The organism is Streptomyces sp. NPDC001933 (assembly GCF_042890955.1).
In the GTDB taxonomy this organism is placed as follows: Bacteria; Actinomycetota; Actinomycetes; order Streptomycetales; family Streptomycetaceae; genus Streptomyces.
The window spans coordinates 474,677-530,694 of the sequence record NZ_JBIASS010000001.1 but is presented as its reverse complement, the minus strand read 5'-3'; the positions used below and the strand labels follow the sequence as shown (position 1 = coordinate 530,694).

Sequence of the window (56,018 nt, the reverse complement as noted above, 5' to 3'; positions counted from 1 at the left end):
ACTCGCCCGGGGGCCGCCATGCTATTCGTTTACATCTTTTCTGCCGCCATCGCCGTAGGCACGGTTTCCTATATCATTCATCTTTCCCTCCGCGACCGAATGATCGATGCACATGGCCGGGACATTCGGGCCCTGGTGGAGGACGTTCGCCGCGTCGCCGAATATGACGGCGGGTCCATCACCATCGAATACCGGCTCTCATGGCACGAGGACGGCGAAACCAAATACGCGGAAGGCAGGGAAACCATCCTTGCCCGCCGCTCGCCGCAGGTACAGAAAGGCTGCGAGGTCGATATCAAGTACCTGGATGACGACCACATTTCGTTCGCCTTCGACAAGTGACCCGCCGGACAGCCCTCGGACCTCAGCCCTCCTCGGCCCCCAGCCCTCCTCGATCCTCAGTCCTCCGGCGGAAAGACGACCTCCCCCGTCCCGATCAGCGTGATCGTGATCGCCTCGACCGGGCACCCCTCGGCAGCCGTGAGGACCTTCTCGTCGGCGTCGGTCTCCGGGTGCGACGGGCGCGACTGCCGGGCGGAGTCCAGCGCGAACCGGCCCGGCGCGTGGTTCAGGCACATCCCGGAGCCGATGCAGATGCTCCGGTCGACCTCGACGGCCCAGCGGTCCCCCATCACGCCCCCTCATATCCGGCCGGCAGGTGGATCATCTTGTGCTCGAAGTACTCGCCGTACCCCTCGGGGCCGAACTCCCGCCCCAGACCGGAGTTCTTGTACCCGCCGAACGGGCCGAGCATGTCGAGGCTGAAGGTGTTCACGCTGTACGTGCCCGTCCTGACCCGGCGGGCGATGTCGATGCCGCGTTCGGTGTCGGCGGTCCAGACGCTGCCGCTGAGGCCGTAGTCGGAGTCGTTGGCGATCCGTACGGCCTCGTCCTCGTCGCCGTACGGCAGCAGGCAGATGACGGGGCCGAAGATCTCCTCGCGGGCGATGCGCATGGAGTTGTCCACGTCTCCGAAGAGGGTCGGTTCGACGTACCAGCCCCGCTCCTGGGACGCCGGACGGCCGCCACCGGTAAGGATCTTGGCGCCTTCGTCCTGCCCGATCCTGATGTAGTCCAGCGAGCGTTGCTGCTGGCGCCGCGCGACCAGCGGCCCGAGTTCGGTGGCCGGGTCGAGCGGATCGCCGACCTTCAGCGCACCCGCCGCGGCGGCGAACGCCTCGGCCGTCTCGTCGTAGCGGGAGCGCGGTACGAGAATGCGGGTCTGGGCCACGCACGCCTGGCCGTTGATCATCCAGGCGAAGGGGACGATACCCGCGACGGCGGCGTCCAGATCGGCGTCGGGGAGGATCACGGCGGCGGACTTGCCGCCCAGCTCCAGGGTGACCCGGGTGAGATTGCGGGAGGCGACCTCCATCACCCGGCGGCCGGCGGCCACCGACCCGGTGAACGACACCTTGTCGATGCCGGGGTGCCCGACCAGGTACTCGCTGACCTCGCGGTCGGCCGGGAGGATGGAGAGCACGCCCTCCGGCAGTCCGGCATCGGCGGCGATCTCGGCCAGGATGTAGGCGTCCAGCGGCGATTCGGGCGAGACCTTGAGCACGGCGGAGCAGCCGGCCAGCAGCGCGGGCGCGAGCTTGGCGGCGGCGGTGAACTGCGGAACGTTCCACGGCACCACGGCCGCGACCACCCCGACCGGCTCCCGCCGCACCAGCAGCGGCCCGAGCGCCCCGGCCCGCCGCTCCTCGTACGCGAATTCGCGGGCAACGGTGATCGCCGAGTCCCACACCATCATCGCGGCGAGGGCCTGCACCATGACGCTCGACGTGTACGGCGTACCGTTCTCCGAGCTGATGACCCGGGCGATCTCCTCGTACCGGACGGCGAACGCGTCCTTGATCCTGGTCACCACCGCGATCCGCTCGTCCAGGCTCATCCTGGGCCAGGGCCCCTCGTCGAACGCCCGCCGCCCGGCGGCGACGGCCGCGTCCACGTCCGCCTCACAGGCATGGGGCACCCGGCCGATGACCTGCTCGGTGTGGGGCGAGACGACCTCGATGGTGTCCCGGCCCAGCGGATCGACCAACTCCCCGCCGATGAACAGTTTTCCGTGTTCGACAAGCTCGGTCATGACTGCTGCCTCCCGCGGCGCGGTGCGTTGCCCGAATCGACGTCCGGTCCGGATCGACATCCGACTCGGTATCCGACCGGGTGCCCGACTCAGGATCTGACTCTGTGTCAGAACTGATACCAGTTCCAGTTCCAGGAGTCCACGTCCGTGACAACACCCCGAACCAGATGGTCGACCGGGGCTACTACTGGAACAAGTTCTCGTTACAGTGGGTGCGACGCACCCACACGCGGGCGCGACGGATCGCAGCCGCACGTCGCCGAGAGAGATGGGGACCTCATGACGCAGGTGACCGACCACGGCGGAGGCGTGCACAGCATCAAGGTGCCCATCCCGGACAATCCGCTGGGCCACACCCTCGTGCACGTCCTGGACACCGATCGGGGACCGGTCCTGATCGACACCGGATGGGACGATCCCGAGGCCTGGGACACGCTCTGCGCCGGACTCGCCGCCGTCGGTACGGAGATGGCCGACATCCACGGGGTGGTCATCACCCACCACCACCCCGACCACCACGGGCTCTCCGGGCAGGTGCGTGAGGCCTCCGGGGCCTGGATCGCCATGCACGCGGCTGACGCCGCGCTCGTGCGCCGTGCCCGGGAGTCCGAACCCGGCAGGTGGCTGACGTATCTCGCGGCCAAGCTCACCGCGGTCGGAGCGCCCGAGGAGCATCTCGCGCCGTTGCGGGCCGCCGCGGCCGACGGGGGCCGGATGCGGACGCTGCCGGGGCAGCGGGCCGCGCTCCCGGACCGCGAGATCGTCCCCGGTGAGCTGCTCGATCTGGCGGGGCGCAGGCTGCGGGCGATCTGGACGCCGGGGCACACGCCGGGGCATGTGTGCCTGCACCTGGAGGAGGAGCACCCGGGCAATCTGCCGGGCCGGGGGCGGCTCTTCTCGGGGGATCACCTGCTGCCGGGGATCAGTCCGCACATCGGGCTGTACGAGGACCCGGACGACGCCGCGGTCACCGACCCCCTCGGCGACTACCTCGACTCGCTGGAGCGGATCGGCCGGCTCGGGGCCGCCGAGGTGTTGCCCGCCCACCAGTACGCCTTCACCGATGCGGCGGGGCGGGTACGGGAGCTCCTCGGGCATCACGAGGAGCGGCTGACCGGGCTGCTCGGGCTGCTGGCGGAGCCGCTGACGCCGTGGGAGCTGGCCGAGCGGATGGAGTGGAACCGGCCCTGGGAGCAGATCCCGCACGGCTCCCGGAACATCGCCGTCTCGGAGGCGGAGGCGCATCTGCGGCGGCTGGTGAAACTCGGGCGCGCGGAGGCGGTGCCGGGGGCCGATCCGGTGGCGTACATCGCGGTGTGAGGAGTGGCGGGCCGGTGAGGTGCGTTGCTGCGTGAGCGGTGGCGGGCCGGTGAGGTGCGTTGCTGCGTGAGCGGTGGCGGGCCGGTGGCGTGCGTTGCTGCGTGAGCGGTGGCGGGCCGGTGGCGTGCGGCGCGGTGTGACGGTCGCGTGCCTCTCGGTGCGAGCGCGGCCTGCGGTGCGGAGCGGGACGGTGTGATGTACGTCTCGGTGTGATCAGGGGCGCTCCTCCCGGCCCGGACCCCGCCAGGACCCGCCCGGTACAGTGTGTGGGTCGTCATCATGCCCGTTCAGGGGGAAGCCGGTGCGAATCCGGCACTGACCACGCAGCCGTGAACCGTCTTCGCAGGCGGTGAGTCGGAATGCCCTGTCCGCGGTCGTGACCGGCTCGGACCACCGGATCCCCCGGTGGTCGGCACCGTCGAGGTATACGGAGCCGGAGCCTGGTGCCTGAGCGTGCCTGTGCCCGGTTCACCCCGCAGGAGAGGCCCCGCCCGCCATGACCGTACGTCGCAGCGCAGCAACGCTCGCCGCCACCGCCGCCGTGCTCTGCGCGGCCGCTGCGCCGGTCGCGGTGGCAGCGCCGTCCCCGTCGCCCTCACCGTCCGTCGCGCTGCCTTCCGGGCTGTACGGCACGGCGGACCCCACCTACGACGGCGTGTGGCGGCAGTCGATGGCCTTCCTCGCCCAGCGGCTCGAAGGGGTCACCCCGGCCGCGAAGTCGGTGGACTGGCTGATCTCCCAGCAGTGCGCCGACGGTTCCTACGCCGCGTTCCGGCCCGATGCCGCCAAGCCGTGCGACGCGAAGACCGTGCGGGACACCAATGCCACCGCGGCCGCCACCCAGGCCCTGGTCGAGGTGGGCGGGCACCGCGAGACCGTGAACAACTCGGTGCGCTGGCTGAAGTCCGTGCAGAACGAGGACGGCGGCTGGGGCTACACCGCGGGCGCGCCCAGTGACGCCAACTCGACCTCCCTGGTGATCGGCGCCCTCGCCCGCCAGGGGCAGCGGCTCGCGGACATCACGACGCCCGGCGGCAAGACCCCCTACGACCCGCTGCTCGCGCTCGCGATCCCGTGCGGCGGGAAGGACGGCGGTGCCTTCGCGTACCAGGCCGACAAGAAGGGCGGGCTCGCCGCCAACGCGGACGCCACCGCGGCCGCCGTGCTCGGCACGATGGGCAAGGCGATGGCGGTCGGGAACAACGCCGCGGGCAAGGCGCCCAGTTGCCGGCCCGGTTCCGGGCTCACGCCCGAGCAGGCCGCCCAGAACGGCGCGCACTACCTCACCGGTGCCCTCGCCGGCAGCGGCCACCTGAACCAGGCGCCTATGCCCGGCGCCACCGACACCACCCCGCAGCCCGACTTCGGCAACACCGCGGACGCGGTCGTCGCGCTCTCCGCGGCAGGCCACCAGGACAAGGCGGCCGGGGCCATCTCCTGGCTGAAGAAGAACTCCGCGGACTGGGCCGCCCGGAGCGGCCCCGCCGCCTACGCCCAGCTGATCCTCGCCGCCCACGCGACCGGCAACAACGCCCGGGACTTCGGCGGCGTCGACCTGGTCGCCCGGCTGAACGCGGCCGGTCCCGAGCCCGCCGCCGTGGTGACGCCCGACCCGTCCGCCGACACCGGGTACGAGCCCACGGAGAAGGACCAGGTCCACAGCGGCGACGACGTGATCGGGGGCGTGTGGTGGTACATCGGCATCGGCCTCGTCCTCGCCGCGATCGCGTTCTTCCTGATCAGCGGTCGCCGGAAGAACAGGCAGCCGTGAGGCGCGCGGGACGGACCACCGCGCTGCTGGTGGTCCTGGGCGCCGTCCTGGCCGTGCTCGGCGCGGGACCGGCCCAGGCGGCCGGCTACCGGTACTGGTCGTTCTGGGAGAGCTCCGGCTCCGACTGGACGTACGCCACCCAGGGCCCGTCCCTGGTCCGGCCGGACGACGGGGCGGTGCAGGGCTTCCGGTTCTCGGTCAGCGAGGACTCCCAGGACTCGGCGAAGCCGCGCCGCGCCCCCGACTTCGCGAAGATCTGCGCGGACACCCCGGCGAAGGACGGCACCAAGCGAATAGCGCTCGTCATCGACCCGGGCACGGCCACGGACGCCCCGGCCGGTGAGACGCCGCCCGCGCCGCGTACCGCGTGTGCCCGGGTCGCCCCGGACGCGAGCGCCGCGGAGGCGCTCGCCTCGGTGGCGAAGCCGCTGCGCTACAGCAGCGACGCGATGCTCTGCGCCATCACCGGCTACCCGGGCTCCGGCTGCGGCGAACAGGTCTCCGGCGACGGGCAGGGCGCGCCTGCCGGATCGGCGTCCGCCTCGGCCACACCGGCCGGGTCCGCCGCGTCCTCCGGCTCCGGCGGCTCCTCCGGCCCGTCCGCCGGGGTGCTCGTCGGTGTCGGTGCCGTGCTTCTGCTCGGCATCGCCGCGGTCGTGCAGTCCCGCCGCCGCCGCGGATGACCGCCCAGGCCGGCTCCGCCGTCCTGGCGCGCCGTCGTCCGCTGCGCGCCCCCGAGGCGACCCGGAGCAACGCCCTGCCCGCCGGGGCGTGGTGGCTCTGGGCGCTCGGCCTCGCCACCGCCGCGTCCCGGACCACCAATCCGCTGCTGCTCGGGCTGCTGATCGCGGTGGCCGGCTATGTGGTCGCCGCGCGCCGTACGGACGCGCCGTGGGCCCGTTCGTACGGGGCGTTCATCCGGATCGGGCTGTTCGTCGTCGGTGTGCGGCTGGTCTTCTCCGTCTTCCTCGGTTCGCCGATCCCCGGTACGCACACGGTGTTCACGCTCCCCGAAGTGCCGCTGCCCGACTGGGCGAAGGGGGTCAGGATCGGCGGCCGGGTCACCGCCGAGCAGCTGCTCTTCGCGCTGTACGACGGGGCGAAGCTGGCCACGCTGCTGATCTGCGTCGGGGCGGCGAACTCGCTCGCCAACCCGGCCCGGCTGCTGAAGTCGCTGCCCGGCGCACTGTACGAGGCGGGGGTCGCCGTCGTCGTCGCGATGACGTTCGCGCCGAACATGGTCGCCGATGTGATGCGGCTGCGCACCGCACGGCGGCTGCGGGGCCGTGCGACCGGCGGCATCAAGGCGGTCCTCCAGATCGGACTGCCGGTCCTGGAGGGCGCGTTGGAGCGGTCGGTCGCGGTGGCCGCGTCGATGGACGCGCGCGGCTACGGGCGCACCGCCCAGGTCCCGCCCGCCGTCCGCCGCACCACGAACGTCCTCACGCTCGGCGGGCTGCTCGGGGTGTGCGCCGGTACGTACGGGCTGCTGGCCGCGCAGGGCGCGGTGTACGGGCTGCCGGTGCTGATCGCCGGGCTCGCCGCCGCCATGGCCGGGCTGCGGCTCGGCGGGGCCCGCTCGGTCCGTACCCGCTACCGGCCCGACCGGTGGGGCGCGCGGGCCTGGCTGGTCGCGGGTTCGGGTGTCGCGGTGGCGGTGGCGATGATCTGGGCGGGCGTCGTCGACGAGGCGGCGCTGCACCCCGGGGTCGTCCCGCTGGTCGCGCCGGTGCTTCCGCTGTGGCCCGCGGCGGCGGTGCTGATCGGGCTGCTGCCCGCGGTGGTGGCGCCGATGCCGCCGCCGGTGGGCGCGCCGGTGGGCGCGGCGAATTCCAAGGAGATCCAGTGATCCGGTTCGAGCAGGTCTCGGTGCGGTACGAGGGGACGGAGCGCCCCACCCTGTCCGGGGTCGACCTGACCGTGCCCGAGGGCGAGCTGGTGCTGCTCGTCGGCCCGTCCGGGGTCGGCAAGTCGACGCTGCTGGGTGCCGTTTCGGGTCTGGTGCCGCACTTCACCGGCGGCACGATGAGCGGCCGGGTCACGGTCGACGGGCGTGACACCCGTACCCACAAACCGCGCGAACTCGCCGACCTGGTCGGCACGGTGGGCCAGGACCCGCTCTCCCACTTCGTCACCGACACGGTCGAGGACGAGCTGGCGTACGGCATGGAGTCGCTGGGCCTGGCCCCCGACGTGATGCGGCGGCGGGTCGAGGAGACCCTGGACCTGCTGGGGCTCGCCGGGCTGCGCGACCGGCCGATCGCCACGCTCTCCGGCGGTCAGCAGCAGCGGGTCGCGATCGGTTCCGTCCTCACCCCGCACCCGAAGGTCCTGGTCCTCGACGAGCCGACGTCCGCCCTGGACCCGGCGGCGGCCGAGGAGGTCCTCGCCGTGCTGCAACGGCTGGTGCACGACCTGGGTACGACGGTCCTGATGGCGGAGCACCGGCTGGAGCGGGTGGTGCAGTACGCGGACCGGGTCGTCCTGCTGCCGTCGCCGGGCGCCGCCCCGGTCGTGGGCGAGCCCGCGGACGTCATGGCCGTCTCCCCGGTCCGCCCGCCGGTCGTCGCGCTGGGCCGGCTGGCGGGGTGGGAGCCGCTGCCGCTCTCGGTCCGCGATGCCCGGCGCCGGGCGGCGGACCTGCGCGAACGGCTGGCGCCGGTGCGTCCGCCCGCCCCGGGGCCGGTGGCCGCTCCCGCCCCGGTGCCGCTGAGCCCCTCCCCCGTGCGGCGCGGTGGGCTGGCCCGGCTGCTGGGGCGCGGCGCGCGGACGGCGGATATACCCGAGCCGGTCGCCGACGTCACGGCCCGGGTCGAACGGCTCGGCGTACGGCGCGGGCGCGTCGAGGCGCTGCGCCGGGTGACGCTCACCGTCGCCCCCGGCGAGACCGTCGCCCTGATGGGCCGCAACGGCGCGGGCAAGTCCACCCTGCTGGCCACCCTCGTCGGCATGGTCGGGCCCACCACCGGCACCGTCCTCGTCGGCGGCCGGGCCCCGCACCGCACCCAGCCGCGCGAGATGGTGCGCCGGGTCGGGCTCGTACCGCAGGAACCGCGCGATCTGCTGTACGCGGACACCGTCGCCGCCGAGTGCGCCTCGGCGGACAGCGACGCGGGCGCCGCCCCCGGCAGCTGCCGGGCCCTGGTCTCCGAGCTGCTGCCCGGCGTACCGGACGACACCCATCCCCGCGATCTCTCCGAGGGCCAGCGGCTCGCGCTCGCCCTGGCCGTCGTGCTCACCGCGCGGCCCCCGCTGCTGCTGCTGGACGAACCAACCCGTGGCCTGGACTACGCGGCGAAGGCCCGGCTGGTCGGGGTGCTCCGGGGCCTCGCGGCCGACGGCCACGCGATCGTGCTGGCCACGCACGATGTGGAGCTCGCGGCGGAACTGGCGCACCGGGTGGTGATCCTCGCCGACGGGGAGGTCGTCGCGGACGGGGAGACCCGGCAGGTGGTGGTCTCGTCCCCGGCGTTCGCCCCGCAGACCGCGAAGATCCTCGCCCCGCAGGAGTGGCTGACCGTGGCCCAGGTGCGCGCCGCGCTGGGAGAGCCGTCATGAGCGGGCGCCAGGTGCGGCCGGTACGGCTCGGGCCGCGCGCGATCGCCGCGCTCGTCATCGTCAGCGCGATCGGGGTGGTCGCGTTCGGCTGGCCGTTGCTGGCCGGCCCCGGTGCCGGCCTTGCGCACTCGCAGGACGCGCCGTGGCTGTTCGCCGCGCTGCTGCCGCTGCTGGTCGGGGTGGTCGTCGCGATGATCGCGGACTCCGGTCTGGACGCGAAGGCGGTGGCGATGCTGGGGGTGCTGGCCGCGGTCGGCGCGGCCCTGCGGCCGCTGGGGGCGGGCACGGCCGGGCTGGAGCCGATGTTCTTCCTGATGGTGCTGAGCGGCCGGGTGCTCGGGCCCGGCTTCGGCTTCGTGCTCGGCTCGGTGACGATGTTCGCCTCCGCGCTGCTCACCGGCGGGGTGGGGCCGTGGATGCCGTTCCAGATGCTGTCGATGGGCTGGTTCGCGATGGGCGCGGGCCTGCTGCCGGGCCCGGACCGGCTGCGCGGGCGGGGAGAGCTGCTGATGCTGGCGGGGTTCGGCTTCGTGGCGTCGTTCGCGTACGGCACGGTGATGAACCTGTACGGCTGGACGATCGTGCCCCCGGCCGGCTCGGGCATCTCGTTCCACGCGGGCGATCCGCTGGCGGACAACCTGGTCCGCTTCCTCGCGTACTGCGCGGCCACCTCGCTCGGCTGGGACCTGGGCCGGGCGGTGCTCACCGCTGTGCTGACGCTGGCCGTCGGTCCGGCGCTGCTGAAGGCGCTGCGGCGGGCCACCCGCCGGACCAACTTCGAGGCCCAGGTCACATTTGACGCTCCCCGCGAGTGAGGGCTCCCACAGGCCCTTGGTCCTCCACTATGCGGGGCAGTAGTCGGCCGTGAATCGTAGGGCCCGCTCGGCGCCCCCTCCGACCTGCCATGACGCCTGCGGGTCGGTCGGGGCGGTCCGGGGTCCTTCGGTCCGGGTACGAGACGGGCTCGTGTCCGGGGTCGTTGCCATGGCTGAACGCCGCCGCTAACACTGGATGAGTCGCCGAGCACCGCAGGGTCCGCCGAACCGGACCGCGGTCGACGAAGACCGGTCCACCCGCACGACCGCACGATCCGGACCGGCCCGCGACTCCCCCGTACCCGACGTCAGGACTCTCTGTGTCGTTCGCCCGCAACATCCTCGCCAAGCCCCGCACCGCCCGCCGCAAGTCCGCCGTCGCCGGCGCCGCCGTACTCCTCGGCGCCACCGGTCTGGGCCTCGGCGTCACGCCGGCCATGGCCGCTCCGGCCGCCGCGCCGACGTCCGTCGGAGCGAGCGCGCAGGCCACGGCGAGGGCGATGATCGGCGACGCCGCGCAGTTCCAGTGCTTCAGCAACATCGTCCAGCGCGAGAGCGGCTGGAACCACACCGCGACCAACGCCTCCTCCGGCGCCTACGGTCTCGTGCAGGCCCTGCCCGGCTCGAAGATGGCCTCCGCCGGTGGTGACTGGAAGACGAACCCCTCCACCCAGATCAAGTGGGGCATGGACTACATGAACTCCCGCTACGGCAGCCCGTGTGGCGCCTGGTCGTTCTGGCAGGCCAACCACTGGTACTGAGCCGACGGCTCGTACGCAGGCAGACCCGTAGACCCCGACCACCGGTCGGGGTCTACTCCGTACCCGGCCCTCACCCGCCCGAGCGAATAGGGCACTTGATATCACTTGGCCAACTTAACGACCCGTTAGTCCATTTAGGCGCTTTTGGCCCGCCCCTCCGTTCCCAGCGGCGGCCGGCGCGTTGTCTCTTCCGTGGAACCACGAGAATTCTGGGAGCGGAACAGCGTCCTGGCGGAAGCTTTCTGCGCCAGCGACGAACGTATGCGCCGCGCACAGGCGGTGCTGGACGAGACACAGGCGGAGCGGAGCCGAACGCTGGCCGCTTTCGCCGTCACGGTCGGCGACGACGGTTCGATCGCTGACTTGATGGGCCTGAACGAACGCGAAGTGCGATTAGCACGACGCACCGTCGGCCGCACCGACGCACGGTCCCTTGCCCAGGAGCTCCTGAGCCAGGCCTCGCCGACGAAGAGCGAACCGACGGGAAAGCCGTCCGCCACACCGGAACGCGCCGTGCCGCACCCGGCCGACGAGACCCCCGCACCGCCGCCGGACGCACCGCGGAACGCCCCGGCCCGGACACCGGCCGTCAACGTGACCGCGGCCGCACCCCCCACTCCGGCCGCGCCCCCGACACCCGCACAGGCTCCGACGCCGATTCCGGCCCCGATTCCCGCCCCGGCTCCGGCCCCGGCGACGACCGGGGTCCTGGCCCACATCCCGGCTCCGTCTCCGCCTGCCGAGGTGGAGCACACCGTCATCTGGTCGCCGAGCATGGACTCCGTGCTGCTGTGGAGCTGGGAGTCCGGCCTCGATCTGCAGACGGTGGCCGCCGAACTCGGCCTGGAGGTACGAACACTGCTGATGCGCGTACAGGAGCTCGCCAACGACGGGCTGATCACGCTCGCGCACCCGGTCGCGGACGTCAGCCGGTCCGGGCGGCACCGCCGCCACGAAGAGGGATACGCGGCACTGTTCAGCCCCACCGCCACCTTCCCCACCCACGTGCCGTACTGAGGCACGCCCCGTCGCCCCGGCGACGCGGGCCCCGGCCGGAGCACTGGCCGGGGTTCCCCCCACACCCCTCACTCCCCCCGCTCTCCCCCTTGACCCCTCCCGCCCCACGGGCCTGCGCGCTCAGCGCCGCGCGGCCACCGTGTCGAACCAGCGGACGATCTGCGGACCCGACTTCATGTACGTGGTGTTGTGGTCGGCCCCGCCCTGGTCGACCACCCGGGCGTCGACACCCCGCGCGGCCAGATCGGCGGCGCAGTGGCGGGCGTTGGCGATCGGGACGTCGGTGTCGCCGGACGAGGAGTGGAGCCGCACCGGAACGTCCGGCTTCCAGGCGCAGTTGCCGTCCTGGGCGCGCGCCGCGGCCAGCAGTCCGCCGGTGGGGTGCTGGAGCCGGCGGTAGTAGCCGTCGGTGAGCAGTTCCTTCAGCGTCGCGGGCAGGGCCGGGATGATCTCCTCCTCGGTGTGGTTCGTGTCGAAGAGGTCGTCGACGATCGCGGCGTACGGCTTCCGGAACGCCTCGGAGGGGTCCTTGTAGAGGGGATGCAGTCTGCTCTGCGCGGTGAGGTAGTACGACATGTAGAAGACGGCGCTGGTGTCGTTGACCCGGCCGCCGAACAGCGCGGGTGTCTCCGCGTGCTCGATGTCGTAGGGGCCCGATACGGGAGCGAGCGCCCGGAGCCTGAAGTGCCGGTCGGCGCCGCCGTCGAGCGCCTTGCCCAGGGCCATCGCGACCTGGCCGCCCTGGGAGAAGCCGCTGGCGTACACATCACCGGTGAGCGGCCGGTCCAGGCGCCGCGCGGCGGTGCGGGCGGCCCTCAGCATGTCGACGGAGGCGGTGACGGCGGACCTGGTGTCCATGTACGGGTGGCGTCCGGGCCCCTTGCCGAGGCCCAGGTAGTCGGGCGCGGCGACGGCACGGCCGGCCGAGGCGTGGAGGTACGGGGCGTAGCGGCCGAAGTCCTCGCCGACGGAGGGTGCGTAGTCGCGGTGGGCCATGGTGCCGTGGGTGTCGGAGACCAGGTCGAGCCGGTGGGGGCCGCCCTCGGGCAGGGCGAGAAGGCCGGTCGCGGTGGTGGGTGCGCCCTGGGGGGTGACGGTGCGGTAGGTGAGGCGGTAGGCGCGCAGTCCGTGGCGGACGGTGCCGGTGTCCATGCCGCCCGAGGCGAGGAACCGGGCGACGTCCGCGCGGTCGAGGTCGGCCACGGGGGTGATGCTCAGCAGGGTTCCTCTGCCGTGCGCGGTGTACGGGTGCTGCGCCCCGCGTGCACTGGGTGCCCCGGCGGCCCCGGGCGTCCCTGCGGGCTGTTGCGCCACGGCCGGTGCGACGCCGAGGGCGGCCAGGACCATCACCGCGGCGGCCGCCGTCGTCCGGCGGGCGATGCGTCGCCGATTGCGTGAAGTCCGGCTTCCCGTACGGATGTTGTCGTTGTCCATGGCCACGACGCTATGCGGCCGGGCACCGCGCCGACATCGGCGTGGGCCCCCGGCCCGGGGTGCACCTGACAACACCCCCGGGCCGGGGGCCACCCTTCCGCGGGCGCTTCCGGTCAGAGCCGCTGGATGATCGTCCCGGTCGCCAGCGCGCCGCCCGCGCACATCGTGATGAGCGCGAACTCCTTGTCCCGGCGCTCCAGTTCGTGCAGCGCCGTGGTGATCAGCCGGGCCCCGGTGGAACCCACCGGGTGACCGAGCGCGATGGCTCCGCCGTTGACGTTGACCTTTTCGAGGTCCTGCTCGAAGACCTGCGCCCAGCTCAGCACCACGGACGCGAAGGCCTCGTTGATCTCGACGATGTCGATGTTCTTGAGCGACATCCCGGCCTTGCCGAGCACCGCGCGGGTCGCGTCGATCGGCCCGTCCAGGTGGAAGTGCGGGTCCGAGCCGACCAGGGCCTGGGCGACGATCCGGGCGCGCGGCTTGAGCTTGAGCGCCCGCGCCATCCGCTTGGAGGCCCACATGATCGCGCAGGCACCGTCGGAGATCTGCGAGGAGTTGCCCGCGGTGTGGATGGCGGTGGGCATGACCGGCTTGAGCCGGCCGAGCCCCTCCATGGTGGTGTCGCGCAGCCCTTCGTCCCGGTCGACCAGCCGCCACATGCCCTGTCCGGCGGCCTGCTCCTCCTCGGTGGTCGGCACCTGGACGGCGTACGTCTCCCGTTTGAACCGCTCCTCGGCCCAGGCGACGGCGGCCCGTTCCTGCGAGATCAGCCCGAGCGAGTCGACGTTCTCCCGGGTCAGCCCGCGCCTGCGGGCGATGCGCTCGGCGGCCTCGAACTGGTTGGGCAGATCGACGTTCCACTCGTCGGGCCAGGGCTTGCCCGGTCCGTGCTTGGAACCGCTGCCCAGCGGCACCCGTGACATGGCCTCGACGCCGCAGCTGATGCCGACGTCGATGACTCCGGCCGCGATCATGTTGGCCACCATGTGGGAGGCCTGCTGCGAGGAACCGCACTGGCAGTCCACGGTGGTCGCGGCGGTCTCGTACGGAAGACCCACGGCGAGCCAGGCGTTGCGGGCCGGGTTCATGGACTGTTCGCCGGCATGGGTGACCGTGCCGCCGACGATCTGTTCGACGCAGTCGGCGTGAATGCCAGTGCGGCCGAGAAGTTCTCGGTAGGTCTCGCCCAGCAGGTAGCCGGGGTGCAGATTGGCGAGCGCTCCTCCGCGCTTGCCGATGGGGGTGCGTACGGCTTCGACGATGACGGGTTCCGCGGCCATGAGCTCGTCCTCTCCTCGCACTTCCGCAGGGGCGTCCCGGCGCCCACGGATGGAACTAGTACGCGTTCTAGTTCTGCAAGCAGTCTTATGAGGCTTACCCCCGGTACGCAAGAGTGCTGCACGCTCCTTGCGCACCACTTCATACCGGCCTCACTCACCCTTCACGCAACAGAACGGACCGCCGCTCTTGCCAGTTGTAGAACTCGTTACTACCTTTCCGTCAACATCTGATGGGTCGTCAGGCAACGTCCGGGCGACCCTCGGACCGACCTGGAGCTGCCGATGTCCTGCCCCCATCTGCCCGCAGGGTTCGACTTCACCGATCCCGATCTGCTCCAAGCCCGCATCCCGCACCCCGAGTTCGCGCAGATGCGGCAGACCGCACCGGTCTGGTGGTGCGCCCAGCCGACCGGCATCTCCGGTTTCGACGACGAGGGCTACTGGGTCGTCACCCGGCATGCGGACGTCAAGTACGTCTCCACCCATCCCGAGCTGTTCTCCTCGAACACCAACACCGCGGTCATCCGCTTCAACGAGTCGATCAGCCGGGACCAGATCGAGGTCCAGAAACTGATCATGCTGAACATGGACCCGCCCGAGCACACCCGGGTCCGCCAGATCGTCCAGCGCGGCTTCACTCCGCGGGCGGTGCGCTCCCTGGAGCAGGCGCTGCGCGACCGCGCCCGTTCGATCGTCGAGACCGCGCTCGCCTCCGCCGACGAGAACGGATCGTTCGACTTCGTCACCAACATCGCCGTCGAGCTGCCGCTCCAGGCGATCGCGGAACTCATCGGCGTACCGCAGGAGGACCGGTCCAAGATCTTCGACTGGTCCAACAAGATGGCCGCGTACGACGATCCCGAGTACGCGATCACCGAGGAGGTCGGCACCGAGGCGGCCATGGAGATCGTCTCGTACTCGATGAACCTGGCGGCCGCCCGCAAGGAGTGCCCGGCCCAGGACATCGTCTCCCAGCTGGTCGCCGCGGAGGGCCGGGGGAACCTCAACTCCGACGAGTTCGGCTTCTTCGTGATCCTGCTCGCGGTGGCCGGCAACGAGACCACCCGCAACGCCATCAGCCACGGCATGCACGCCTTCCTCACCCACCCCGACCAGTGGGAGCTCTACAAGAGCGAACGCCCGGAGACGACCGCCGAGGAGATCGTCCGCTGGGCCACCCCCGTGGTCTCCTTCCAGCGGACCGCCACCCAGGACACCGAACTGGGCGGACAGCAGATCAAGAAGGGGGACCGGGTCGGGCTGTTCTACTCGTCGGCCAACAACGACCCCGAGGTCTTCGAGAACCCTGAGACCTTCGACATCAGCCGCGATCCCAACCCCCACCTCGGCTTCGGCGGCGGCGGGCCGCACTTCTGCCTCGGCAAGTCCCTCGCCGTGATGGAGATCAACCTGATCTTCAACGCGATCGCGGACGTACTGCCCGATCTGCGGCTGGTCGGCGATCCGCGGCGGCTGCGCTCGGCGTGGCTCAACGGGATCAAGCAGCTTCAGGTCAGCACCACCAGGAACTGACCCGCTCCGTCCGTACGCCGGCGACGTAAGCCGGAGACGTAAGCCGGAGACGTAAGCCGGAAACCTGCGCCGGAGAGGCGCCTCCCGCCGAACCCCCGTGCGGGAGGCGCACAACGGCGCGAGGATCATGACGGGCATGCACGCCCTGCTCTCCGCCTTCGCGCCCATCTGGATACTCACCGCGATCGGTTACGCGGTCGGCCGCAGCGGACTGCTCGGTGCGCAGGCGGAGGCGGTGCTCGGCCGGTTCGTCTTCCATGTGGCCATGCCCGCCGCGCTGTTCACCATGGTCTCCGGGGCCCGGCTGGACACCTTCGCCAACTCCTCGATGGTGGCCTTCGCGGCGGGCACCGCGCTGGTCTGCGGTCTCGGGTTCCTGGCGGCCGGGCGGCTCTTCGGACGGGGCACGGCGGACCGGGCGATCGGCAGCATGACGTCGGGCTACGTCAACTCCGCCAATCTCGGCATCCCGGTGGCGGTCCAGGTGCTCGGTGACGCGTCGTTCGTCGCCCAGATCATCCTGTTCCAGGTCCTGTTGGTCTCCCCGGTGATCCTCGCGCTGCTGGACTCGGGGACGGGGGCAGGGGCGGGGACGAAGCCGGGCTCCGGGAAGGCGGTCGTGTTCCGGCGGATGCTGACGATGCCGGTCCGCAACCCCATCATCATGGCCTCGTTGCTCGGGGTGGCCGTGTCCGCGCTCGGGCTGCGGCTGCCGCACGCGCTCGCCCACTCCTGCGATCTGCTCGGCGCCGCCGCCGTACCGACGGCCCTGATCACACTGGGTCTGTCCCTGAACGCCCGCCCGGCCGCCCCCGGTTCGGCGGAACTCGCGCAGCTCACGGCGCGGCCGGAGCGCACGGCGCGTGCCGAGGTCGTCGTGGCGGTGGCGCTCAAGACGCTGGTCCAGCCCCTGACGGCCCTGGCCGTCGGCGGCCCGCTGCTGCATCTGCCGGAGCACCAACTGCTCGCCGTGGTGCTCTGCTCGGCGCTGCCGACCGCTCAGAACGCCTTCATCTACGCCCAGCAGTACGGTCTGGACACCCGGCCGGCCCGCAATGCCGTGGTGGCCTCGACGGTGGTCTCCATGGGCACGCTCTCCCTCGCCACCTGGACCCTGGGAACGACCGGCCCCTGAGCCGTTCGAGTGGCGGACTCGGGCCGGCGGGCGGATGCTGGTCAGGCGGCGATCCACGCCGAAGGGGTGCCAGGACGATGTGTTCGTCCCGGCACCCCTTCGGCCCTCCGGGGCCTCGGCCCGTCGGCGCGGTCAGGGCTGCCTGCTGCCCAGCGCCTCGTCCGTCGCTCTCGGGTCCGGCACCGGCGCCGGCAGCTCCGGGCCGTCCAGCGGCTCGGCCGCCGCCGGTACGGCCACCGGCCGCAGCCTCCGCGGCCCGGCCAGCGCATGGGTGAGCGCGAAGCCGAGCATGACCACGGTCGCTCCGCCCACCGCGTCCAGCACCCAGTGATTGGCCGTGGCGACGATCGCGGAGACCGTGAACAGCGGGTGCAGCAGCCCCAGCGCCTTCATCCAAGCCCTCGGGGCCAGCACGACGACGACCACACCGCACCAGAGCGACCAGCCGAAGTGCAGCGAGGGCATCGCCGCGTACTGATTGGTCATCGCGGTCAGGCTCCCGTAGTCCGGCTTCGCGAAGTCCTGGACGCCGTGGACCGTGTCGATGAAGCCGAGCCCCGGCATCAGGCGCGGCGGGGCCAGCGGGTAGAGCCAGAAGCCCACCAGCGCGAGCAGTGTGGCGAAGCCGATGGTGCTGCGGGCCCAGCGGTAGTCGGCGGGGCGCCGTACGTAGAGCACACCGAGGATCGCCAGCGGCGCGATGAAGTGGAACGTCGAGTAGTAGTAGTCGAAGAAGGCCCTCAGCCGGCCGACGTCCACGACCGCGTGGTTGACCCGGTGTTCGATGTCGATGCGCAGCCACTGCTCGATGGCGTGGATCTGGCGGCCGTGGTGTTCGGCGGTGGCGCGGCCGGCCGTCGCCGCGAGCCTGACCTGGGCGTACGCGGCGTACACGACCCTGATCAGGAGCAGTTCCAGCAGCAGGTTGGGCCGGTTCGGCACCCGCCGCCAGAACGGCAGCAGCGGAATCCGGCTCCAGCGGGCCGGGACCGGGGCGGCGCGGTCCGTGGGAACCGGGTGCTGCCAGTACTCCGAGGTGCGCGGCAGGAACGGCACGGCGCAGGCCGCGGCGAGCGCGGCGATCAGCAGCACGTTGTCGCGCAAGGGGAAGAGCGCCTCGATGTTCGGCAGCAGCATCGTTCCCGGCAGCGTGATGACGAGGACCACGACGGCGGGCCAGACCAGCCGGTCGCGGGCCCGCCTCCCGACCCGGCCGACCACGGCGAGCAGCACCCAGAGCAGCTGGTACTGCCAGGCGGTCGGCGAGACGGCGACGGCGACGCAGCCGGTCACGGCGACGGCGAGGAGCAACTGCCCGTCGCCCGCGTACCGGGCGGCACGGCGCAGCCCGAGGAGGCAGACGGCGGCCGCCAGCACCACGAAGAGCGCCACCTCCAGCGGGCCCGTGAGCCCGAACCGGAGCAGGGCGCCGTGCAGGGACTGGTTGGCGAGGCTGTCCGCGCTGCCGCCGAGCCCGGAGCCCGCGACATGGTTCACCCAGTACGTCCACGAATCGCCCGGCAGCGCGGCCCAGGCGAGCACCGTGCAGACGGCGAACACCACGCCGCCGGTCGAGGCGGCCTGCCGGCGCCCGGTCAGCCGGAGGAGCACGGCGAAGAGCAGCACCGTCGGCTGAAGCGCGGCCGCCAGCCCGATCAGGACGCCCGAGGCGCGTTCCCCGCGGACCGCGGAACAGCCCAGCAGCACCAGCAGGACCGGCAGGACACTGGTCTGCCCCAGGTGCAGCGCGTTGCGGACCGGCAGCGAGAGCATCAGCAGGCTGATCGCGACGGGCGCGGCCAGCAGCGCGGTGCGGCGGGCCACCGGCCCCGGCAGCGCACGTGCGGCGACGATGCCCAGCGCGGCGACGAGCAGCAGCGAGCCGAAGGTCCAGACGACGCCCAGGTTCTCTTCCGCGCTGCGGATCAGCGGTTTCAGCACCAGCCCGGCGAACGGGGTGCCGGTGAACCGGTCGCTGTCGTACAGCGAACCCGGCACGCGCAGGACGCTCTTCCCGCTGATCCACGCCGTCAGGTCGGTGAGCCGTTCGCCCGGTGGCTGCCCTATCACCACCGCCATCTGCCGTACGGCCAGCGCCGCCACGATCAGCCAGAGCAGGACACGGGCCGCCCCGGTCCTCGCTCCGGTCGCCGGATCTCCACGCACACTGTGCTCCGCATTAGCCACGCCGCGTCGGCCCTCCCGCCGTTCCGGTGCCCGCCCCTCGATTCGATCCGGGCACGCTGTGAAACCATCGCATTACGCTACGAGACAGTCACAATCAGCCTTGTCCGCACCTGACCGCCATGCCGGTTTTATCCGAATACGCGTTCGTACAGTCGAAATCGGAGCCGAAATCGGGGCAGAAACCGGAACCGGAACCGGATCCACGGCCGGTACGTCCTCCCCCGTGTTGTCGATCACGTTGTCGATCACGGGGGAGCCGGACGAAACATGCGGTGCGCGAGGGTGAAGCGGAGTGCGCGGGGCGTGCGGGGCGTACCGGGCAGGGAGCGCGGGTGGCCGGCGCGGGCGCTGTCACTGCTGCTGATGCTGGTTTCGCTGCAGCTGGGGTCGCTGATCAGCCCGGCGTACGCCTGTGGCTGCGGGGCCATGGTCCCGAGCAAGGACGCCCAGGTCTCGGTCGACCGGGAGACGTCGGTGGTGGACTGGGACGGCCGGACCGAGCAGATCGTCATGCGGCTCACGGTGCGCGGGAACGCCCCCGAGGCGGCCTGGATCATGCCGGTGCCGCACCGCGCGAGCGTGGACCTCGGTGATCCCGGGCTCTTCTCCGAGCTCTCCGTCCTCACCGAGCCGGAACTCGTGACCAGGCACTACTTCTGGCCCCGCTCCCACGACTGGCCGTTCGCCGGCTCCGGCGGTGCCGGGGACTCGGCCGCCGCTCCGTCGGCCGGGGCCCCGGCGGTCGAGGTGGTCGGCCGGGAGCGGCTCGGCCCCTTCGATGTGGCACGGCTGGCCGCGACCGACCCGGAGGCGCTGGAGAAGTGGCTGCGGGACAACGGCTTCGACCTGCCCGACCGGCTGGCGACCGCGCTGAAGCCCTACGTCGACCAGAAGTGGGAGTACGTCGCGATCCGCCTCGCGCCCCGGGACAGCGGCACTCCGCTCGTCGGCTCGCTCGACCCGCTGCGGCTGCGCTTCGCCAGCGACCGGCTGGTCTACCCGATGCGGCTGTCGAAGCTCGCCTCGACGCCCCAGCAGCTCGGCCTGTACGTCCTCGCCGAGCACCGGATGGAACCGCGCGGCTCCATCGGCGGCGATGCGCCGGAGGTGACGTACGCGGGCAGGATCGACCCCCGGTCGGTGGTGGACGACACGAGGGCGCTCCGGGAACTGACGGGCGAGAAGCCGGTGTTCCTCACCGCGATCGAGCAGTCGTTCCCGCAGCCGGAGCGGATCCACGACGATCATCAGCTGCGCGCGGCCGCCGCCGACACCCCGTACCGGACGAAGGTGTACGAGAACCAACTGCTGACCGTGGGCGGCATCCCCGTCTGGGTGCTGTCGCTGCTCGCGGCCGTGGTGGCAATCGCCGCGGTGCTGCTGGGGCTGCGGGCCCGGCGGCGACGTGCGGCGCCGGGCGTGGTGCCGCCTTCGGCGCCGGCGAGGTGAGCACCGGGGGATTCGAACGCTTGCATACGGGGTGAAGGGCGGTACCCGCCAAACCATTGGTCCACTTGATCGTGTTCAGGTCAGAATTACCGGCATGACCTGGACGCTGGCCCCCGAACCGTTCGACTCCCCCGACTCCTCGCTCCTGCGCCGCGACTACTACGACGAGGTCGCCAGCCGGTACTGGGGACGGCCCGCCACCGCCGAGGAGATCGACGAGGGGCTCACCGGCGACGGGGCCGACCTGCTCGTGCCGCCCACCGGTCAGTTCGTCGTCGGCCGGTTCGGCGGAAAGGCGGTCGCCTGCGCCGGGCTGCTGGTGGTGGACGCGGACACCGCGGAGCTGACCCGGGTGTTCGTACGCCCCGAGCACCGCGGTAAGGGCGGTGGCGGACTGCTCCTGACGGCCGTCGAGAACGCGGCACGCGCCTTCGGCGTACGCACGCTCCGGCTCGACACCCGCGACGACCTGGTCGAGGCGCGCGGGCTGTACGCCAAGCACGGCTACCGGGAGGTCCCGGCGTTCCACCGGCGGCAGTACGCGGAGCACTGGTTCGCGAAGGAGCTGAGCCCGAGGCCGTAGGGCGCACGGGGCTCGTGGGGTTCAGGCCGCGTGGTCCCGCTTCGGTTCGGGGCTGTGCGGCCGTTCCCTGCTCGACCCGTTCGTCTCCGCGGTCAGCTCCTCCACGAGCCTGACCAGGTCGGTCGGCCGGTCCGGCCCCCACCAGTCGCCCAGCAGCTCGGCCATGGACTCCTCACGTGCCTCCGCGAGCTTCACCACGGCTTCCGAACCCGCCTCGGTGAGCACCAGTTGCACGCCCTCGCGGCGGGCCAGCCCGCGTTCCTCCAGCTGCCGGGCCGCGTCGCTGATCACCCGCAGCGGCACCGGGGTGGTGTCGGCGAGCATGGCCGGTTCGACCGTGCCGTGCCGTCTGATCCGCAGCAGCATCCAGCTCGCCGCGGGCAGCAGGTCGTAACCCGCCCGCGCGGTGATCTTCACGTAGATCTCCCGGCGCCCCGCACGCGTGGCGAGCACCGAGAGGGCGCGGGCGCATTCGTCGTACGAGGACCGCTCGACCGGGTTCGACGCCAGGGTCTCGCTGGCCTCCGGAGCGGTCACCGAGCCGCGCAGCTTGTCCTCCTTGAGGAACCAGGCGAAGGCGAAGGCGATCAGCACGACGGGGGCCGCGTACTGGAACACGTCCGTGATCGACGTCGCGTACGCGTGGAGCACCGCCGGCCGCAGCGCGGGCGGCAGTTGCCCGATGGCGCGCGGGTCGGAGGCCAGCCCGTTCACATCGGCCCCGGGGGGCAGCGGTTGCCCGGCGAGCGCGACGGTCAGTTTGTCGATGAGCCGGTTGGTGAAGATCGTGCCGAACACGGCGACGCCGAACGAGGCGCCGATGGAGCGGAAGAAGGTGGCACCGGAAGTGGCGACGCCGAGGTCCTCGTACGTGACGGCGTTCTGCACCACCAGCACCAGGACCTGCATCACCAGGCCGAGCCCCGCGCCGAAGACGAAGAAGTAGCTGCTCATCACCCAGGTGCTGCTGGTCTCCGTGAGCCGGTGCAGCAGCATGAGTCCGATCGCGGTGAGGCCGGTGCCCACGATCGGGAAGACCTTCCAGCGGCCGGTGCGGCTGACGATCTGCCCGGACGCGGTCGAGGTGATGAGCAGGCCCAGCACCATCGGGAGCATGTGCACACCGGACATCGTCGGTGAGATGCCGTGCACCACCTGGAGGAAGGTCGGCAGGTAGGTCATCGCGCCGAACATCGCGAAGCCGACGACGAAGCTGATGACGGCGACGAGGGTGAAGGTCCTGATCCGGAAGAGCCTCAGCGGGATGACGGGTTCGGCGGCCCGGCGCTCCACGTACACGAAGGCGATCAGCAGCAGGACGCTCAGGACGGCGAGGCCGATGATCTGGGCCGAGCCCCATGCCCAGGTGGTGCCGCCGAGCGAGGCGACGAGGACCATGCAGGTGGCGACGGAGGCGATGAGGAAGGTGCCGAGGTAGTCGATGGTGTGCTTCGTGCCGCGGACCGGGATGTGCAGCGCGGCGGCGATCACCAGGAGCGCCACGACGCCGACCGGCAGGTTGATGTAGAAGACCCACCGCCAGCTGAGGTGCTCGGTGAACAGACCGCCGAGGAGCGGTCCGAGGACACTGCTCGCACCGAAGACCGCACCGAACAGGCCCTGGTACTTGCCGCGTTCGCGCGGCGCGACGATATCGCCGACGATCGCCATCGAGAGCACCATGAGCCCGCCGCCGCCGAGGCCCTGAAGAGCCCGGAAGCCGATGAGCTGGGGCATGTTCTGGGCGATGCCGCAGAACGCCGAGCCGATGAGGAAGATGACGATGGCGGCCTGGAAGAGCTTCTTGCGGCCGTACTGGTCACCGAGCTTGCCCCAGAGCGGGGTCGCCGCGGTCGACGCCAGCAGATAGGCCGTGACCACCCAGGAGAGATGTTCCAGGCCGCCGAGGTCGCTGACGATGGTCGGCAGTGCGGTGGAGACGATGGTCTGATCGAGTGCGGCCAGGAGCATGCCGAGGAGCAGCGCACCGATGGGCACGAGGACCGACCGCGTGGAGGGCTCCTCACCGGGGGCCGGGGTCGGGGCCGGGGGGCTCAGGTGCTGGGCCATGGACATCTCCTCGGGTCCGCTACATCCCCATCCTGGCCTTTTCGTGCCGTTACGGCCTGCCGAGTCGGCGCTACGGGAACGGGCGCCGCGCTGCGGTGCGCGGCGCCGGTGTGCGGCGTTGGGCATTCCGGCGGCGCGCTGCATAATCGCAGGGCATTCAAGGGGAGGGACCCACAATGACCGGACATATATGCCCGGAGTGCGGTACGGACAGCAGACCCGGAGCCGGGTTCGGAGACGGTTCCGGGGCGGGGGCCGGGTGCGTATGTGCGCGGCGGGCCGTCGAGCAGCACCGGGCCGCCGAGCGGTCGGCGGCCGAGAAGGCGGAGATGGCGGCCGCCGAGGACTTCGATCCGTTGCGGATACGTCCGTACGTGACGCTGGGGGTCGACAGCGCCCCGGCGGGCGGCGACGAGACCCCGCAGGAGCGCGGGCCGCACCACCCCCCGCAGGACGCGGCCACGACGATGCCGCTCTTCCTCGGCCCGACCACGGAGGGCCCGCTGCCCGACGCCGTCGGTCCTGACGGCCCCGGCCTTCCCGCCGGGGCGCCCGGCGAGGAGCCCGGCAACCCTCGGCGCCGCCGCCCCTTCGTGGCCGTCGCCGTGGCGGCGACCCTGGCCACCGTGGTGGGCACGGCGGCCTTCGCGACCGGGCTCCTCGGCGGCGGCGACAACGGGGACACGGACCGGCGACAGGCCCTGCCCGGCGCGGCGGTCGACGTGCCCGAGGCGAGCATCCCCGCGACGAAGCCGGCACCGGCCTCCGGGCCGCCCTCGCCCTCCGCGTCGGCCTCCGTGTCACAGTCCGCACCGGCCTCGCCCTCACCTTCGGCAAGCACCTCGCCATCCCCCTCCGCGTCCACCGCCTCCACACCGCGCCGCCCTCCGTCGCACCCTCGCACCCCGCGAGCAGCCCGCCGCCGGCCGAACCGCCCGCATCCCTGGCCGGCCCCACGCTGCGCCGCGGCGACCAGGGTCCCGCGGTGGCCGAGCTGCAGCGCCGCCTGGAGGAGGTCTGGCTGTACCACGGACGCAACGACGGCGACTACACGAACCAGGTCGAGCACGCGGTGAGCGTCTACCAGTCGTACAAGTCCATCGAGGGCGATCCGCCCGGGGTGTACGGCCCCAGCACCCGCCGCGCGCTGGAGGCGGAGACAACCGGCCAGTGACCGGTCGATGGCCGGCCGGTCGCGTTCCGCCGCCTCGCCCGCGTTCCGCCGTACCGGCCACCCGAAACCGACGGAATTGGCTTTCTCGGACAGGTTTTTGTATCGTGATGGAACAAAGTAGCCTCCGCCCGCCACCCCCTGACCGGCGGGCGAGGCTGCTTGTTCTCTTTCCCGCGTCGTCGCTTCCCGGCGTCGTCGCTCCCCCGCGCTCTGGAGCCCGCCCATGCCGGCCACCGTCATCACCGCCCGCGCCCTCCTCCTGGACATGGACGGCACCCTGGTGAACTCCGATGCCGTCGTGGAGCGCTGCTGGCGGCGCTGGGCGCTGCGCGAGGGGCTGGACCCGGAGGCCGCGCTCAAGGTCGTCCACGGACGGCAGGGGTACGCCACCATGGCGGTGCTCCTCCCGGACCGCCCGATGGAGCAGAACCACGCGGACAACCGGGCCATGCTCGCCGAGGAGACCGCCGACACCGAAGGCGTCGTACCTATCGGCGGCGCACCCGCCTTCATGGACGCGATCAGCGGGCTGCCGCACGCCCTGGTCACCTCGGCGGACGAGGCGCTGGCCCGGACCCGGATGACCGCGTCGGGCCTGCGGATGCCCGCCGTCCGCGTCACCGCCGAGAGCGTGGGCGCCAGCAAGCCGGATCCCGAGGGCTTCCTCAAGGGCGCGGCCGAGCTGGGCTTCGACCCGGCGGACTGCATCGTCCTCGAGGACTCGGAGGCGGGCATCGCGGCAGGCCGGGCGGCGGGCATGCGCGTCGTGGGCGTCGGCCCGCGCGCCGGAGCGCTCTCCCCCGACGCGCACGTCGAGGATCTGACGCAGATCCGGGTGGAAGCCGCCCCGGACGGCTCGATCCGACTGCTCATCAGCGCGCGCTGACGTCACTCCCGGTGCAGCCGCCCCCGCGCCACCAGTTCGAGCACCGCCGTGACGGCCACCGCCTGCACGGCCATCAGGGCGACCAGTACGAACAGCTGCACGGCCCCCGCCTGCACCGGTGAGGCGCCGCCCAGCAGCATGCCCACGAAGGCCCCGGGCAAGGTGACGAGCCCCACCGTCCGGGTCTGATCGAGCCCCGGCAGCAACGCGTCCGACGCCGCGGGCCGGGCGATCTCCAGCCGCGCGTCACGGTCGAGCAGCCCGAGCGCCATACCCGCCTCCACCTCCCCGCGCCGGGTCGTCAGCTCGTCCAGCGCCCGCCTTCCGCCGAGCACGGTCGCGGTCAGCGCACCGCCGATGAGGATGCCGGTCACCGGGATCAGCGCGATGCCCCGGACCGGCACGAGCCCGGTGAGCAGCAACAGGGCGACCACCGGAACGACCCCTGCCGCGATCGGCAGCGCCGCCCACCACCAGGTGCGATTGCGGGTGACCCGGCGGCCCGCGGTCCGTACCGCCACGGCGTACATCAGCGCCACGAACCCGAGCAGCGGCGCCACCGAGTGGACCACCCAGCCGATGAGCAGGGAGACGGCGGCGAGTTGGACCGCGGCCCGCAGCCCGGCCAGCAGGATCTCGCGCGACCGGCCGAGCGAGGCCAGAGCGGCGACCGTGGCCCCCGCGGCGAGCAGCAGGGCGAGTACGACCCCGAGCGTGATGTTGACCGGTAGCAGCACGCCGCGACCCTACAACCGGCCCGGCCCGACCGGTCGCGCGAATCAACCGCCCACACCAATGAGCTGTCGCCGCGTCAGCCTGTGCGCCCGCGCAGATGTGGACGTACGCCCCCATGCCCCAGCCCTGTTCGTCAGAACCCTTGATGTGACGTGCCCATGTCGCCACTCTGTTACCTGGTGCCCACCCCACGGAAACCTGGCACGGCCACGATGGCCGGGCTTCATGGGTCACCCGTCCAAGGTCCCCCCACATCAAGGGAGTTCGCATGTCTGGTGTCTACGCGCGTCGCATCGCCGTCCTCGCCGCATCCGCCGCCTTTGCCGCAACCACCGGCCTGCTCACCGCCCCCACCGCGCAGGCAGCCATGCCCACCCCGGTCTCCGCCTCGACCGCCCGCACCTACCTCAGCGAACTGACCGTCGCCGCGGAGGGCTCGTCGAGCGGCTACAGCCGTGACAAGTTCCCGCACTGGATCACCCAGTCGGGCGCCTGCAACACCCGCGAGGTCGTCCTGGAGCGCGACGGCACGAACGTGACGCAGAACTCCAGCTGCGCCGCCGTCAGCGGCACTTGGTACTCGGAGTACGACGGAGCCACCTGGACCGCCGCCGCCGATCTGGACATCGACCACATGGTTCCGCTCGCCGAGGCCTGGCGGTCGGGCGCCAGCAGCTGGACGACCGCCGAACGCCAGGCGTACGCAAACGACCTGACGCGTCCTCAGCTCATCGCGGTCACGGACAACGTCAACCAGTCCAAGGGCGACAAGGACCCGGCCAACTGGATGCCCTCACGCACCGCGTACAAGTGCACGTACGCGCGCGCCTGGGTCCACGTGAAGCACTACTACGACCTGACCGTCGACTCGGCCGAGAAGAGCGCCCTGCAGTCCATCCTGAACAACTGCTGAGCGGAGGTACGGAGCCGTGCGCACCGCACGGCTCCGTACCCGCGGGCGCACCCCTTCCCCACTCCTGCCCCCGGCGCGTTTTCGGCCGAGTACGGCCGGTCCCGGCCGGTGCCCGCGCACCCCGGGATCCCGACGAGCAGCGGTGGCCGGCGCACGGCACCGAGCCGGCCCGCCGACCGCCCGAGAACCCCCTTGCCACCCCGGCCCGCAGAGAGCCGGGGCACGCCGTCGCCGCAGCCCCTGCCGCCACTGGTCCACAGAACGTCGCCGGAGTGTTCGGAGCCGTATCCCCTCCGAACACTCCGGCGACGTTTTGTTCGCCGTCAGGCGATACACCCCATACCTGCGCAGCCGTGCCGCGCACCCCCGCCCAAGCACCGGGCGGCGCCCCGGGACCCGCATCCGGCAGCTGACCTGCCCCGCCCGCGCGCACCTCGCCGCCGGACGCCCCGGAGCCGGTTTCCGCTCCCGCCGGAGCCGGACAGGACGGCGGACCGGCGGGTCGCCCGCACAGCACTGCCGGACGGAGACGCCACCGGCCCAGTGGTACACCACCGGCGGACCACGGCTCGGCAGCGGGCCCACTCCTTTCACTCCGCGTGGCCGGAAAGTTGCGCCGCCATTGGTTCAGGCCAAGACAGCAAGGAGAGGTCCGCAGTTGGATGCGGTGACGAACCGGAGCCTGACTGAGAACCATGGGGCGACTTTCGGCCAGTCGACAGAATGTTGAACTTGCAAGCATTTGTGAGGTTTCCCTAACCTGAGGCACTCAATCGGTTCACGTCCCCCCCAGACCGAAGGAGCCCTCCCCCCATGCACACACGCTTGAACCAGGCTCAGCCCTACGCACTCGGCCTCTTCCGGATCGTCATCGGCCTGTTCTTCACGTGCCACGGCGCCGCCTCACTCTTCGGCGTCCTCGGCGGCGCCATGAACGGCGGCTCCATACCCGCCGGCACCTGGCCCGGCTGGTACGCGGCGGTCATCCAACTCGTCGGCGGCGCCCTCGTGACGGTCGGACTCGGCACCCGCATCGCCGCCCTGGTCTGCTCCGGCTCCATGGCGTACGCCTACTTCAAGGTCCACCAGCCCGAGGCCCTGTTCCCGCTGCAGAACGGCGGCGAGCCCTCGGCCGTCTTCTGCTGGGCGTTCCTGCTGCTGGTCTTCACCGGCCCCGGCGCACTGGCCCTGGACCGGCTGTTCGGCCGGGGCGGCACGGAGCACGACAAGGACCGCGCACCCGAGCAGGCACCGCCCGTAACGGTCTGATCCACACGCTCCCGCACGCCCACCCGCACCCGCCGCCCACGGACCGCTCTCCCGCAGCCGGCGCCGTGCGGACCGCGTCTCACGCACGTACGGCGGACCGCCCTCACGTACGTACAGCGGACCACTCCTCACGTACATCCGGCAGGACACCCGGAACCGATGCTTCCCATTTCCGGATGTACGTGAGGTTCCCAACATCGCTCGTATTTGTGGATCACCGGATGAACGCCAGGCGTACGCTCTACAGCTGACCCTGCCGCTCCTGCCGCTCCCCTGCGACGTCGCGGCGTTGTTCCGAATCGGGGAGTAGTAGGTGCTTGAGAGTGTGGGCGCACTGACCGGCAGCCCATGGATCTACGCCGTGGTCGCCCTTTCGGTGCTCCTGGACGTCTTTCTGCCCCTGCTGCCCAGCGGGGTCCTGGTGATCACCGCCGCCACGGCCGCCGCCGCCGGTTCGACGACCGTCGCGGGCGCGGGCTCCGCGGAACAGGTGACCGAGGTTCCCTCGCTCCTCGCCCTGATCCTCTGCGCGGCCGCCGCCTCGGTGCTCGGCGACCTCGTCGCGTACCGGCTGGCCTGGCGCGGCGGGGAGCGACTGGACCGGGCCATAGCCCGCTCCCGCCGCCTCACCTCCGCGCAGGAGCGCCTCGGCGCCGCCCTCGCCCGGGGCGGCGGCATCCTCGTGATCATCGCCCGCTTCGCCCCGGCCGGACGCTCGGTGGTCTCCCTGGGCGCGGGCGCCGCGCACCGCAAGGTCAAGGAATTCCTGCCCTGGTCGGCCCTGGCGGGCGTGGCATGGGCCGTCTACAGCGTGGGCCTCGGCTACTTCGGCGGCCAGTGGCTCGGTGCTACGTGGGTGGGCACGGCCGTCTCGGTCCTCGCCCTGTTCATGGCGGGCGCCCTGGCCGCATATCTCATGCGCCGCCCGGCGGCGGAGGCGGCCGCCTCCGCATCGGCGACCGCCACGGCCACTACGGCGTCCTGACCGCGCCCCGGACCTCCAGCCCGTCCAGCAGTCTGACGGTCGCCTCGGTGATCTCGTCGACGGCCCGGTCGAACACCTCCTGGTTGTGCGCGGCCGGAGCGCGGAAGCCGGACACCTTGCGCACGAACTGCAGGGCGGCGGCCCGGATCTCTTCCTCGGTGGCCTCTTCGGGGATGGCTGGCGGGCGAAGGGTCTTGATGCTGCGGCACATGACTCAAGTGTGAACCGCACCACTGACAACCACCCGAATCGCCCTCGCTCCCCCGGTCCCCGGCTCCCCGGCTCCCCTCACCGGACCCGTTCGACGGCGGGGAACTCGTACGTACCGTCGAGGATCCCGGCCCCCGGCGCCCGGAGCCCGAGCACGGCCCGGAAGTCCCCGTCGGGCACGGGCAGCCAGTTCGCCGCCGCGACCGGATCGTCCGGCCGCTCCCGCTGGACCCGGACCGTCAGCGAACCGTCCTCCGCATACACCGGGCCGCGCCCCGCCGGATTCTCGCCGATCCGCTGACCGGCCGGGCCGTACCCGGCCATGTCGTACACGGCCAGGGACCAGCCCGCTCCGGCCGGCGGCCGGCCCTCGAAGCGCAGCACGTAGGAGCGGGCCCCGTTCAGCCGCTCGCCCCCGGCGTCACACAGGGTGTGGGCGTACACCGCCTCGTAACCGTGGACGCCCCACAGCGCGCTCCGCGCCGCCACCGCCCTGGTCCGGTAGGACGCCTCCCGGTCGGCGATCCGCCACTGAGGGGAGTCGATGGTCCCGACACCGTAGTGGTCGAGGTTGTAGTCGAAGAGATGCGGCTCCATCACCCAGCCCCCGCGCTCCGCATCGGCCCGGCTCGCCTCCTCCACCCGTGCCCTGCCCCGCACCAGCCCCTCGGTCAGTGCCCGCACAAGGACGGCGTCGGCACGGACGTAGGGCGAGGGCCCTTCCTCCAGCAGCCCCAGCGGCTGGAACCGGTCCTGATACGCCTGGTCGGGCGCGGACGGCGGGAAGTCGGCCATCCACACCCTGAGCTGTTCGAAGAACCGCAGCGCCTCCGGTACGTCGGGGTCGGGCGCGGGCAGCCCCGTGCGGTGGGTACCCGGTTCGACGTACGTGACGGTCAGCTGTTCCTGGAAGGCGCTGACCAGCTCCGGACCGGACGGCCCGCCCGGGCCGTCCGGGCCGTGGCCGCCGCCGGCATCGCAGGCGCTGCGGCCGATGACGGTGACGACGGAGGTGGGCGCGTCGATGACCCCGAGCACGCCGTCGGGCACACGGCCCGCCCAGCCGGGGGGAACGACGAGCCAGTCACCGGCCCGGACAGCGGTGGCGCGCCGGCCGACGTACGCGAAGTTGTCGGTCCACGCGTCGACGAACTGCAGCACGCGGTACGCGCCGTCCGGGCGCCCGCCGTCGGGGTCGGGGACGTGGAGCAGGACCGGCCCGCCGGAGAGGTCGAGATGAGCGACGGACCGGACGGTGTCGTCGCCGACGGACACGAAGGGTGTGTCGGCGGGCACCGGCCGGTCCGCGTGCGCGAAGTGGTTGAAGGGGGTGGGCGGCAGCGGTCCGAAGCCCGTGTACATGGCGCCTTCGACCACCGACAGGTCCCGGACCAGCGGATACCCGTAGACGTACGCCTCGGCGGCAAGAGCGACGAGTTCCACCGCTGCCTCCTCCCGGCCTCCGTACCCCTTCGGCACTCCCCTCAGATGACCGCCTTCGAACGGTCCGTGCACAGGGCCCAGATGACGAACACGTCGATGGCGATGGAGACGACCGCCCAGATCGGCTGGTACGGCAGCCAGACGAAGTTGATGATGATGTTGATGGCGGCCAGCACCACACCCGTGGCACGGGCCCATTCGGCGCCCTTGAGGACCCCCCAGCCGACGACGCCGAGCACGATGCCGAGGACGAGGTGGATCCACCCCCAGGAGGTCACATCGAACTTGAACGTGTAGTTCCTGAGGTGCGCGTAGACATCGTCGGTGGCGAGACCGGAGATGCCCTTGATCACTCCGAGGACACCGTCGACGAGCAACAGGACACCGGCGAAAATGACACCGCTGGCCGCCCAGGGATTGATGTCCCCTTGGCCGGCGGAACCGGCGGTGCCGGGCGTGGGCGCTGTGTGAGCCATCGGAACTCCTTGGGCCTGATCGGGACTGCGGGACAGAACCGACCCTGCGCGCCACCTCCCCGCGCGGCCACCCGGACGCACCCATCCGGGTGGCCTTCCTTCCCGGACAGAAACACCTGCCCACGGCCGTCGCCACGACGAGCGAAGCCGTGTCACGACGAGCGAAACCGCTCACGACAGGGGAAACGGCTCACGCCGAGGGAAGCCGCGTCACCTTCGAGACCTTGCACGTCATCTTGCCCGGAACCTTCCCCAGCCCCTGGGCCTTCTGCACCGACTTCTGCCCCGCCGCCAGATCGGTCGCCGTCGCCAGCCCCGAGGCCCTGCGCGTACCGTCCCCGTCCACGAACTCCACGGACACGATGTAGGAAGCCTGGACGTCGCCGTGGTTCACGATCTCCACATCCGCATCCGGCCACTCGGTCAGCGAGTCCACCTGGCACCGGGTGATCCGCACATCGCCCTCGCCATCCGTGCCCTCCAGGGCCGGCAGCTCCGTGGGCGCATCGGAGGCGTCACCCGGCGCGGGCGCACCGCTCGCAGCAGGAGACCCGCTCTCCGTGGCCTCCGCCCTCGACGGCTTCGACCCGGCCGTCGACGACGTACCGCCCCCGCTCGTCACGGCGACCAGCACGCCGGCCGCCAGCAGAAGGACCACCCCGCCGATCACGGACAAGGTGACGATCAGCCCGGTACGGGACTTCTCGGGCGGCTGCGGATAGCCGTACGCCCCGGGCTCGGGCTGCGGCCAATGCGCATACGGCGACGAGGGCGGCTGCTGACCGGGCTGGGGCGGCGGATAGCCGTACGACATGTATCCCCCCTGGGACGGTGCTGACGTGACCAGGACACGTTACGGCGAGCCGGGGCTTGACTCTCCCGCAGGGGGAGGCCCGAGGGTTACGGACATGAACGGCGACGCACTCCTCCCGATCGGGGATCTGGCCAGGCGGACCGGGCTGACGGTGAAGACCGTCCGCTTCTACTCCGACCGCGGGATCGTGTCCCCTGCCGCCCGCAGCCCCGCGGGCTACCGCCTCTACGGCCCCGACGCCGTGGCACGCCTCCGCCTGGTCCGTACTCTGCGCGAGCTGGGACTCGACCTTTCCACGACCCGCAACGTCGCCGACCGCGAGCTCTCCCTCCCCGAGGTCGCCGCGACGCACGCCCAGGCGCTGACGGTGCAGATCCGTACGCTGCGGATGCGGCGCGCGGTACTGACCGCGGCGGCCGGGCGCGGTTCCACACCCGAGGAGCTGGAAGCCATGCACGAACTGACCAGGCTCTCCGAGGACGAACGCCGTCACCTGATCGACGACTTCCTCACCACCGTGTTCGGCGGCCCGGACGCCGCACCGGCATTCGCCGGAATCATGCGCTCGATGACCCCGGAGCTGCCCGAGAACCCCGGCACCGAACAGGTCGAGGCCTGGATCGAGTTGGCCGAACTGACCCGGACCCCCGACTTCGCCGCCCTCATGCGCCGCCTCGCCACCCACGTATCGACCGACCTCACCCGCCCCGGCCCCACCGCGACGATCCACACCCACGTCACCCCGGCCCTGCGAGCGGGCATCGCCCCGACATCACCCCGGGCCGCCCGGATCATCGAGACGGTCAAGGCCGAATACGCCAACACCACCACGGGCCACGACCTGCTGACCTTCCTGAGAACGGCGAACGACCCCCGCCGCCGGCGCTACCTCCAACTGCTCGCCGTGATCAACTCCTGGCCACCCCCGAACGACCCGGCCCCTGCCTTCACCTGGCTCATCGAGGCCCTCACCGACACAGCTGATGCGGCCGGGACGGGCCGAACCTAAACTGGCGGAGGCCCGGAAACCCCAGGTGAGGGAGGCAGGTCATGGCCAAGCGAGGAAACAAGCGCCGCGCCCGCAAGAAGAAGAACGCCAACCACGGCAAGCGCCCCAACGCCTGAACCGAACCCCCGTGGTGCCCCGAGAAGCGCCCACGCTCCCCAGGGCACCACGGACGCGCCGGTGACGGGTGAGCGGCTACCGGCAGGGCGGCCTCGGGAGGAAATGCCATCCGCCGGGCTCCTGAAGCTCAGGCAAGACTCTCCAGGCCGAGTTTCGCCAGCCGTGACCGAATGGCGCTGGGCTTCCGGCCGAACTGCTTCCCGAGGGTGTCGAGATCGCGTTCACCCTGTTGGTAGAGCGCGAGAAGTCTGGCGTCGTCCTGTTGCGCCCATGGCTGGCCCATCTGCGGGTAGCGGGAGCGCAGTTCGTCCGGCGACGCCCGCCTCCTGCCGGGGTCCGCCTGTGGACAGATCGACTCGATCACGTCCAGCGGGAAATCCCCGACCAGCGTTCCTGTGAGCCAGAGCTCCAGTTGGTCTCCCTCGAACGTGATGCGGTCCGCCAGGACGGTGACCGCTCGCCGGAGGGCGTCGCTGTCGTTCGGGTCCTGCTGGTAGTCGGTGAACGTCACACGGAACGCTGTCTGCGTGCTGGAATCCCCCATGTGGCCATCCTGGCCCCGTGGTCATGGATGCGGAAGATCATTTCTCGCCCGTCCTCGCGACTCCACGCGGTTCGGTCCTACAGAGCGCGGCGGGGGGCGGCACCGACCGCGTCCAGAGCGAGATGCCAGGGAAACCCCTCCGGCCGACGCTCGCCCGGTTGGTTCGGCTCGAAGCCCTGATCACGCTGCCGAGCGGGGCCGCCCCGGTCGGCGGAATGCCGGGCCCCGGCCGGCAAGGGCGACACACTGGAAGCAGCCATCCACACACCGTGTGTTCGCATGCTGTCAGGATGATGCCGCGTCCGCGTACCCCGGGGTCAGGAGGGCCATGACCGCCGACGAGAAGTTCGTTCCCCTGCACCGGCTGGTGTTCGCCGACCCCGGCCCGCCCCGGCACACAACACTGCCCGGCTCCAGCCCTGCCTGGCACTTCACCCGCTACGACGACGTCCGCCAGGTGCTGGCCGACGACCGGTTCATCCGGGCCCTGCTGCCCGCGACGGCCACCTCGCCCCTCACCGAGTCCCCCGACGCCATGACCAAGCAGGACGGCGCCGGCCACCTGCGACTGCGCCACACCGTCAAGGGGGTCCTCACCCCTCGCGGGGTCGCCCGGGTGACGCCCATGGTCGCCGGGGTCACCGACCGGCTCGTCGCCGGGCTCGCCGAACACGGCCCGCCCGCAGACCTCGTCGACCACTACACCCGTCCCCTGCCCATCGCGGTCATGAACAAGCTGCTGGGCGTCCACGACGTCGACGACACCCGGCTGCTGCGCTGGACCGAGCTCGCCTTCCCCGACCCCTTCGTTCCCGAGGACGAAACCGCCGAGGCGGCGAGCGAGTTCACCGAATTCGCCACCCGTCTCATGGCCGATCGCCGAAGCACCCCGGGCCCGGACCTGATCAGCACCCTCGTACAGGCCGCCGACCGCGAAGGCGGCATCCCCGAATCCCAACTCGTCAACTTCGTCAGCACGCTTGTGGTGGCCGGCTACGACACCACCATGACCATGCTGGGCAACGCCCTCCTCTACCTCCTGGACGAACGCCCGGAGGACTGGGCCCGCCTGGGCTCCGACGAAGCGGCCGCCGGCGTACTGGCCGAGCGTCTGACCCACCTGATCCCGCTCAACGACCCCGCGAAACACTTCAACCCGCTGCGGGCCACCGCGGACGTGGAGATCGGAGGGGTGACCATCCGGGCCGGGGACCTCGTCACCCTCGACCGCGGCGCGGCCAACCGTGACCCCGCCGCCTTCCCCGGTGACCCCTTCGCCGACCTGTTCGCCCCGTTGGAACACCCCACCCTCGCCTTCGGCGGCGGACAGCACTACTGCCTGGGTGTCTCGCTGGCCCGTACTGAACTCCGCCTCGCCCTGCACCGACTGGCCGCCCGGCTCCCCGGTCTGCGGCTGACCGTGCCGGTCGACGCCGTCGAATGGCGCACGAGCGCGCTCACCCGAAGCCCCCGGCACCTGCCCGTGACCTGGTAGTCGCCTCCGGCCCGCGAACAAAAAACGGTTGCCTGCGGGCGATGGTGGTGGATCCAATGACCGGCATGATCACCCGGGCGCGCCCGCCGCGGCGAGACTTGACGAACGCGAACCGCCGGCCCCGGCCGGCGCACGATCCGGGCGGACCGCGACCGCAGCACGCCAGGGGGGACGCCGCCCGATGAACACACCCTCGTCGCCGTCCGTAACGGAACACACGGACGGGCCGCCCGTCCGCCTGGGCGCCCTCGTCCCGCTGACACCGCCCGGCTGGGTCGGGGCGGGCCTGCCCCTCGATGCCTGTGGTAGATCGCATTGCTCGTTCGGGTGCGTATCTCGTGCAGGTTCTGGCCCAGATGTCCAGGCTTGGCCTCACGATGTGTCTCCTCGTGAGGATGAAAGAACATGCCGACGTACGTCACCTTGCTGAGCTGGACCGATCAAGGGGTCCGAAACTACAAGGACACCGAAAAACGCTCCGAGGCCTTCGGGTCAGCGGTACAGAAGCTCGGGGCGAAGCTCCTGAGCATCTACTGGACCGTCGGTCCGTACGACCTCGTGGCCATCGTCGAGGCGCCCGACGACGAAACTGCCACGGCAGCACTCCTGCAGCTGGGCGGGGTGGGCAACGTCCGTTCCACGACTCTGCGGGCCTTCGGCCCGGAGGAGATGGAGCGCATCATCGCCAAGGCGGCCGGCTGACGACCCCCGTCGTCCAGGACACACAGCGCGAGGCCGTGAGTCACCTGGACCGGATCCCGAAGCGGCAGCGTCCGACCGTGAGTGACCGCACCCGTTGATGTCAGAAGCAGACGTCGAAGGCCCCCAACCATGATCGGTCGGGGGCCTTCGCACTGGTGGGCGCGGACGGTTTCGAACCGCCGACATCTGCTTTGTAAGAGCAGCGCTCTACCCCTGAGCTACGCACCCGTGGATGAGGCAACAGCGTACATGGACTACGGCCCGTGGTCACAAACGATTCCCGGCAGCAGCGAACAGGAAGCCCCTCGGCGTGCGGGGCGGGGGTTATCCCCACCCCCGCACGGTGGCCGTCCGGATTCTGGTGGAGGCGGGGCGTACGTACGGTGAGGGTCGCAGTATCGGAGCGTCCGCCGTACGACCTGGGGGAAAGATCATCGTGGCAGTCCGTACCCGCACTCTCATCGCGTCCGGTGGCGCCGTGCTCATGGCTCTTGTTCTTTCCGGTTGTGGCAGTACGGATGTCGGCGACGCGCCTGCCGAGCACAAGTCGTTCGCGTTGAGTGGGAAGACGCTGACCATCCGTTCCGGGCATTCCTCGCTGGAGCTCGTGCCGGCCGATGTGCAGAAGGTCGAGGTGACCCGTCGGGTCGACGGTTGGGTGATGTTCGGGGACGGGCCCGATCCCCGGTGGGAGATGCGGGACGGCACCCTCACGCTCGGGGTGAAGTGCGACGCGCTGATCAGTGACTGTGCCGCGGAGCATCAGGTGAAGGTGCCCCGCGGGGTGGCGGTGGTCGTGGAGGGGAACGACGGGAAGATCGTCGCCTCCGGGTTCCGTACGCCGCTCACGCTCACCGCCGACAACGGCGAGGTGACCGTCCGGGACTCCACCGGGCCGCTCGAGCTGGCCAGCGACAACGGTGCCATCGTCGCCGAGGGGATCTCGGCCGGGTCCGTGTCGGCGCGGTCGGACAACGGCAGCATCCGGCTGGGGTTCAGCGCCGTGCCGGATCTCGTGGACACCGTGAGCGACAACGGGGCGATCACCATCGGTCTTCCGGGCGGCTCCGTGAAGTACGCGGTGGACGCCGCCGCCGACAACGGGCGCACCTCGGTGGACGTGCCGCGCGGCAAGGGCAGCGGTCACGTGGTGAAGGCCCGGAGCGACAACGGCGAAGTCACCGTCCGAAGCGTGAACTAACCGGCCCGTGTGTTCGTCCTTACCTGGTGGGAGAATGTACCGGGCAGGGCGAAACGGCACGGGAGAGGGATGTGACGGCGACACACGCGCAGCCGCGGGCGAGAGCGGGTGGGGTTTCCGCCGTCAGGGACGTCTTCGTGCTGATGCTGTTGCCGGTGCCGCTGCTCGCCGCCGCGTTGCCGGCCACCTTCGCGGGTGGTGGTACGAGGCGCTGGTTCGGCGGGCGCGGGGAGAGTCAGCGCGCCGAGGCACAGGCCGCGAAGGACGCCGCCGCCTCGGCCTTCTACGAGCTGGACACGGCCCAGCGCGATCTGCGGATCTCCATCGAGACGATCACCGCGGTGGACAGCTCGCCCGCCGCGCGCAAGGCCGTGGACGACTTCGCCTCTCTCGGGCGGCGGATCGACGAGGTCAGCCATGCGTACATCACGGCAGTCGACGCGCACGACCTGGACCGGGACGAGCTGGAGCACTCGGTCGCCTCCCGCGCACGGGCCGAGCTGACCACGGCCAAGGACGAGCTGGTACGGGTCAAGGCCGAGCTGGACCGGTTCGCGCAGGGGCTCGGTCCGCTGCTGGGCAGTGCGGAGACGCAGCTCGCGCGGCTCGCGCCCGCCGTGGAGCGGGCCCGGCAGGCTCTGCTGGGTGCGAGCAACGCTCTCGACACGGTGCGCGCGTCCGGGCTGCGGGCGGATGATCTCGCCGCCCGGCTGGCGGCTCTCGCCCCCGAGCTGACCAAGCTCAACCAGGGCGCCGGCCGGCACGGCGTCGCGGAGACCCTGCAGCGTGCCGATCGGGTGCTGCGCGATGCCGAAGCGGTACGGGCCGAGGCGGCGAAGCTGCCCGAGCGGGCCGCCGAGATCGACCACCGGCTGGTGTCGTTGCGTACGCGCGCCCAGGCGTTGACGACCCGGGCGGGGTCGGTGGAGCCGGTGCTGAGCGAGTTGCGGCGGCGGTTCTCGGCGGCGTGCTGGCAGGACCTCCAGCCCGTTCCCGAGCAGGCGACCGTCAATGTGCGGCAGGCCGAGGAGAAGCTGAAGGAGGCCGCCCAGGCGCGCGACGAGCAGCGGTGGGCCGATGCGACGTCCCGGCTGAGCACGGTCCGTGCCTTGCTGAACGCGACGGACGAGGCGGTGTCCGCGGCCGGTGACCGGCTGCACCAGCTGGACGGCGTGGCCAAGGATCCGCAGCAGGAGATCCAGCGGACCCGGTTCGCGGTCCGCGACGCACAGCGCCTGGCCATGGACGGCCGGAGCACGCCCGATCCGCGCCATGCCCGGCCGCTGGACGATGCCGTGGCACGGCTGGACCGCGCCGTCGCAGGGCTCGACGGACGTCATCCCGACTACTGGCACTTCCTGACCGAGACCGACGCGGTGCGGCGGACGGCCGCGCGGGTGGTCTCCGAGATCCGTGAGGAGCGCGGGGCGGGCGCCTGAGCGGTGCCGCCGCGCGTGCCGCGGCCCCCCGGGGCTCTGGTGTGCGGTGGCAACGCCTTGGGCGGATCCTGGTAGTACGCCCGAAGGAGACGACCGACATGGCCACCCACGTGCTGCACACCAAGGGGCGACGGGCCCCTCGTTCCCGCAAGGCCACCCGGCTGGACAAGCATCTGCCGGTCGATCACCGGCTCAGCCGCGTCTACCGGGTCGGAGCGGGGCTGATGGGGCTGGTGCTGCTCGCCTTCGGTGTCCTGGGGCTGATCAACAAGATCGGTTTCTTCAACACCGGCGGAGCCACCGTCGCGGGCCTCAACACCAACGGCGCGCTGAGCGTCCTGTCCATCTGCGTCGGCCTGCTCCTGTTCATCGGGATGGTGATCGGCGGCAACTTCGCCTCGACGCTCAACATGATTCTGGGCATCGCCTTCATCCTCAGCGGCTTCGTCAATCTCGCGCTGCTGGAGACCGACTACAACTTCCTCGCCTTCCGCATCCAGAACGTACTGTTCAGCTTCGTGGTAGGCCTGATGCTGATGGTCTTCGGGATGTACGGGCGGGTCAGCGGCGGTCTTCCGCACGACAACCCGTACTGGCGGGCGCGCCACCCCGAGGAGGCCGCGCAGGAGATGCGGCTGAGCGGGAGGGCGACCACGCCGCCGATGCCGGTCGTCCGGCGTACCCCCTGAGCTGCCCCTGAGCCCGCGGTCGCGGTTAGCCTGGGGCCATGCCTCGTTACGAATTCCGCTGCCGCTCCTGCGGAGACACGTTCGAACTCAGCCGCCCGATGGCCCAGTCCTCCGACCCGGCCTCCTGCCCCGCCGGGCACGCCGACACCGTGAAGCTGCTCTCCACCGTGGCCGTCGGCGGGTCGTCCGCCAAGTCCGCTCCCGCCGCCCCGTCGGCCGGTGGCGGGGGCGGCGGTGGCGGGTGCTGCGGTGGGGGCTGCTGCGGCTGAGCGCGGCGGGATGCGCCGGGCGGGCTCCTAACGCTTGCGGGAGAGGGTCAGGCCGTCGGACACGGTCAGCAGCACGCTGTCCATCCGCTGATCGGCGGCCACGTGCTCGTTGAACTCCTTGATCGCCGCCGCCGCGCCGGTCGCGTCCGGGTCGGTCACCGCGCCGTGGAAGAGCACGTTGTCCGTGACGATCAGGCCGCCCTGTCGCATCCGGGGCACCAGCTCCTCCCAGTACGGGATGTAGTTGCCCTTGTCCGCGTCCAGGTAGGCGAGGTCGATGTGCGGCTCGGCCGACATCGCCCGCAGGGTGTCGAGCGCGGGGGCGATACGGAGCTCGATCCGGTCCGCGACGCCCGCCTTCTCCCATGCCTCCCGGCCGTAGGCGGTCCACTCCTCCGAGATGTCGCAGGCGATCAGCCGGCCGTCGGCGGGCAGGGCCTGCGCCATCGACAGGGCGGAGAACCCGGTGAACGTCCCGACCTCCACGATGTGCCGGGCCCCGGTCAGCCGGACGAGGAAGGCGAGCAGCGGTCCCTGTTCCTCGGCCGACTGCATGCCCGCGTACTCGGGCAGGCGCGCGTACGTGGTCTCGACGAGCTCGCGCTGCACCGGGTCGAGCGGTGGGTTGTGCGCCAGCATGTACGCGTACAGCTCGTCCGTGATCCTGGTTTCGTTGCCCTTGGCCATCCTGCGCTCCTCGTCCGTCGATCGGCCGGCGACCTCGCCGCCCGGCGTCAGGACGATCTTGCCTCGCCGGCGGCCCGGAGGAAGTGCCGGAGGATCTCCTCGCCCGCCGCCACCCCTCGCTCGGCCGTCACCTCGGCGTGCGGGGCGCTCCAGCCGGCGTCGGCCAGTTCGCCGTGGGCCGGGCGCCAGGCGCGGTCGGCGGCGAGGAGCAGATCGGCGTCCAGGAGGCTGTCGCCGGCGGCGAGAGTGAGCGTGGCGCCGGTGCGCCGGGCCACCTCGTTCATGGCGGCGCTCTTGGTGAGCGGGCCCGGAACGGCGTAGATCTTGCGGCCCTGCAGGGAGACCGTCCAACCGCGCGTCAGCGCCCACTCCCCCAGTTCCTTGACCCAGTCCTCGGGCAGCAGCGGGCGTTCCACCACGAGGTAGGCGAAGAGGTCCTCGGCGACCCGTTCCTTGAGCAGCCAGGCGGGGTCGGCCGCGGCCAGGAGGTGGGCGCGGACCTCGGCGAGGGGCGCGGATTCCTCGGCGAGCCTGCGGGCCACCTGCCGCTGCCAGTCGGGGTCGGACTCGCCGTCGACGAGCAGGTGTCCGCCGTTGGCGCAGATCGCGAACCGGGGTGCGGGGCCGGGCAGGTGGATGCGTCCGTACTGCTCGCGGGTGCGGGTGGTGGTCGGGACGAAGACCGTGGTGCGGGCCAGTTCGTCCAGCAGTGCCGCGGCCGTATCCGTCAGGTAGGAGAGCGGCTTGTGGTCGTACACCTCCACGCAGAGCAGCTGGGGGGCCGCGGCGTCCGGCATGGCGAGCTGGAGCGCTGCCGTGGAGTAGATCAGGGTGCGGTCGAGGTCGCTGGCGACGAGCGTGACGGGGGCGCCGGCATCGGCCGTCGCCGGGGGTGCGGGGGTGGTCACTTGGACTCCACCGCCTTGCCGTCCGCGCCCGTCGCGCCCCTGGTGTACTTCGGGTGGATCAGACCGACGCAGCTGTACGGGAGTCCGTCGACCTCCTCCACCGGTACGCCCCGCTGCTCGGCCAGCAAACGGATGTGGTCGAGGTCCGCGCCCGCCCCTCGCCCGGCGAGGATCTTCCACGGGACGCGGCGCAGCAGTACGCGGGTCGTCTCGCCGACGCCCGGCTTGACGAGGTTCACGTCGTGGATGCCGTACTCCTCGCTGATGCGTTCCACGGCGGCCCAGCCCTCCCAGGTGGGCGCCCGATCGGCCGCGAGCAGCTCCTTGACCTCGGCGTCCACGGCGTCGACGACCTCGTCGAAGTGCGCGGCGACGGTGTCGAGGAAGTGGCCCGACACATCGGTGTCCGCAAGCTCCCGGTAGAACTTCGCACCGTGGAAGTCCTCGGGGCCGACCAGGTCGGCGCGCAGGACGGTCCGCGAGATCAGCCCGGAGACGGTGGAGTTGAGGCAGGCGGACGGGATGAGGAAGTCCTCGCGGGTGCCGTAGGTACGGACGCAGCCTCCCGGGTCGGCCAGTACCGCGATCTCCGGGTCGAACCCGTCGAACCCGTCGAGCGCCGCGGACAGTTCGCGGGTGATCGCGCCCTTGCCGGTCCAGCCGTCGACGAAGACGACGTCCGCCGGGTCGTGGTGGGCGGCCAGCCAGCGCAGGGCGTTGGCGTCGATGCCTCGGCCCCGCACGATGGAGACGGCGTAGTGCGGCAGGTCGATGCCGTGCCGGTGCCTGGCCCAGCGGCGCATCAGTACGCCGACGGGCGTGCCGGCCCTGGCGAGCGAGACCAGGACCGGGCGGGGGCCGCGCTCGGCGAGGACCGTCTCGGTGACGGTGCCGACGGCGCGGGCGACGCGGGCAGCCGACAGCTCCAGCGCCGCCTTGAACAGCTCCTGGTACTCGGCGGACGGCTGGTACTCGACGGGCAGCGACTCGGCGTAGTGGGCGCCGCCGCTCTGTATCGCCTCCTCGCGTTCCTCGGTGGGCGCCTCCAGCTCGGTGTCCGAGAGGTCCTGGAGTAGCCAGCCGACCTCGTCGGGCGCGTAGGAGGAGAAGGCGGGGCCGCGGAGGGGCTCGGGCAGCACGGGGGGTTCCTGCCGTTCGGGGGCGTGCGGGTGGGGGCGCGACGGTACGTACGAGGGGACGACCGCGAGCAGGACGTGGTCGGTGTGCGCGGCGAGCTGCGCCAGCAGGCCGTCGGGGGCGTGCAGTTCGGGGGTGTCGGCGGCGGAGTCGACGGCGAGCACCACGGCGTCGAAACCGGCGCCCGCGACGTTGTACGCGTACCGGTCGCCGGGCCCGTCGGCCGGGTTGTCGTGGGCCGGGAAGACCAGCCGGGTCCGTATCGCGTAGCCCGGGTCGTCCACGGCGAGGACGGGGGAACGCGTGGTGGTGGAGTAGCGCACCTCGGCGTCGGTGTGGTCCTCCAGGGCCGTGCCCAGCCGCAGGGGGGCGTACATCAGCTCCTCGAAGCCGAGGACCAGTACGCGGCGGGCGTCGCCCAGGGCTCCGGCTATGCGGGCGGCCATGGCGGGGAGGGCTGGTTCCAGGACGGCCCGGTGGGCGGGGGTGAAGCCGTGCCGTCCGCCGTCGGGCACACCGGCGGGCCACCGGAGGTCCACCCGGGTGCAGGGCCTGAAGCCGGGGGCGGCGGTACCGGCGGAACCGGCCGCTCCGTGCGCCGTGGCACCCGCAGGCCCGGACTCGTGCGCGGCGACCAGTGCCTGGCCCTTCGCCAGCACGCCCTCCGGGAGAATGACCGTGCCCGAGCCGCGCGCCACCAGGTCGACGCGGGCGCCGATCTCCGCGGCGAACCCGGCCAGCCGTCCCCGGTCGGCCGGCGACCTCATGTCCACCAGGGCGACGATGACGTAACGGCTCCGCGGATACCGCTCGTGCAGTGCGCGGATGGTGTTGAGCACGGTGTTGCCCGTGGAGAACTCGTCGTCCACCAGGACCAGCGGCGCGTCCGTGTCCGCGCCCTCCGCGCCCTCCGCGCCCTCCGTGCCCTCCGCGCCTTCCGGACCCGCCGGGCCGCGGTCGCCGGCCAGTAGTGCCGGGTCCTCCGGGAGCAGCAGGTGCGAGGTGGCGTGCGAGTGGGACTCCTCGAAGCCGCCCGCCCTTGCCACGCCCTCGACGGGGCGGCGGGTCGAGTGGAGGTACGGTGCCACGCCCAGCCCGTCGGCGACCGCGTGGCCGAGGCCGGTCGCCGTCTCCGCGTAACCGAGCACGACGGCCCGGCACGCCTCGGCTTCACCGAGGAGTTCGCGCACCCGCCGGCCGAGCTCGAATCCGGTGCCGTAGACCACGGAGGGCTTCTGCGGCACGTGCTTGCCGAGCACGTTCGACACGAGGAGGTGGGCCCGCTTGGGGTTGCGGCGCAGGGCGAGGCCCAGCAGGTCCTTCAGCTCTCCGTCGCCGTCGGACCTCCCGTCGCCGACGAGCTCGACGCCCAGTCGCTCCGCCACCCAGCTGCCCGACCACACCACGTCCGCCGTCTCCTTCTCCTTGGCCGTCCTTGCCGGCTCTTCCGCTGTCCCTGCCGGCTCTTTCGCCGCCCTCGCCGGATGCCCGCTCACTCCGAGAGCCCGGCTCACTCCGCGAGGCCCGCGGCCAGCAGTTCCACGAAGCCGACGTCCTGCCTGGCCACGCCGAAGACGTCGGCCCGCAGCAGGGTCCGCTCGGCCCAGGCCCGGTGCGGCTTCACCTCGTTCATCTTGTTCGTGTACGCGGAGCGCATGACGCCACCGCCGCCGCGCTCCGGCCGCAGGATGTCCTTCGCGTCGCTGTACTCCTCGTGGCTGACCACGGACAGCGCGTGCACGGGCGCGACGTGCGAGGGGTGGATGCAGGTCTTGCCGAGCAGACCGTTGGCCCGGTCGAGCTCGATCTCGCGCAGCAGGCCGTCCAGGTCGTGCTCGATCAGCGCCGTGCGCAGTTCCTCGGCCCGGCCCTCCAGGAAGGGGCTGCGGCGCAGCTGGGGCTTGAACATGCGCTCCTGGAGCCGGAAGTACTCCCACACCGGCCCGGTGATCGTGAAGCCGGTGCCGTCCGCTCGGCCCAGCACATTGACCACATCGGCGATGACGGCGCCGACGATCTGGACGTCGTACGCCGTCATGTCGGGCGCCCTGCGCAGGCCGTACGCCGAGCAGAAATCGGTGACGCCGAGCCGCAGCGCGAGCACCCGGTCACGGTATTTGTCGACGGTGCGGGCAATTCCCTGGAGAGTTTCGCCCCGGGTCTCCAGATGCAGCAGCTCGGGCGATTCGAGAACGGGCATCGCGAACAGGCGCCGCCCGCATGCCTTTTCCGCGTCGGCAAGCGCCTCCATGAAAGGCACGCCACGCTCTTCATTGAACTTCGGAAGTACAAAACCAGACAACATGCGGACGCTGCCACCGAGACGGTGCACCAGGTCGCCTATCTGGCCCGGCTCGCGGACCCGGATGAAGAGCAGCGGCACCTCGACGCTGCTCGCATCGAGATCTGCGAACTGTCTGACCAGGTTCTCCTCGGCCCCGGCGACCTCGGAGTCGTCGATCGAATCCTCCAGGCACAGCACCATCGAGACGACACCGCGCCCGGCCTGCTTGACGATGTCGTCAGCAAGCCTGGAACGGGTGGCAGGGCTGTACAGGGTCGCACCCAGGGCGGCCGACAGCACGCGGGCCGACGAATCCGGACCGAACTCGCACGGCTCCTGGAAGAACAGACCCTTCCTCGTAGCGGGCGCAATATGCCCGAAATGACGCATGTAACTCCCCCGAACTGACTGACCGGCCGGAAAACGCGTGGCCGGTAATAGTACGTACGGACAGGTGTCAACAGTTCCCCACGTGCATGAATTCCGGGTAACTCGTCCATTTCCCGATGGTTCGGAGCGCCTCGGACAGTGTGCTTCCGGCGCACCCCGGAGACATCGGGTACGGCCCCCGCGTTGTCCGCGCGGGCAGCCAGCAGGCAGGATGACGGGCATGACGCACGCGATGGTGAAAGGTTCGAACGTCCCTCTGGACGCCATGGCCGTACGGGCCGTGCTGTGCTGGACCCCGGGCGCCGGAGTTCCCGATGTGGACGCCTCGGCCCTGCTGCTCGGAGCCGGTGGCCGCGTGCGCTCGGACGAGGACTTCGTCTTCTACAACCAGCCCCGCCACCCCTCCGGCCTGGTACGACGGCTGCCGAAGCGCAGCCTCCCCGAGGGACTCACGGACACCATCGAGGCCGATCTGGGCGGGCTGGACGCCTCGGTGGAGCAGGTGGTCGTCGCCGCGTCCTCCGACGGCGCCGCATTCGCTCAGGTGAGCGATCTGCGCATCCTGCTGTACGACGCGGCGTCGGCCGGCGGAGAGCCTCTCGCGGTCTTCGACGTGCGGCCGGAGACCGGCGAGGAGACGGCGATCATCTGCGGCGAGCTCTACCGGCGCGGCGATGGCTGGAAATTCCGGGCCGTGGGGCAGGGCTATCCGACCGGTCTGGTCGGTCTGGCGACCGCCTTCGGCATCTCGGTCGACGAGACGGCGGCCGAACCGGCCCCGTCGCCCGGACCGTCGCACGCGGTGGCCCCCTCGCCCGCGCCGGTGACAGCGCCCGGGTTCCCGCCCGCGCCGCAGTTCCCTCCGGCGACACCCGACCCCGACGCACAGGCCACGGTCCAGCACCAGCAGCCCGCGTACGGCTACCCGCAGCCCGCGTACGGCTATCCGCAGCCCGCTGCGGCCCAGCCCGCTCCCCAGCCCGCGTACGGGTACCCGCAGCCCGCCGCCGCCCGGCCGGCCCACGGCTATCCGCAGCCGGCCGCCGCCGCGGCACCCGCCCCGGACCCGAATTTCGTGCTGCCGCCGCAGGGACCGCAGTTCGTACGGTCCTGAGGCGGAAGCGGAACAGACGAAGCGGAACAGGAGGAGCAGGACAAGAGGCGAAGCGGAAGCCGGGGCCGGTCCACTCAGGTCCGGGACTTGTAGCCGCGTCCCCACTGCATGCCGAAGCCGTACAGCCGGTCCAGCTCCGACTGGAATCCGTAGACGAACCTCACCTCGCGCCGCACGATCAGCTCGTCCTTGATGTTCTCCATCGTGAACACGGCGCAGGAGCGGGCCTCGGGGGCGTGCTCGTCGAGCTCGATCTCGATCCGCGGGCCGTTGCCCGGGTAGAGCGTCACCTTGGCGTGCGTACGGTCGAAGGCCGGTGTCTGGTCGTAGATGTAGACGAAGAACAGCAGCCGTTTGATCTGGTCGCGCTGGTCGAGATTGACGTAGACGGTCTCACCCGACGGCGCCCCGAAGCGGTCGTCCCCGCTGAGCCGGATGTACGGCGGCCCGTTCAGATCGCCCATGAGGTTGCCCAGCGGCTGGACCACGCCCTTGGTGCCGTCCTTCAGCTCGTACATGCAGCCCAGGTCCAGGTCGACGTTGACCATGCCCTGGGTGTGCGCCTGGACCACATCCGGCTGGAAGAGCTTCATCGGCCGCAGCAGCCGGCCGCTCTGCCGCGACCGGCCCATGATGTCCGACGTACGCATCTGCCAGGAGAGGTTGACCCGCAGATTGCCGGTCAGCGCCCCCTGTTTGGTGAGCGAGATCGTGGCGTGCCGCCGGGTCAGCACGATGGAGCTGGTCGCCGCGCCGCCCGACTCGAACTGTGCCTCCCGCCGCGGCCACAGGCCGTCCCAGAACGCCATCCCCAACCCCCATGCATCTCGGTAGAAAAGTGCCCCGGCCCCACGGCCGTCCCGCGCCCAGGGCGGGACCACATCACTGCGGGGCGGCCGTGGGGCCGGGTCCGGATGTCTCCGGAGAACCGTTGCCTCACGGACCGCCCCGCTTGAGAGCGTTCCTCAATCCCTACCGGGTCACACCCCGGACGGGACTTCCGCCTTGGAACCATCGCCGTCGCCGCCTTCGGCTTCCAGCGCCTTGTTGCGCCGGACCGAGGACCAGAAGGACCAGGCGATCAGCAGGACGCCGGTCAGGCCGGTGATGAGCTCGTTGATCTGGTACTGGATGGTGACGAGCAGGAGCACGGCCAGCGCGCCGATGGCGTAGTGGGCGCCGTGCTCCAGGTAGACGTAGTCGTCGAGCGTGCCCTGGCGGACCAGGTAGACCGTGAGCGAACGGACGTACATGGCGCCGATACCGAGGCCGAGGGCCATCAGCACGATCTCGTTGGTGACGGCGAAGGCGCCGATGACACCGTCGAACGAGAAGGACGCGTCGAGCACTTCCAGGTAGAGGAACATGAAGAACGCGGCCTTGCCGGCGAGCACGACGGAGGAGACCTTCTTGCCGCTCCGCTTGGCCTCTTCCTCGGCCTCGTGCTCGCGCTCTTCCTCCTCCTCCAGCTTGTTCTCGAAGAAGCCGGAGAGGCCGCCGACGATGAGGTACGTGATCAGACCGGCGACACCGGAGAGCAGGACCGTCTCCGCCTTGTCCGCGTGACCGCCACCGTGCTGGTGCGCGTTGGTCGCGACGGTCATGGCTGCGACCAGCAGCACGATCAGCGCGATGCAGACCGACAGCATGTCGACCTTGCCGAGCTTGGCGAGCGGACGCTCGATCCAGCGCAGCCACTGGATGTCACGGTCCTCGAAAATGAAGTCGAGGAAGATCATCAGCAGGAACATGCCACCGAACGCGGCGATCGCCGGGTGGGCGTCAGTGACGAGTTCCTGGTAGCGCTCGGGCTGGTTGAAGGAGAGATCGACCGCCTCGATCGGACCGATCTTGGCGGTGATGGCCACGATCACGACGGGGAACACCAGCCGCATACCGAAGACCGCGATGAGCACGCCGATCGTGAGGAAGATCTTCTGCCAGAAGGCATTCATCTTCTTCAGGATTCCGGCGTTGACCACCGCATTGTCGAAGGACAGCGAGATCTCCAGGACGGAAAGAATCGCGACGACCCCGAAGGCTTCCCACCCCCCGTAGATCCAAGCTGCGACAAGGCCGAGCGCGGTAACCGCGAACGACCAGCCGAAGGTTTTCAGAAGCACTGGCTACCCCATCGTGTTATGTAACGGGTCTCCCCTGAGATGTACGGGGCTCCCCCGCGCCGTGCGCGGCTTTACGAAACGTTGACCCCGAAGTCTAGAGCGATGCCGCGCAGCCCGGACGCGTACCCCTGTCCCACTGCGCGGAACTTCCACTCGCCGTTGTACCTGTAGAGCTCGCCGAAGATCATCGCGGTTTCCGTCGAGGCGTCCTCGCTGAGGTCGTAACGCGCGAGTTCCTGACCGTCCGCCTGGTTCACCACGCGGATGAACGCATTGCTGACCTGGCCGAAGGTCTGACCCCTGTTGTCGGCCTCATGGATCGAGACCGGAAAAACGATCTTGTCGCAGTGCGCCGGTACCTGGGTGAGATTCACGATGACCGATTCGTCGTCGCCCTCGCCCTCACCGGTGAGGTTGTCACCGGTGTGCTCCACGGAGCCGTCAGGGCTCGTGAGGTTGTTGTAGAACACGAACCATTCGTCGCCGAGCACCCGGCCCGACTGGCACAGCAGCGCGCTGGCGTCGAGGTCGAAGTCGGCGCCCGTGGTGGATCGTGCGTCCCAGCCGAGCCCGACCAGCACCTGGGTGAGGTTGGGTGCGGCCTTGGAGAGGGAGACATTGCCTCCCTTGGCGAGCGTGACGCCCATGGTGTGTGTCCTCCCCGAGTCGATGAACCGTCTGACGGGCCCGTCGGGCCGTCCGGGCCGCCGAGCCGTCTGTCGAGCGCGTCCGGCGCCGCACGAGGGTGCAGCGCCGGACGGGGTACTGCTTGGGCGTGACCCGGGCCACACCTGGGCGGCACGGCCCGGCCGCGCCTTCTCAGACGTTGACGCCGAAGTCCTGCGCGATGCCGCGCAGCCCCGAGGCGTACCCCTGACCGATGGCACGGAACTTCCACTCCGCCCCGTTGCGGTACAGCTCGCCGAAGACCATGGCGGTCTCCGTCGAGGCGTCCTCGCTGAGGTCGTAGCGGGCCAGCTCGCTGTTGTCGGCCTGGTTGAGCACGCGGATGTACGCGTTGCGCACCTGGCCGAAGCTCTGCTGCCGGGTCTCGGCCTCGTAGATCGAGACCGGGAAGACGATCTTGTCGACATCGGCCGGGACACCGGCCAGGTTCACCTTGATGACCTCGTCGTCGCCCTCGCCCTCACCGGTGAGGTTGTCACCGGTGTGCTCAACGGAACCGTCGGGGCTCTTGAGGTTGTTGAAGAAGACGAAATTCCCGTCGCTGCCGACCTTGCCCTCGGCGTTCGTCAGCAGGGCGCTGGCGTCGAGGTCGAAGTCACCACCGGTGGTGGTGCGGGCGTCCCAGCCGAGACCGACGACGACCGCCGTCAGGTTGGGCGCGGCCTTGGTCAGCGAGACGTTGCCGCCCTTGCTGAGGCTGACTCCCACGAGTCCTCCCATTGGTTTCCTTGGGGGCCGGCAGGCGCCGGCGCCTCCACTTGCGTTGGCATCCGATCAACGACTGGATCCTAGTGACCGGTTCCCGGCGAAGCAGGGCTTTTCACCGGTCGCATGCGGATCCGCCGATGCCGGATCAGAGCGTGCCGAGCGCCTTGACGTAGTCGTTGAGGTCGCGGGCGTCGGGCAGACCGTTGACAACGGTCCAGCGCACCACGCCCTCCTTGTCGATGATGAAGGTGCCGCGCACCGCGCAGCCCTTCTCCTCGTCGAAGACGCCGTAGGCCCGCGAGGTCTCGCCGTGCGGCCAGAAGTCCGAGACCAGCGGGTATTCGAGACCCTCCTGCTCGGCGAAGACGCGCAGGGTGTGGATGGAGTCGTTGGAGACGGCGAGCAGCTGCGTGTCGTCGTTCTCGAACTTCGGCAGCTCGTCGCGGAGCGCGCAGAGCTCACCCGTGCAGACGCCCGTGAAGGCGAACGGGTAGAACAGCAGCACCACGTTCTTCTCGCCGCGGAAGTCGGAGAGCTTCACGGTCCGGCCGTGGTTGTCCTTCAGCTCGAAATCCGGGGCCTTGGTGCCGACCTCGATCGCCATGAGAAGCGTCCCTTCGCTACGTACACCGGGCTGGGCTGTCCGGGTGGCTCCCACCCTACGCAGAGCCCGCAGCGGGCCACGCAGCGCCCGCACGGGGCAAGCCGGCCCCGCCCGCACGGCCCCGGTCGTACGAGATCCGCGCCGCACGGGCCCCGGTCGCACGAAGGCCCCCGGCGGCACGGTGCCGTCGGGGGCCTTCAGGGCGAATGCGGGGCGAGCGTGGTTCAGCGCTTGGCCTTGGCCGCCTTCGGCGTGACCAGGCGGCTGCCCGTCCAGTCCTTGCCCGCGCTGATGCTCTTGGTCTGGGAGAGACCGGCCGTCTGTGCGGCCTCGTTGATGTCGCTCGGTTCGACGTACCCATCACGGCCGGTCTTCGGCGTCATCAGCCAGACCGTACCGCCGTCCTCGATCAGACCAATGGCATCCACCAGCGCGTCCGTAAGGTCGCCGTCCTCGTCGCGGAACCACAGCAGGACGACGTCCGCGACGTCGTCGTAGTCCTCATCGACGAGATCCTGGCCGATTGTGGCTTCAATGCCCTCACGGAGCTCCAGCTCGACGTCGTCGTCGTAGCCGATCTCCTGGACCACCTGTCCGGGCTCGAACCCCAGGCGTGCTGCCGGGTTGGTCCGCTCCTCCGCGTGGTCCGCGGTCGCGCTCACGGGTTGCCTCCTGATCATGTTTCGGAAAATGCTTGAGCCACGCGCGTGCGCGGGGCGTTGGCCGTAGTCCACACGGGAGCGGCGGATCGCGCAAGTACCCGGCGTGCGAGACCGCCTAAACGGTGACGTTCCCTGCCACGTCGCCGCACTGTCGGCAGATCCCCTCCGGGGGCCCGGCGCTACCGTCCACACCCTTTACGTCCTTCCACAGCTTATGCCGTTTCCATCCACCATTCGGAGTCGAACATCCTTTGGGAACGCTTGGACGGGTTGGGCGTATGGTTGCGGTTTGGTCCGACCCATCCCCGCACTCCGGCCGCGATGTCTCGCAACACGGCGGTTACCCCTCGGTAGAGATGACGTTTGCGCCCTCGCGGTACACGATGGTGTTGGCGTACTTGCATACATCCCGGGGGCATGTTCTCCCTCAATCAGGCCCCGTAGAGCACCACCGAACAGCGAAGGAACAGCGTGGCTTCCGGATCCGATCGCAACCCGATCATCATTGGCGGCCTGCCGAGCCAGGTCCCGGACTTCGATCCCGAAGAGACCCAGGAATGGCTCGACTCGCTCGATGCCGCGGTCGACGAGCGAGGCCGTGAGCGGGCCCGCTACCTGATGCTCCGGCTCATCGAGCGTGCGCGCGAGAAGCGCGTCGCCGTGCCGGAGATGCGCAGCACGGACTACGTGAACACGATCGCCACGAAGGACGAGCCGTTCTTCCCCGGCGACGAGGAGATCGAGCGCAAGGTCCTCAACGCGACACGCTGGAACGCGGCCGTGATGGTGTCGCGCGCCCAGCGTCCGGGGATCGGCGTCGGCGGCCACATCGCCACCTTCGCCTCCTCGGCCTCGCTGTACGACGTGGGCTTCAACCACTTCTTCCGGGGCAAGGACGACGGTCTGGGCGGCGACCAGATCTTCTTCCAGGGCCACGCGTCCCCGGGCATCTACGCCCGCGCCTTCCTGCTCGACCGGCTGAGCGAGGCGCAGCTCGACGCCTTCCGCCAGGAGAAGTCGAAGGCGCCCAACGGCCTGTCCAGCTATCCGCACCCGCGGCTGATGCCGGACTTCTGGGAGTTCCCGACCGTCTCGATGGGCCTCGGCCCGCTCGGCGCGATCTACCAGGCCCGGATGAACCGCTACATGGAGGCGCGCGGCATCGCCGACACCTCCAGGTCCCATGTCTGGGCGTACCTGGGCGACGGCGAGATGGACGAGCCCGAGTCGCTCGGCCAGCTCTCCATCGCCGCCCGCGAGGGCCTGGACAACCTCACCTTCGTGGTCAACTGCAACCTGCAGCGGCTCGACGGCCCGGTGCGCGGCAACGGCAAGATCATCCAGGAGCTGGAGTCTCAGTTCCGGGGCGCCGGATGGAACGTCATCAAGCTGGTCTGGGACCGCTCCTGGGACCCGCTGCTCGCGCAGGACCGCACGGGCATCCTGGTCAACAAGCTGAACACCACGCCGGACGGCCAGTTCCAGACGTACGCCACCGAGTCGGGCGCGTACATCCGTGAGCACTTCTTCGGGGACGACCCGCGGCTGCGCGACATGGTCAAGGACATGGCCGACGACCAGATCCTGCACCTGGGCCGCGGCGGTCACGACCACAAGAAGGTCTACGCGGCCTACGCGGCGGCCAAGGCCCACAAGGGCCAGCCTACGGTGATCCTGGCGCAGACGGTCAAGGGCTGGACCCTGGGGCCGAACTTCGAGGGCCGCAACGCGACCCACCAGATGAAGAAGCTCACGGTCGAGGACCTCAAGCGGTTCCGCGACCGGCTGCACATCCCGATCACGGACAAGCAGCTGGAGGACGGCCTGCCGCCGTACTACCACCCGGGCCGTGACTCGGAGGAGATCCAGTACATGCACGACCGCCGCAAGGGTCTGGGCGGTTACGTCCCGACCCGGGTGGTGCGCGCGAAGCCGCTGGTCCTGCCCGAGGACAAGACGTACGCGACCGCGAAGAAGGGTTCGGGTCAGCAGTCGATCGCCACCACCATGGCGTTCGTCCGCATCCTGAAGGACCTCATGCGGGACAAGGAGATCGGCAAGCGTTTCGTGCTGATCGCGCCCGACGAGTACCGCACCTTCGGTATGGACGCCTTCTTCCCGAGCGCGAAGATCTACAACCCGCTGGGCCAGCAGTACGAGGCGGTGGACCGCGACCTGCTGCTCGCGTACAAGGAGTCGCCGACCGGTCAGATGCTGCACGACGGCATCTCGGAGGCCGGCTGCACGGCCTCGCTGATCGCCGCCGGTTCGGCGTACGCCACGCACGGCGAGCCGCTGATCCCGGTGTACGTCTTCTACTCGATGTTCGGTTTCCAGCGCACCGGTGACCAGTTCTGGCAGATGGCCGACCAGCTCGCGCGCGGCTTCGTGCTGGGTGCGACCGCCGGCCGTACGACGCTGACCGGTGAGGGTCTCCAGCACGCGGACGGCCACTCGCAGCTGCTCGCCTCCACCAACCCGGGCTGTGTCGCGTACGACCCGGCGTTCGGGTACGAGATCGCGCACATCGTCAAGGACGGCCTGCGCAGGATGTACGGCGGGACCCCCGAGGAGAACGAGGACGTCTTCTACTACCTCACCGTCTACAACGAGCCGATCCAGCACCCGGCCGAGCCGGAGAACGTGGACGTCGAGGGCATCCTCAAGGGCGTCTACCGCTTCAAGGCCGCCGACCGGGGCGAGATCCCGGCCCAGATCATGGCGTCCGGTGTGGCGGTCCCGTGGGCGGTCGAGGCGCAGCGGATCCTCGCCGACGAGTGGAACGTCCGGGCGGACGTCTGGTCGGCGACCTCCTGGAACGAGCTGCGCCGCGAGGCCGTGGACGTGGAGCGGTACAACCTCCTGCACCCGGAGGAGGAGCAGCGCGTCCCGTACGTCACGCGGAAGCTCTCCGGTTCCGAGGGTCCGTTCGTGGCGGTCTCGGACTGGATGCGTTCGGTGCCGGACCAGATCGCGCGCTGGGTGCCCGGCGCGTACCAGTCGCTGGGTGCGGACGGCTTCGGCTTCGCCGACACCCGTGGCGCGGCCCGCCGGTTCTTCCACATCGACGCACAGTCGATCGTCCTCGCGGTGCTCACCGAGCTCGCGAAGGAGAACCGGATCGACCGTTCGCTGCTGAAGCAGGCCATCGACCGGTACGAGCTGCTCGATGTGAACGCGGCCGACCCGGGCGCGGCCGGCGGCGACGCGTAGGCACGACCGGACAGACCCGAAGGGCGGCGGGGCCAGGTGGCCCCGCCGCCCTTCGGCGTTTCGCGGCCGGGTCCTCCGTGCCCCGGCCCGCGGTCAGTTCTCCCAGATCTTGAAGGCCCTGACCTGGTACGGGGACCGGGGCACCCAGGTGCCGCCGCCCGGGTAGGTCTCGAACTCGCCGGTCTCGGCGCATTCCGCCGACTGGTACGTGGTGACGGGGCGGCCGGTGCGGTTGGCGAGCGCCTGGACCCGGCTGCCCTTCGGCAGCGGGACGCAGCTCTCGATGTCGGTCGTGGACAGCTCGTGGGTCCGGCGGGTGCCGGTGAACTCCGGCTCGTCCCAGAGGCAGAGCTGACCGGCTGCGCAGGATCCGAGCGCGACGGGCGCGGAGTGGGCGTCGGTCTGCGGGATCAGGGCGGTGGCGGCCAGGGAAGCGGCGGCCAGGGTGGTGGCGAGACGAACGGTCGTACGCATGGAAATCATCCCCCGTGGTGGTGCGAATCGGTCGTGCGGATCAGATCTGCGGATCCGTTTCCGATCTGCGGATCCGTTGCATGCACCCTGACCTGCGCGGAAGCATCCGGGGAAGGGGGTGCGGGGGCACACCACCCTGATAGGCGACAGCCCCGCCGGAAGGGTCCGGCGGGGCTGTCGTCCGCACTGTGTTGACGCGTGGGCGCGGGCCCGGGACGGCGTCGTGACGTCCGGTCAGATGTGGCCGACGCCCCCGCCCGCCTCGGCGTTCGCACCGCGCTTGGTGAGCGTGGCGACCAGCGCGGCGACCACCGCGACGATGCCGGCGACCATGAACGCCGTGCTCATCCCTGACACGAAGGTGTCATGGGCGACGCCGGCGATCTTCCCCGCGACCTCCGGCGGGACGTTCCCGCCCACCGGCGGGATGCCGACCTCGACGGCCGAGGACGCCTGGTCCAGCTGCTCCGGGCTCAGCGGCGGAAGCTGGGCCGCCTTCCAGTTGTCGGCCAGCTTGGAGTCGACCTGGGAGGCCATGACGGCGCCGAGCACCGCCGTACCGAGGCTGCCGCCGACCTGCATGGCGGCCTGCTGGAGACCGCCCGCGACGCCGGAGAGCTCCATCGGGGCGTTGCCGACGATGACCTCGGTGGCGCCGACCATCACCGGGGCGAGGCCGAGGCCGAGCAGACCGAACCAGATCGACATGGTCAGGGTGCCGGTGCCGATGTCCAGCTGGGACATGCCGAACATGGCGACCGCCGTGCACACCATGCCGCCGACCAGCGGGACGCGCGGGCCGAACTTGGTGATCATGAAGCCCGCGAGCGGCGAGGCGACGATCATCATGCCGGTCAGCGGCAGCAGGTGCAGGCCGCTGTCGACCGGGCTCAGACCGTGCACGTTCTGGAGGTAGAAGGTGACGAAGAACAGCCCGCCCATGAACGCGAAGGCCATCAGCACCATCAGGACCGCGCCCGCGGACAGCGGCACGGACTTGAACATGGCGAGCGGGATCAGCGGTTCCCTGACGTTCTTCTGGGAGAGCGCGAAGACCACGAACAGGGCCACGGCGGCGCCCAGGAAGCCGAGCGTCTTGTAGTCGCCCCAGCCCCACTCGGCGCCCTTGATGAGCGCCCAGATCAGGCAGAACATCGCCTGCGACAGCAGCACGATGCCGCCGATGTCGAAGGAGCGCGGCGCGTTCTCGGCGCGGTGGTCCTTGAGGATCACCAGGCCCAGCACCAGCGCGAGCACCCCGACCGGCACATTGATGAAGAAGACGGACTGCCAGTTGACGTGCTCGACGAGCACGCCGCCGAGGATCGGACCACCGGCGGTCGAGGCGCCGATCACCATGCCCCAGATACCGATCGCCATGTTCAGCTTCTCGGCCGGGAAGGTGGCGCGCAGCAGGCCCAGCGCGGCGGGCATCAGCAGGGCTCCGAAGAGGCCCTGGAGCACCCGGAACACGATCACCAGGGCGACGCTGTCGGAGAGGCCGATGGCCCCGGATGCCGCGGCGAAGCCCACGACACCTATGAGGAAGGTCTGGCGGTGGCCGAACCGGTCACCGAGTTTGCCCGCGGTGATCAGGGAGACCGCGAGGGCGAGCATGTAGCCGTTGGTGATCCACTGGACGTCTGCGA

52 protein-coding genes, 1 tRNA gene and 1 riboswitch (1 of these 54 cut by a window edge) are annotated in these 56,018 nt (G+C 71.0%); of the genes, 28 read left to right on the top strand and 25 right to left on the bottom strand.

What is annotated here, in order from left to right; all coding sequences use genetic code 11:
- The first annotated feature begins 18 nt into the window (after window positions 1-18).
- On the top strand, window positions 19-342 hold the full coding sequence (locus tag ACFYY7_RS02320) for a hypothetical protein (protein WP_388655927.1): 324 nt from the start codon (window positions 19-21) through the stop codon (window positions 340-342).
- Between the two features lie 56 nt (window positions 343-398).
- Here ACFYY7_RS02320 and ACFYY7_RS02315 read toward each other — a convergent pair whose 3' ends face one another.
- Together ACFYY7_RS02315 and ACFYY7_RS02310 are read right to left on the bottom strand one after the other, a co-directional pair.
- Window positions 399-632, bottom strand: coding sequence for a ferredoxin (locus ACFYY7_RS02315; protein ID WP_388655924.1), 234 nt, complete (start codon window positions 630-632; stop codon window positions 399-401).
- Window positions 632-2,092 carry an aldehyde dehydrogenase gene (locus tag ACFYY7_RS02310; RefSeq protein ID WP_388655921.1) on the bottom strand — a complete coding sequence of 487 codons (1,461 nt, stop codon included), beginning with the start codon at window positions 2,090-2,092 and terminating at the stop codon, window positions 632-634. Before ACFYY7_RS02310 ends, ACFYY7_RS02315 begins: the two co-directional genes overlap by 1 nt.
- A gap of 279 nt (window positions 2,093-2,371) precedes the next feature.
- Between ACFYY7_RS02310 and ACFYY7_RS02305 the strand changes: the two genes are divergently transcribed.
- From ACFYY7_RS02305 to ACFYY7_RS02270, 8 genes are all read left to right on the top strand, one after another.
- The gene (locus ACFYY7_RS02305; RefSeq protein WP_388655919.1) at window positions 2,372-3,412 is read left to right on the top strand and encodes an MBL fold metallo-hydrolase; all 1,041 of its coding nucleotides are present in this window, start codon (window positions 2,372-2,374) and stop codon (window positions 3,410-3,412) included.
- A 251-nt stretch (window positions 3,413-3,663) separates the two neighbouring features.
- Window positions 3,664-3,799, top strand: a riboswitch (cobalamin riboswitch).
- Window positions 3,800-3,908: 109 nt separating this feature from the next.
- Window positions 3,909-5,183, top strand: coding sequence for a prenyltransferase/squalene oxidase repeat-containing protein (locus ACFYY7_RS02300; protein ID WP_388655916.1), 1,275 nt, complete (start codon window positions 3,909-3,911; stop codon window positions 5,181-5,183).
- Window positions 5,180-5,866: an SCO2322 family protein gene (locus ACFYY7_RS02295; protein WP_388655913.1), complete on the top strand. Its 687-nt coding sequence runs from the start codon at window positions 5,180-5,182 to the stop codon at window positions 5,864-5,866. Before ACFYY7_RS02300 ends, ACFYY7_RS02295 begins: the two co-directional genes overlap by 4 nt.
- On the top strand, window positions 5,863-7,032 hold the full coding sequence (locus ACFYY7_RS02290) for an energy-coupling factor transporter transmembrane component T (protein ID WP_388655910.1): 1,170 nt from the start codon (window positions 5,863-5,865) through the stop codon (window positions 7,030-7,032). The genes ACFYY7_RS02295 and ACFYY7_RS02290 overlap by 4 nt, the downstream gene beginning before the upstream one ends.
- Window positions 7,029-8,741 (top strand): ABC transporter ATP-binding protein, encoded by a 1,713-nt coding sequence (locus ACFYY7_RS02285; RefSeq protein WP_388655907.1) that lies wholly within the window; start codon window positions 7,029-7,031, stop codon window positions 8,739-8,741. The genes ACFYY7_RS02290 and ACFYY7_RS02285 overlap by 4 nt, the downstream gene beginning before the upstream one ends.
- Window positions 8,738-9,556, top strand: a complete 819-nt coding sequence (locus ACFYY7_RS02280) for an ECF transporter S component (protein WP_388655904.1) — start codon at window positions 8,738-8,740, stop codon at window positions 9,554-9,556. The genes ACFYY7_RS02285 and ACFYY7_RS02280 overlap by 4 nt, the downstream gene beginning before the upstream one ends.
- A 320-nt stretch (window positions 9,557-9,876) precedes the next feature.
- Complete coding sequence (locus tag ACFYY7_RS02275; RefSeq protein WP_388655902.1) at window positions 9,877-10,317, top strand: transglycosylase SLT domain-containing protein; 441 nt, start codon at window positions 9,877-9,879, stop codon at window positions 10,315-10,317.
- 261 nt (window positions 10,318-10,578) lie between these two features.
- Complete coding sequence (locus tag ACFYY7_RS02270) at window positions 10,579-11,334, top strand: hypothetical protein (RefSeq protein WP_388655899.1); 756 nt, start codon at window positions 10,579-10,581, stop codon at window positions 11,332-11,334.
- 120 nt (window positions 11,335-11,454) lie between these two features.
- Here the strand turns inward: ACFYY7_RS02270 and ACFYY7_RS02265 are convergent, their stop codons facing one another.
- Complete coding sequence (locus ACFYY7_RS02265; RefSeq protein ID WP_388655896.1) at window positions 11,455-12,768, bottom strand: alpha/beta hydrolase; 1,314 nt, start codon at window positions 12,766-12,768, stop codon at window positions 11,455-11,457.
- A gap of 113 nt (window positions 12,769-12,881) precedes the next feature.
- Complete coding sequence (locus ACFYY7_RS02260; RefSeq protein ID WP_388655893.1) at window positions 12,882-14,051, bottom strand: steroid 3-ketoacyl-CoA thiolase; 1,170 nt, start codon at window positions 14,049-14,051, stop codon at window positions 12,882-12,884.
- A 282-nt stretch (window positions 14,052-14,333) separates the two neighbouring features.
- Between ACFYY7_RS02260 and ACFYY7_RS02255 the strand changes: the two genes are divergently transcribed.
- Window positions 14,334-15,584: a cytochrome P450 gene (locus tag ACFYY7_RS02255; RefSeq protein WP_388655890.1), complete on the top strand. Its 1,251-nt coding sequence runs from the start codon at window positions 14,334-14,336 to the stop codon at window positions 15,582-15,584.
- Window positions 15,585-15,711: 127 nt separating this feature from the next.
- Window positions 15,712-16,719, top strand: a complete 1,008-nt coding sequence (locus ACFYY7_RS02250; RefSeq protein WP_388655887.1) for an AEC family transporter — start codon at window positions 15,712-15,714, stop codon at window positions 16,717-16,719.
- A gap of 132 nt (window positions 16,720-16,851) precedes the next feature.
- On the opposite strand, the gene ACFYY7_RS02245 is transcribed toward ACFYY7_RS02250, so the two are convergent.
- A complete protein-coding gene (locus ACFYY7_RS02245) occupies window positions 16,852-18,885 on the bottom strand; it encodes a bifunctional glycosyltransferase 87/phosphatase PAP2 family protein (protein ID WP_388655884.1) in 2,034 nt (677 codons plus the stop codon).
- Between the two features lie 384 nt (window positions 18,886-19,269).
- Here ACFYY7_RS02245 and ACFYY7_RS02240 point away from each other — a divergent pair, with 384 nt between their 5' ends.
- Window positions 19,270-20,355 (top strand): DUF2330 domain-containing protein, encoded by a 1,086-nt coding sequence (locus tag ACFYY7_RS02240; RefSeq protein ID WP_388657085.1) that lies wholly within the window; start codon window positions 19,270-19,272, stop codon window positions 20,353-20,355.
- 94 nt (window positions 20,356-20,449) lie between these two features.
- On the top strand, window positions 20,450-20,938 hold the full coding sequence (locus ACFYY7_RS02235; RefSeq protein ID WP_388655882.1) for a GNAT family N-acetyltransferase: 489 nt from the start codon (window positions 20,450-20,452) through the stop codon (window positions 20,936-20,938).
- A 21-nt stretch (window positions 20,939-20,959) separates the two neighbouring features.
- On the opposite strand, the gene ACFYY7_RS02230 is transcribed toward ACFYY7_RS02235, so the two are convergent.
- Entirely contained in the window at window positions 20,960-23,008 is a 2,049-nt protein-coding gene (locus tag ACFYY7_RS02230; protein WP_388655879.1) for an MFS transporter, read from the bottom strand.
- Window positions 23,009-23,993: 985 nt separating this feature from the next.
- On the opposite strand from ACFYY7_RS02230, the gene ACFYY7_RS02225 reads away from it, so the two are divergent.
- Both ACFYY7_RS02225 and ACFYY7_RS02220 read left to right on the top strand, forming a co-directional pair.
- On the top strand, window positions 23,994-24,182 hold the full coding sequence (locus ACFYY7_RS02225) for a peptidoglycan-binding protein (protein WP_388655877.1): 189 nt from the start codon (window positions 23,994-23,996) through the stop codon (window positions 24,180-24,182).
- A gap of 223 nt (window positions 24,183-24,405) precedes the next feature.
- Window positions 24,406-25,068: an HAD-IA family hydrolase gene (locus ACFYY7_RS02220; RefSeq protein ID WP_388655874.1), complete on the top strand. Its 663-nt coding sequence runs from the start codon at window positions 24,406-24,408 to the stop codon at window positions 25,066-25,068.
- Between the two features lie 2 nt (window positions 25,069-25,070).
- Here ACFYY7_RS02220 and ACFYY7_RS02215 read toward each other — a convergent pair whose 3' ends face one another.
- Window positions 25,071-25,805, bottom strand: a complete 735-nt coding sequence (locus tag ACFYY7_RS02215) for an ABC transporter permease (RefSeq protein WP_388655871.1) — start codon at window positions 25,803-25,805, stop codon at window positions 25,071-25,073.
- A gap of 266 nt (window positions 25,806-26,071) precedes the next feature.
- Between ACFYY7_RS02215 and ACFYY7_RS02210 the strand changes: the two genes are divergently transcribed.
- The 3 genes from ACFYY7_RS02210 to ACFYY7_RS02200 all read left to right on the top strand — a co-directional run bounded on the left by ACFYY7_RS02210 (window position 26,072) and on the right by ACFYY7_RS02200 (window position 28,970).
- Window positions 26,072-26,716: an HNH endonuclease family protein gene (locus ACFYY7_RS02210; RefSeq protein ID WP_388655868.1), complete on the top strand. Its 645-nt coding sequence runs from the start codon at window positions 26,072-26,074 to the stop codon at window positions 26,714-26,716.
- 813 nt (window positions 26,717-27,529) lie between these two features.
- Window positions 27,530-27,985: a DoxX family protein gene (locus ACFYY7_RS02205; protein ID WP_388655865.1), complete on the top strand. Its 456-nt coding sequence runs from the start codon at window positions 27,530-27,532 to the stop codon at window positions 27,983-27,985.
- Between the two features lie 313 nt (window positions 27,986-28,298).
- A complete protein-coding gene (locus tag ACFYY7_RS02200) occupies window positions 28,299-28,970 on the top strand; it encodes a DedA family protein (protein WP_388655863.1) in 672 nt (223 codons plus the stop codon).
- On the opposite strand, the gene ACFYY7_RS02195 is transcribed toward ACFYY7_RS02200, so the two are convergent.
- The 4 genes from ACFYY7_RS02195 to ACFYY7_RS02180 all read right to left on the bottom strand — a co-directional run bounded on the left by ACFYY7_RS02195 (window position 28,957) and on the right by ACFYY7_RS02180 (window position 31,913).
- The gene (locus ACFYY7_RS02195; protein WP_124717878.1) at window positions 28,957-29,181 is read right to left on the bottom strand and encodes a DUF2277 domain-containing protein; all 225 of its coding nucleotides are present in this window, start codon (window positions 29,179-29,181) and stop codon (window positions 28,957-28,959) included. The genes ACFYY7_RS02200 and ACFYY7_RS02195 overlap by 14 nt on opposite strands.
- Window positions 29,182-29,258: 77 nt before the next feature.
- Window positions 29,259-30,623: a DUF1254 domain-containing protein gene (locus ACFYY7_RS02190; protein ID WP_388655860.1), complete on the bottom strand. Its 1,365-nt coding sequence runs from the start codon at window positions 30,621-30,623 to the stop codon at window positions 29,259-29,261.
- A gap of 41 nt (window positions 30,624-30,664) precedes the next feature.
- Window positions 30,665-31,099, bottom strand: coding sequence for a hypothetical protein (locus ACFYY7_RS02185; RefSeq protein ID WP_388655857.1), 435 nt, complete (start codon window positions 31,097-31,099; stop codon window positions 30,665-30,667).
- Window positions 31,100-31,289: 190 nt separating this feature from the next.
- Window positions 31,290-31,913, bottom strand: coding sequence for a hypothetical protein (locus ACFYY7_RS02180; RefSeq protein ID WP_388655854.1), 624 nt, complete (start codon window positions 31,911-31,913; stop codon window positions 31,290-31,292).
- A 94-nt stretch (window positions 31,914-32,007) separates the two neighbouring features.
- On the opposite strand from ACFYY7_RS02180, the gene ACFYY7_RS02175 reads away from it, so the two are divergent.
- A complete protein-coding gene (locus tag ACFYY7_RS02175) occupies window positions 32,008-32,922 on the top strand; it encodes a MerR family transcriptional regulator (protein ID WP_388655852.1) in 915 nt (304 codons plus the stop codon).
- Window positions 32,923-32,963: 41 nt separating this feature from the next.
- Window positions 32,964-33,038: a 50S ribosomal protein bL37 gene (locus ACFYY7_RS02170; protein WP_015034725.1), complete on the top strand. Its 75-nt coding sequence runs from the start codon at window positions 32,964-32,966 to the stop codon at window positions 33,036-33,038.
- 128 nt (window positions 33,039-33,166) lie between these two features.
- Here ACFYY7_RS02170 and ACFYY7_RS02165 read toward each other — a convergent pair whose 3' ends face one another.
- Complete coding sequence (locus ACFYY7_RS02165; protein ID WP_388655849.1) at window positions 33,167-33,583, bottom strand: hypothetical protein; 417 nt, start codon at window positions 33,581-33,583, stop codon at window positions 33,167-33,169.
- Window positions 33,584-33,911: 328 nt separating this feature from the next.
- Here ACFYY7_RS02165 and ACFYY7_RS02160 point away from each other — a divergent pair, with 328 nt between their 5' ends.
- Together ACFYY7_RS02160 and ACFYY7_RS02155 are read left to right on the top strand one after the other, a co-directional pair.
- Entirely contained in the window at window positions 33,912-35,078 is a 1,167-nt protein-coding gene (locus tag ACFYY7_RS02160) for a cytochrome P450 (protein ID WP_388655846.1), read from the top strand.
- A gap of 405 nt (window positions 35,079-35,483) precedes the next feature.
- On the top strand, window positions 35,484-35,780 hold the full coding sequence (locus ACFYY7_RS02155; protein ID WP_388655843.1) for a GYD domain-containing protein: 297 nt from the start codon (window positions 35,484-35,486) through the stop codon (window positions 35,778-35,780).
- A 153-nt stretch (window positions 35,781-35,933) separates the two neighbouring features.
- Here ACFYY7_RS02155 and ACFYY7_RS02150 read toward each other — a convergent pair.
- Window positions 35,934-36,008: transfer RNA gene (locus ACFYY7_RS02150), tRNA-Val, on the bottom strand.
- A 208-nt stretch (window positions 36,009-36,216) separates the two neighbouring features.
- Between ACFYY7_RS02150 and ACFYY7_RS02145 the strand changes: the two genes are divergently transcribed.
- From ACFYY7_RS02145 to ACFYY7_RS02130, 4 genes are all read left to right on the top strand, one after another.
- Window positions 36,217-36,981 (top strand): hypothetical protein, encoded by a 765-nt coding sequence (locus ACFYY7_RS02145; RefSeq protein ID WP_388655840.1) that lies wholly within the window; start codon window positions 36,217-36,219, stop codon window positions 36,979-36,981.
- Between the two features lie 71 nt (window positions 36,982-37,052).
- The gene (locus ACFYY7_RS02140) at window positions 37,053-38,420 is read left to right on the top strand and encodes a hypothetical protein (RefSeq protein ID WP_388655837.1); all 1,368 of its coding nucleotides are present in this window, start codon (window positions 37,053-37,055) and stop codon (window positions 38,418-38,420) included.
- A gap of 98 nt (window positions 38,421-38,518) precedes the next feature.
- Window positions 38,519-39,109, top strand: coding sequence for a DUF4383 domain-containing protein (locus ACFYY7_RS02135; RefSeq protein WP_388655835.1), 591 nt, complete (start codon window positions 38,519-38,521; stop codon window positions 39,107-39,109).
- Window positions 39,110-39,147: 38 nt separating this feature from the next.
- Window positions 39,148-39,378, top strand: coding sequence for a zinc ribbon domain-containing protein (locus ACFYY7_RS02130; protein ID WP_266733278.1), 231 nt, complete (start codon window positions 39,148-39,150; stop codon window positions 39,376-39,378).
- A gap of 27 nt (window positions 39,379-39,405) precedes the next feature.
- Here the strand turns inward: ACFYY7_RS02130 and ACFYY7_RS02125 are convergent, their stop codons facing one another.
- From ACFYY7_RS02125 to ACFYY7_RS02110, 4 genes are all read right to left on the bottom strand, one after another.
- Window positions 39,406-40,065, bottom strand: a complete 660-nt coding sequence (locus ACFYY7_RS02125; RefSeq protein ID WP_388655832.1) for an O-methyltransferase — start codon at window positions 40,063-40,065, stop codon at window positions 39,406-39,408.
- Between the two features lie 47 nt (window positions 40,066-40,112).
- A complete protein-coding gene (locus tag ACFYY7_RS02120) occupies window positions 40,113-40,973 on the bottom strand; it encodes an HAD family hydrolase (RefSeq protein ID WP_388655829.1) in 861 nt (286 codons plus the stop codon).
- On the bottom strand, window positions 40,970-43,516 hold the full coding sequence (locus ACFYY7_RS02115) for a phosphoribosyltransferase (protein ID WP_388655826.1): 2,547 nt from the start codon (window positions 43,514-43,516) through the stop codon (window positions 40,970-40,972). Before ACFYY7_RS02115 ends, ACFYY7_RS02120 begins: the two co-directional genes overlap by 4 nt.
- 104 nt (window positions 43,517-43,620) lie before the next feature.
- Window positions 43,621-44,784, bottom strand: a complete 1,164-nt coding sequence (locus ACFYY7_RS02110) for an HpcH/HpaI aldolase/citrate lyase family protein (protein WP_388655823.1) — start codon at window positions 44,782-44,784, stop codon at window positions 43,621-43,623.
- 220 nt (window positions 44,785-45,004) lie between these two features.
- Here ACFYY7_RS02110 and ACFYY7_RS02105 point away from each other — a divergent pair, with 220 nt between their 5' ends.
- A complete protein-coding gene (locus tag ACFYY7_RS02105) occupies window positions 45,005-45,898 on the top strand; it encodes a TerD family protein (protein ID WP_388655820.1) in 894 nt (297 codons plus the stop codon).
- Window positions 45,899-45,972: 74 nt separating this feature from the next.
- On the opposite strand, the gene ACFYY7_RS02100 is transcribed toward ACFYY7_RS02105, so the two are convergent.
- The 6 genes from ACFYY7_RS02100 to ACFYY7_RS02075 all read right to left on the bottom strand — a co-directional run bounded on the left by ACFYY7_RS02100 (window position 45,973) and on the right by ACFYY7_RS02075 (window position 50,682).
- The gene (locus ACFYY7_RS02100; protein WP_388655817.1) at window positions 45,973-46,707 is read right to left on the bottom strand and encodes a Tellurium resistance; all 735 of its coding nucleotides are present in this window, start codon (window positions 46,705-46,707) and stop codon (window positions 45,973-45,975) included.
- A gap of 171 nt (window positions 46,708-46,878) precedes the next feature.
- Window positions 46,879-48,021, bottom strand: coding sequence for a DUF475 domain-containing protein (locus ACFYY7_RS02095; protein ID WP_388655815.1), 1,143 nt, complete (start codon window positions 48,019-48,021; stop codon window positions 46,879-46,881).
- A gap of 71 nt (window positions 48,022-48,092) precedes the next feature.
- Window positions 48,093-48,668, bottom strand: coding sequence for a TerD family protein (locus tag ACFYY7_RS02090; protein WP_266733268.1), 576 nt, complete (start codon window positions 48,666-48,668; stop codon window positions 48,093-48,095).
- Between the two features lie 172 nt (window positions 48,669-48,840).
- A complete protein-coding gene (locus ACFYY7_RS02085; protein WP_388657082.1) occupies window positions 48,841-49,416 on the bottom strand; it encodes a TerD family protein in 576 nt (191 codons plus the stop codon).
- A 145-nt stretch (window positions 49,417-49,561) separates the two neighbouring features.
- A complete protein-coding gene (locus ACFYY7_RS02080; protein ID WP_266733266.1) occupies window positions 49,562-50,020 on the bottom strand; it encodes a peroxiredoxin in 459 nt (152 codons plus the stop codon).
- Between the two features lie 224 nt (window positions 50,021-50,244).
- Window positions 50,245-50,682: a DUF3052 domain-containing protein gene (locus tag ACFYY7_RS02075; protein WP_266733264.1), complete on the bottom strand. Its 438-nt coding sequence runs from the start codon at window positions 50,680-50,682 to the stop codon at window positions 50,245-50,247.
- A 471-nt stretch (window positions 50,683-51,153) separates the two neighbouring features.
- Here ACFYY7_RS02075 and aceE point away from each other — a divergent pair, with 471 nt between their 5' ends.
- The gene (gene aceE / locus ACFYY7_RS02070; protein ID WP_388655811.1) at window positions 51,154-53,895 is read left to right on the top strand and encodes a pyruvate dehydrogenase (acetyl-transferring), homodimeric type; all 2,742 of its coding nucleotides are present in this window, start codon (window positions 51,154-51,156) and stop codon (window positions 53,893-53,895) included.
- 93 nt (window positions 53,896-53,988) lie between these two features.
- Here the strand turns inward: aceE and ACFYY7_RS02065 are convergent, their stop codons facing one another.
- Both ACFYY7_RS02065 and ACFYY7_RS02060 read right to left on the bottom strand, forming a co-directional pair.
- Entirely contained in the window at window positions 53,989-54,369 is a 381-nt protein-coding gene (locus tag ACFYY7_RS02065; RefSeq protein ID WP_376315709.1) for a peptidase inhibitor family I36 protein, read from the bottom strand.
- A 234-nt stretch (window positions 54,370-54,603) separates the two neighbouring features.
- A protein-coding gene (locus ACFYY7_RS02060; RefSeq protein WP_388655809.1) for an MFS transporter crosses the window boundary here: on the bottom strand, window positions 54,604-56,018 show its 3' portion. The gene runs 196 nt beyond the window's last position; the window shows 1,415 of its 1,611 coding nt (coding positions 197-1,611); the start codon falls outside the window, past its right edge; its stop codon occupies window positions 54,604-54,606.

Excerpts from the sequence above, each read along its gene's own strand:
- ACFYY7_RS02310 (WP_388655921.1), bottom strand. The coding sequence starts at position 2,092 with ATGACCGAGCTTGTCGAACACGGAAAACTGTTCATCGGCGGGGAGTTG.
- ACFYY7_RS02105 (WP_388655820.1), top strand. The coding sequence starts at position 45,005 with ATGACGCACGCGATGGTGAAAGGTTCGAACGTCCCTCTGGACGCCATG.
- ACFYY7_RS02135 (WP_388655835.1), top strand. The coding sequence starts at position 38,519 with ATGGCCACCCACGTGCTGCACACCAAGGGGCGACGGGCCCCTCGTTCC.
- ACFYY7_RS02125 (WP_388655832.1), bottom strand. The coding sequence starts at position 40,065 with ATGGCCAAGGGCAACGAAACCAGGATCACGGACGAGCTGTACGCGTAC.
- ACFYY7_RS02185 (WP_388655857.1), bottom strand. The coding sequence starts at position 31,099 with ATGGCTCACACAGCGCCCACGCCCGGCACCGCCGGTTCCGCCGGCCAA.
- ACFYY7_RS02065 (WP_376315709.1), bottom strand. The coding sequence starts at position 54,369 with ATGCGTACGACCGTTCGTCTCGCCACCACCCTGGCCGCCGCTTCCCTG.
- ACFYY7_RS02300 (WP_388655916.1), top strand. The coding sequence starts at position 3,909 with ATGACCGTACGTCGCAGCGCAGCAACGCTCGCCGCCACCGCCGCCGTG.
- ACFYY7_RS02165 (WP_388655849.1), bottom strand. The coding sequence starts at position 33,583 with ATGGGGGATTCCAGCACGCAGACAGCGTTCCGTGTGACGTTCACCGAC.
- ACFYY7_RS02320 (WP_388655927.1), top strand. The coding sequence starts at position 19 with ATGCTATTCGTTTACATCTTTTCTGCCGCCATCGCCGTAGGCACGGTT.
- ACFYY7_RS02080 (WP_266733266.1), bottom strand. The coding sequence starts at position 50,020 with ATGGCGATCGAGGTCGGCACCAAGGCCCCGGATTTCGAGCTGAAGGAC.
- ACFYY7_RS02100 (WP_388655817.1), bottom strand. The coding sequence starts at position 46,707 with ATGGCGTTCTGGGACGGCCTGTGGCCGCGGCGGGAGGCACAGTTCGAG.
- ACFYY7_RS02160 (WP_388655846.1), top strand. The coding sequence starts at position 33,912 with ATGACCGCCGACGAGAAGTTCGTTCCCCTGCACCGGCTGGTGTTCGCC.
- ACFYY7_RS02230 (WP_388655879.1), bottom strand. The coding sequence starts at position 23,008 with ATGGCCCAGCACCTGAGCCCCCCGGCCCCGACCCCGGCCCCCGGTGAG.
- ACFYY7_RS02255 (WP_388655890.1), top strand. The coding sequence starts at position 14,334 with ATGTCCTGCCCCCATCTGCCCGCAGGGTTCGACTTCACCGATCCCGAT.
- ACFYY7_RS02155 (WP_388655843.1), top strand. The coding sequence starts at position 35,484 with ATGCCGACGTACGTCACCTTGCTGAGCTGGACCGATCAAGGGGTCCGA.
- ACFYY7_RS02265 (WP_388655896.1), bottom strand. The coding sequence starts at position 12,768 with ATGGACAACGACAACATCCGTACGGGAAGCCGGACTTCACGCAATCGG.
- ACFYY7_RS02090 (WP_266733268.1), bottom strand. The coding sequence starts at position 48,668 with ATGGGCGTCACGCTCGCCAAGGGAGGCAATGTCTCCCTCTCCAAGGCC.
- ACFYY7_RS02250 (WP_388655887.1), top strand. The coding sequence starts at position 15,712 with ATGACGGGCATGCACGCCCTGCTCTCCGCCTTCGCGCCCATCTGGATA.
- ACFYY7_RS02175 (WP_388655852.1), top strand. The coding sequence starts at position 32,008 with ATGAACGGCGACGCACTCCTCCCGATCGGGGATCTGGCCAGGCGGACC.
- ACFYY7_RS02110 (WP_388655823.1), bottom strand. The coding sequence starts at position 44,784 with ATGCGTCATTTCGGGCATATTGCGCCCGCTACGAGGAAGGGTCTGTTC.
- ACFYY7_RS02280 (WP_388655904.1), top strand. The coding sequence starts at position 8,738 with ATGAGCGGGCGCCAGGTGCGGCCGGTACGGCTCGGGCCGCGCGCGATC.
- ACFYY7_RS02210 (WP_388655868.1), top strand. The coding sequence starts at position 26,072 with ATGTCTGGTGTCTACGCGCGTCGCATCGCCGTCCTCGCCGCATCCGCC.
- ACFYY7_RS02260 (WP_388655893.1), bottom strand. The coding sequence starts at position 14,051 with ATGGCCGCGGAACCCGTCATCGTCGAAGCCGTACGCACCCCCATCGGC.
- ACFYY7_RS02180 (WP_388655854.1), bottom strand. The coding sequence starts at position 31,913 with ATGTCGTACGGCTATCCGCCGCCCCAGCCCGGTCAGCAGCCGCCCTCG.
- ACFYY7_RS02305 (WP_388655919.1), top strand. The coding sequence starts at position 2,372 with ATGACGCAGGTGACCGACCACGGCGGAGGCGTGCACAGCATCAAGGTG.
- ACFYY7_RS02235 (WP_388655882.1), top strand. The coding sequence starts at position 20,450 with ATGACCTGGACGCTGGCCCCCGAACCGTTCGACTCCCCCGACTCCTCG.
- ACFYY7_RS02130 (WP_266733278.1), top strand. The coding sequence starts at position 39,148 with ATGCCTCGTTACGAATTCCGCTGCCGCTCCTGCGGAGACACGTTCGAA.
- ACFYY7_RS02315 (WP_388655924.1), bottom strand. The coding sequence starts at position 632 with ATGGGGGACCGCTGGGCCGTCGAGGTCGACCGGAGCATCTGCATCGGC.
- ACFYY7_RS02290 (WP_388655910.1), top strand. The coding sequence starts at position 5,863 with ATGACCGCCCAGGCCGGCTCCGCCGTCCTGGCGCGCCGTCGTCCGCTG.
- ACFYY7_RS02195 (WP_124717878.1), bottom strand. The coding sequence starts at position 29,181 with ATGTGCCGCAGCATCAAGACCCTTCGCCCGCCAGCCATCCCCGAAGAG.
- ACFYY7_RS02270 (WP_388655899.1), top strand. The coding sequence starts at position 10,579 with ATGCGCCGCGCACAGGCGGTGCTGGACGAGACACAGGCGGAGCGGAGC.
- ACFYY7_RS02205 (WP_388655865.1), top strand. The coding sequence starts at position 27,530 with ATGCACACACGCTTGAACCAGGCTCAGCCCTACGCACTCGGCCTCTTC.
- ACFYY7_RS02240 (WP_388657085.1), top strand. The coding sequence starts at position 19,270 with ATGCTGGTTTCGCTGCAGCTGGGGTCGCTGATCAGCCCGGCGTACGCC.
- ACFYY7_RS02220 (WP_388655874.1), top strand. The coding sequence starts at position 24,406 with ATGCCGGCCACCGTCATCACCGCCCGCGCCCTCCTCCTGGACATGGAC.